The sequence below is a fragment of the Actinophytocola sp. genome, assembly GCF_036378875.1.
Taxonomy (GTDB): domain Bacteria; phylum Actinomycetota; class Actinomycetes; order Mycobacteriales; family Pseudonocardiaceae; genus Actinophytocola.
In genome coordinates, this window is record NZ_DASUVO010000020.1 from 57672 (window position 1) to 106016 (window position 48345).

Genomic DNA, 48345 nt, shown 5'->3' on the forward strand with positions numbered 1-48345 from the left:
CCGTTTGGGGAGGTCAAACACCCATGACCGCACGCAAGGACTGGGAACGACGCATCGGCATGGAGAGCGACCAGCCGCTGACCGGTACGGCCCCGCTACCCCCACCCGAGGGCCTCACCGCGACCCCGGGCACCGCGCTCGTCCACCTGGACTGGCGACCCGTCAATGGCGCGCTCGGCTACCTGGTGCACCGCGCCGACAGCGCGGCCGGCCCGTTCGAGCCGCTCGACCACCTCGGCGGTGACGTGCTCGCCGTCCCTCACCCGCCGTATGCCGACACCCTGGTCGAGCCGGGTCGCACATACCACTACAAGGTCGCCACCTGGACCGACGGCGGCGCCGGTGCGCTGTCCGGGTCCGTGACGGCGAGCCCCGACCCGAACGGCGGCCGCGCGGTGACCGTCACCGTGGACGCGGCCGCGAAGCCCACCCCGGTCAAGGACGTCTGGCGGCGCATGATCGGCGCCGAGCACTTCTCGCTGCTGACCTGGGACGAGCCGGGCCCTGGCGGGGCGCACGTCGCCGCCGAGTACGCCGAAGCACTGCGGATCATGCGGGACGACCTCGGCGTGCGAACGGTTCGCGCACACGGCACGTTCCTGCCCGAAACAGTCACCGTCCGGCCCGACGGCACGTTCGACTTCGCCGGGTTGGACGAGGTCTACGACCGGTTCCTCGCCACCGGCCTCAAGCCGGTCGTCGAGCTGTCGTTCCTGCCGGCCGAACTGGCCAAGGATCCCGGATACACGGTCTTCGAGTACCGGGCGGGTGTTTCCGTGCCCCGCGAGTGGGACCGCTGGGGCGACCTCGTCCGTGCGGTGACCACGCACCTGCGGGAACGCTACGGCGCCGACGAGGTCGCGACCTGGGAGTTCGAGGTCTGGAACGAGGCCAACCTGGCGGTGTTCTGGAACGGCACCCAGAAGGACTACCACCAGCTGTACGAGATCGCCGCCCGGGAGATCAAGTCGATCGACCCGCGCATCCGCGTCGGCGGGCCGGCGTCCGCGGCCGCCGGTTGGGTTGGCGACCTGCTGGCGCACTGCCGCGCCCACGACGTGCCGATCGACTTCGTGTCCACCCACACCTACGGCAACGCCCCGCTCGACCTCCGGCCGTTGACCACGTCGTTCGCGCAGGCCACCGGTCGGGTGGAACCGGAGATCCTGTGGACGGAGTGGGGTGTCACGCCAACGCACTTCCACCGGGTGAGCGACACGCCGTTCGCGGCGCCGTTCGTGTTACGCGGTATGAAGAGCGCCCTCACCTCGACGGACTGCCTGGCGTACTGGGTGTGCTCGGACCACTTCGAGGAGCTGGGCTGGCCACCCCACCTGCTGCACGGTGGTTTCGGCCTGCTGACCGTCGGCAACCTGCGCAAGCCTCGGTTCTGGGCGCTGTACCTGCTGTCCCAGTTGGCCGGTGGTCGGGTGCCGGCCGTGTGTGCCGGGGATGGCGGCGGTTCACTGGTCGAGGCCCTCGCGACCCGGGCGGCGAGCACCGTGGATGTCCTGGTGTGGAACGGAACCCTCGATCAGTCCAAGATAGACGGCGCACCGGACCTCGACCGGGCCGTGACGGTCACGGTGACGGGCCTCGAACCTGGCACGTACACGGTCAGATCGACACGGGTGGACGAACACCACGCCAACATCGGCCGCGCGTGGCGGGAGCTGGGTGGCGGCGACTGGCCGGACGACGAGCAGTGGATCACGTTGCGGGCCGCCGACTCCCTGCCGATCGAGTACCTTGCGGAGGTGGGGGTCGGCGACGACGGGCTCGCGTCGATCACCGTCCAGCTGCCCATGCCCGGGATCCGGTCGGTCCGGCTGGCCCGGCGCTGACCGACGCGAGGGAGTGTCCATGGCCGTGCCAGCGTGGCTCGCCGAAGCAGTGCTGTACCAGATCTACCCGCAGAGCTTCGCCGACAGCAACGGTGACGGCATCGGCGACCTGAACGGCATCGAGTCCAAACTGGACTATCTGTCGTGGCTCGGCGTGAACACCGTGTGGCTCAACCCGTGCTTCGCCTCCCCCATGCGGGACGCCGGCTACGACATCAGCGACTACTACGCGATCGACCCGCGCTACGGCAGCCGCGACGACCTGGCCAAGCTCGTGGACTCCGCCTCCCGCAAGGGAATCCGGGTGCTGCTCGACCTGGTAGCCGGGCACACCTCCGACCAGCACGAGTGGTTCGTCCGCTCGGCCAACGATCCGTCCGACGACCGTTACATCTGGGCCGACCGGCAGACGACCGGCTTCGAGCCATCACCCGGTGAGCGAACCGGCTTCTACCTGCCGAACTTCTTCCCGGTGCAGCCCGCGTTGAACTTCGGCTACGGCCGGACGAACCCGGACGAGCCGTGGCGCCAGCCCGTGGACGCGCCGGGGCCAATGGAGAACCGGCAGGCGTTGCGGGACATCATGGACTACTGGCTGCGGACGGGGATCGCCGGTTTCCGCGTGGACATGGCTTCGTCGCTGGTGAAGGACGACCCCGGCCGGAAGGAGACGGCCGCGCTGTGGCGGGACCTGCGCGGGTGGCTCGACCACGCGCACCCCGACGCGGCACTGTTCTCCGAGTGGGCCGTGCCGCAGGTGTCGGTGCCGGCGGGGTTCCACGCGGACTTCTTCCTGCACTTCGGCAGCAGCCAGGCGTTCCGGTCGCTGTTCCACAACGGCGCGATCTACGACCACTCGTTCCGGCCACGACCGTGCTACTTCGACGGTTCCGGCGCGGGCACGGTGTCGGACTTCCTCGCGGAGTGGGCGACCGCGATGACCGTGATCGGCGACAGCGGGTACATCGTCCTGCCGACCGCGAACCACGACTACCCGCGGCTCGTGGCGGGTTCACGGACGGCGGAGGGGGCACGCGGGGCGCTGGTGTTCATCCTGACGTGGCCGACGCTGCCGGCCATCTACTACGGCGACGAGATCGGCATGCAGTACCAGCCCGGCCTGCCGGACCACGAGGGCAGCGTGCTGGGATTGCCGTGGGCGGGCTACAACCGGGCCGGCTCGCGGACGCCGATGCAGTGGGACAGCGCCGACCCCGAGGTGACCTACCTGCCACCACACCCGTCGCCGACGCGGCCGAACGTGGCTGACCAGCAGGCGGACCCGTCGTCGACGCTGAACCTCGTGCGGGAGCTGATCGCCCTGCGCAAGGCGAACCCGGAACTCGGCGCCTCGGGCAGCGTGGAGATCCTCAACCCCGGCTACCCGTTCGTCTACCGACGTGGCGACCGGTTCACGGTCGCGGTGAACCCGGCCTTCGAGGCGACGACCACGGACATCCCGATCACGGGCACACAGGTGCTCGGCCATGGCACGTCACGGGACGACGGTCGACTCCACATGACGGGCTCTAGCTACGCGATCTTCGCGGATTAGCGTTTTGGGGTTGTCAGTGTGACTCGCGGGTCGGGGGTGTGGTGGTGGCGCCGCGGAGGAAGTCCAGGTCCGCGCCCTCGTCTGCTTGGAGTACGTGGTCGATGTACAGGCGTTGCCAGCCACGTGCCGGGGCGGCGCACGCGTCCGCGGTGGCCTGGGCGATTGGGCGTTCGGCCAGGTCTGGCACCTCCACGTCCAGTCGGCGGTCCGGGACGTCCAGCACGATCGGGTCACCCGTGCGGACGCGTCCCAGCGGGCCGCCGGCCGCCGCTTCCGGGGCCACGTGCAACACGACCGTGCCGTAGGCGGTGCCGCTCATCCGCGCGTCGCTGATCCGCACCATGTCCCGCACGCCCTTGGCCAGCAGTTTCGCCGGGAGTGGAAAGTTGCCGACCTCCGGCATACCCGGGTAGCCCTTCGGACCGCATCCTCGTAGCACCAGCACCGAGTCCTCGTCGACGTCGACCGTGTCGATCGTGGCGTACATGTGTTCCACGGAGTCGAACACGACGGCCCGGCCCCGGTGGGTGAGCAGCGCCGGGGTGGCCGCCGCCGGTTTGATCACCGCGCCGGACGGGGCCAGGTTGCCGCGCAACACGGCGATGCCCGCCGACTCCTGTAGCGGCGCCGACCGGGGACGGATCACCGTGTCGTCGTGGATGCGGGCCGTCTCGAGGTACGACTCGAGCGGCTGGCCGGTCACCGTGATCGCGTCCGGGGACAGCAGGTCGGCCACCTCGCGCAGCACGGCCAGCAGACCGCCGGCTCGGTGCATGTCGTCCATCAGGTGCCTGCCGGCCGGCTGGAGGTCCACCAGCAGGGGCACGTCCGCGCCGGTGCGGTCGAAGTCGTCGAGTGACAGGTCGACGCCGAGGCGACCGGCAATCGCCAGCAGATGCACCACCGCGTTGGTCGAACCGCCGATCGCCGCGAGCGCCACGATCGCGTTGAGGAACGACTCGCGGGTGAGCACCGTGCTGGGCCGGCGGTCCTCGTCGACCAGCGACACCGACAGCTTGCCCGACTGGTGCGCCATCTCCAGCAGGCCGCTGTCGGGCGCTGGCGTGCCGGCGAGCCCGGGGATGGTCATGCCGAGCGCCTCGGTCACGCAGGCCATGGTGGACGCGGTGCCCATCGTGTTGCAGTGCCCCCGGCTGCGGATCATGGACGACTCCGACCGCATGAAGTCGTCGCGGGACAGCGTGCCGGCCCTGACCTCCTCGGACAGTCGCCACACATCCGTGCCGCAACCGAGCGGCACGCCGCGAAAATGCCCGGTCAGCATGGGTCCGCCGGGCACGACCAGCGCTGGCAGATCCACCGAGCACGCGGCCATCAGCAGTGCCGGGATGGTCTTGTCACAGCCGCCGAGCAGCACGACGCCGTCGATGGGGTTGGCGCGCAGCATCTCCTCGGTGGCCATCGCGGCGAGGTTGCGGAACAGCATGGCCGTCGGCCGCAGCAAGGTCTCGCCGAGCGACATGACCGGCAGGTGCAGCGGAACACCACCGGCCGCCCACACTCCGTCCGCGACGGACTTCGCGACCTCGGTCAGGTGTGCATTGCACGGAGTGAGGTCGGATGCGGTGTTGGCGATCGCGATGTGCGGCCGACCGTCAAACGCCTCCCTCGGCAGGCCCCGACGCATCCAGGCGCGGTGAATGTAGGCGTTGCGGTCGTCTCCGGCGTACCACTGCTGACTACGGCGCATGATCGAACCGTACCTTCGGGTGCCTCACTTTTGGGCGACGTGAGTATCTGCGTGGACGTGGGGCACTCCTTGTTGGTAACAATCCGTTAGTGAGTTCGATGCAACCAACGGGGGACATCGAACATCCAACGAATTGTCGGTCCCACCTGATACACATACTCCACAGGCACTCGAAGACAACCGGGGAACATGATGTCCGCGCTAGCAGAAGGTCTGAACCACAGAGCCCTGTCCATGCTGAGAGCCGTCGTCGCCGGGCGCGCGCAGATCAGCTGTTCAAGGGAGCCCGACCTGTTCATCGACGGCGTGCCGTGCTGCGACCAGTACCTTGCGCACACGCTCGCACACGACGGGTTCATCGAGCCGGCATACCAGGGGACTGTCGGCACGCGCGTGCCCGCCACGCTGACCGACGCCGGGGAGGCGGCCCTCGCGCCGACCACCGCCGCCGCCTGAGTTCTGATAACCCCGGTTGCCGGACAACTGGGAAAACGGCAAAAACTGCAGTTGTAATCGCTCCACTACACGGCGCAAACCTCTTTAGCGCAGTTAAACAATCGGCAATTGCCGGCAATCGGTAACACGTCACCAGTGTGGGACGATCCTGTTTACGCAACGATGTGGTTGACGTAAAGGCTGGGGGCCGATGAAGGGCACGAAGATCGCCGTTGGACTCGTGATCGCCTGGGCAGTGCATCGGGCGTGGCACGCGGACGAGCGCATCGAGAGGGTTGCCAGCAAGAGCCGGTCGGCGCCGCACCGCAGGACGGTCGGCCACTCCCGGGCGGGCAGGGCAAGAACCCGCCCGAGGGCGGCTGCCTCCAGCCGCTGACCCCTGCGTTCAGTCGTCGGGCGCTACTGACTGCGCGACCTGGTCAGGCCCAGCTGCGCCCACATTTGGACACTAGCTCTCGCCGCAGCAGGGTTCGAGGGTTCCAGCAAGATCACGTTCATGATCAACGCATGGGCCTGCTGATGGGCAAGCACGACATCGCGGTGTGCGGTGGCGCGTTCGCCCTCGCCCCACGCGGCACCGTGCTGTTCTCGAACTCCAGGACCTGTCCAGGCCCACCGGCACAGATGGTTGCGTAGGCATCCCCACCCATACCCGCAGGGGTTCGTCAAAGTCTTGTTTCTCCTGGAGGGCGAGCTGGGTTGCGCCGCCCGGTGCTGACATCTTGAGGGTGCCCTTGAGGGCATCCGGGAACCGGCCTTGGGCGAGGGCGGTGTCCGCGAAGCGGGCTTCGCCCGCTCCTGGCGTGTGGCGAGTGCAGCTGAGCAAGATCCCCGGCGAATCTGGAGTGAGCGCCCCACAAGGGGATCTCGGAGCCGCGCCTCCCAGGCCGAACGAGTGTCACATCCAGCGCGAACCCGACCTGTACAGAACCCCACCCATTCCCGGGGGGCCACCCGAAGCCATCGTACCAAGCCACACCGACAAAACCCCTGGCCGCGGCGGCCTGTGGACAACTTTCGCTGGCCAGTCCGAGCGAAAGGGACACTCGTGCGCCCAACCGACGCGCCGGAGTCCTGAGGGTGCCCCTTCGAGACGCTCAGCGTCCTGTGAATGCCGCTCGGGACACCGCACCGCGCTCGCCATGAAGCACTCAGCGCCACTCGCGGCTGCGCCGGCCGGCCTCCTCTGAGTGAAGAGACCGGCCGGCGTCGTCAACCGAGCAGTTCGCGAACCGTGCCCGCGCCGACGGTCCGGTTACCCTCGCGGATCGCGAAGCCCAGGCCGACGTTCATCGGGATCGGCTTGCCGAGTTCGACGGCCATCTCGACCGAGTCGCCCGGGTGCGCGAAGTCCGTGTCCCGCAGGGTGACCCTCCCGACCACGTCCGTGGTGCGGAAGTAGAACTGCGGCTGGTAGCGGCTCGCGAAGCCGGTCGTCCTGCCGCCCTCCTGTGTGGACAGGAGGTAGACCTGCGCGACGAACCTGGCGTGCGGCGCGACGGAACCAGGCGCGCACAGCACCTGCCCGCGCCGCACGTCCTCGCGGCGGACACCGCGGAGCAGCACCGCCGCGTTGTCGCCCGCCTCGGCGCGGTCGAGCGTCTTGCCGAACGTTTCCAGGCCGGTGACCACGCTCGTCCGGGTGTCGCCGAGGCCGACCACCTCGATCGACTCGCCGAGCGTGACCGCGCCCTGCTCGATCGCGCCCGTCACGACCGTGCCGCGGCCGGTGATCGTGAGGACGTTCTCGATCGGCATGAGGAAAGGCTTTTCCACAGGCCGGAGCGGTACGGGCACGTGCTCGTCGACCGCACGCAGGAGGTCCACGATCCGTTGTGTCCACTGTGGCTCGCCGCGCAGCGCACCAAGCCCGGACACGCGCACGATCGGCGTCGTCTCGCCGTCGAAACCGTAGCGGGACAACAGTTCCCGCAGTTCCAGCTCGACCAGGTCGAGTATTTCCTCGTCGGTGACGAGGTCGGCCTTGTTGAGCGCGACGACCACGTGCGGCACCCCGATCCGGCGCGCCAGCACCACGTGCTCGCGGGTCTGCGGCATGGCGCCGTCCTGTGCCGACACGACCAGGATCGCGGCGTCGAGCTGGGCCGCGCCGGTGATCATGTTCTTCACGTAGTCGGCGTGGCCGGGCATGTCGACGTGCGCGTAGTGGCGCGTGGCGGTCTCGTACTCGACGTGCGCGATGTTGATCGTGATGCCGCGGGCCTGCTCCTCCGGCGCGCGGTCGATGCCCTCGAACGCGACGTAGGAGGTGGTGGCCGGGTCGAGCTCGGACAGCGTCTTGGTGATCGCGGCCGTGAGCGTCGTCTTCCCGTGGTCGACGTGACCCATGGTGCCGATGTTGAGGTGCGGCTTGGTGCGCACGAACTGCTTCTTGCTCATCGAAGATTTCCTTGGCATGGACGGATGACCGGAGAACCGTGTGGCAGACCCACCCTCCTCGGCGGGTTCCCCGTGTTCAGGCCACGCGGAGGAGGGTCAGAGTCGGGCGCCGTCCAGCGCCAGGGCAGCCGTGACGGCACCCGGCAGGGCAGCGCCCGCCGAGGTATCGATCACGACCACCAGGAACATGCCGCACAGGATGGCAGCGCGGTATCGGTCGCGTCATCCGATTTTTGTTGAACTCAGGGGTCCACTTTGTTGGACACGCGGGTCTCCAGCGTTGGACACGCGGACGTGTCCACAGGCGAGCGCCACGGCGACCGGAACTGTCGGTGGTCGCCGGTACCCTGGAACCCGGGGGCCGGAGGCCGCCCCTCAGGCCAGTGGGAGGGATGAGGCTGGGCCTGCCGTGCCGGTGTAGCCGCCCAGTACGGTGTCCGCGCCTACCTCGCGCCACCAGTTGAACTGTTCCTCGGTTTCGATGTCGCCCACGATGACCGGGGTGTTGTTGCCGCGGACCAGTGGGACCAGGTCGCGGATGGCGCGGGTGAACAGCGCGTTCTCGCTTGCGTGACACGCGACGCGGTTGACCACGCGCCTCGACATCCTGATCGAGTGGATCGGCAGGTCCTCCAGGCAGGCGAGGTCGCCGCTGGTGGTGCCGAACTCGTACAGCACCATCGACAAACCGAGATCCACCAACACGTTCAGGTTGTCCTCGGCCAGGCCGTCGAGCATGCACAGTGCCTGCACCGGCATGCCGAGCCACAGGTCGGTCGGTGCCAGGGCGGCGTCGGACATCACCGCCTGCACGGTGGCCACCAGATCCGGGTCGCCGGCCAACTCCTTGGTCAGCTCGACGTACAGCACCGGCCGCCCTGGCAGGGACTTCAGCTCCTCGCACGCACGGCCGAGCATCCAGCGGCCGATGGGCAGCGACAGCCCGGTCTCCGCGAGTGCCTCCAGGCACTGCCCGTGGTCCAGCGGGCCGTCCTCGTGGTCCCACCGCAACGTCGCCTGCACGGCGACGACCTTGCGGTCCGCCACCGACACCAGCGGCTGGAACTCCAGCTCGATCTCGCCGGTCTCCCACGCGCCGGGCATGCTGCTCGCGCGGTTGAAGCGTTCGCGGTCGGCGGCGTTCTGCCGCTCGTCGACCATGCCCCATTGTCTTCGACCGACCGCCTTCAGCCGGCGCAGCGTGATGTCCGTGGCACGCAACAGTTCTTCGGGCGTCGAGTCCGGCTTCGGGTCGTGCAGCACGGCGATCGTCGCGGTGGCGGCGACGCCGCGGTCATCGACGAACACCGGCTCGGCCAGCTCCTCGTTGATGCGCATCGCCATCGTCGAGCACGGCGGCGTCGACGCCTGGTGCTCGATCAGCACGCCGAACTCGTCGCCGTCGAAGCGGGCGATCGTGGCCTTCTCCTCGGCGAACATGTCGAGCAGCCGACCCGCGACGGTCTGCAGCAACCGGTCACCGACGTGTCGGCCGAGCCCGTCGTTCACCGCGTGGAAGCCGTCGAGGTCGATGTGCAGGACCGTGAGCTCCTCGGCCGGGTGCTGCCCGGACAGCGCCTCCTCCAGCCGTCCCTCGAACCGGCGCCGGTTGGGCAGCCCGGTGAGTGAGTCGTGAATGGACTGGAACCGCAGCTGGCTCTCGAGGTCGTGCTTCTCCGTCACGTCCTCGACCGTCGTGACGTAGTAACGCGCGCTGCCGTCCGGATCGCGCAGCACCGACGCCGACAGGTAGACCAGCGCCTCCTCGCCGTCGCGCTTCACCAGCCGGCGGCGCTCCCGGAACGGCACGGAACCGTCCTCGTGCAACACCTGGTACCGCAGCCGCAGGTAGGCGACGTCGTCCGGGTGGAAGATCTCGTCCAGCTGGCCGACCGCCAGCTTTCCCTTGTGCTCCAGGATGGTGGCGAGCGCCCGGTTGCTGCGGATGACCGCGAAGTCCAGGTCGGTGATCGCCATGCCGACGCTGGAGGTGGAGAAGACCTCCTCGAACCGCGCCTCGCTGTCCCGCAACGCGCTTTCGGCGTTCTCGCGGGCGCGGATCAGCGCGAGCGTCAGGGTTTCCTGCTCTTCGGAAAGACGTTGCCGCATGGCCTCGGCGAATCCCTTGGCGAGCGCGCTGAACACGAGCACGAGCCGGCCGGGTAGCCCGACGAGGTCCCTGACCTCCGACAGCTTCGGCATGTGCGCACCCAGTACTTTGATGGTCGACTCGACACATTCTGGGCTGGTCAAACCCAGGTCGACCAGCTGCTCCGCGATCGCGATCACAGGATGGTCGGCGAACGGCTCCGCTTGCATGGCATCGACGAGATCGTCGAGTGCCTTGATCAGCTCGCCCTCGACGTCCTCGCGTGCACGCGCGATGTAGATGACCTGTTCCAGCGCCTCCGCCCACTCCCGCGCAAGCTCAGGTCGATCCACCGGAGCCTTCCAGTGGCCACGTCATTGGTTGTCCTTCTCCGGTTCAGCGGGTTGTGACATTACCAGTGAATGCGCAACCCCTCTGCACCCAAACGGGGACCAATCACCGATGTTGTGGACACCCTACGTGTCATCATGTAGGCCATTCAGGTGAACTACCCTCGGTAGTGGTCGCTATATTGGGCACACCGCGCACGGAATGCGACTACGCTCCAGCAATGCCGGAGGGTAGCCAGCACATTACTGACTACCAGCTCCGAAGGCAGTAGGCCAGCACTGATTTCGTCACTCTCCGATAGTTTCGCCGGCAGAACCGCGGCCCTGGTGAGTAAGAATGTGCTCGGGCCGCACGGGAACCCTGGTCAGCGCCACCCCCGTCGCCGCACGAATGGCCGCCACGATCGCCGGTGTGGACGACAGTGTCGGCGGCTCACCGACGCCCCGCAGCCCGTACGGCGCGTGAGGATCGGCCCGCTCCAGCACATCGATCGACATCGGCGGCATGTCAAGCACGGTCGGGATGAGGTAGTCCGTGAACGACGGGTTGCGCACCATGCCGTCGACGACCTGGATCTCCTCCATCACCGCGAGGCCGAGCCCCTGAGCCGACCCGCCCTGGATCTGCCCGAGCACGGCATCGGGATTGACGGCCTTGCCGACGTCCTGCGCGCACGCCAGCTCCACGACCCGCACGAGCCCCAGCTCGACGTCAACGTCGACGACCGCCCGGTGCGCGGCGAACGCGTACTGCACGTGGGCGAACCCCTGACCAGTCAGCGGGTCGAGCGGTGTCGTCGGGCGATGCCGCCACTCGACGGTCCGCTCGACGGCCTCGTCACCGAGCACGTCGACGAGGTCCGCGAGCACCTCCTGCGAGGCCGACACGACCTTCCCGCCGGCCAGCCCGCTCGCGGCGATCCCCTGCTCGACCGCTCGTTCCAATACAGCCGTACGGACTTGTTCGCACGCCGCCTTGACCGCGCCACCTGTCACGTAACTCTGCCGGGACGCGGAGCTGGAACCGGCGGAACCGACGAACGTGTTCGACGGCTGGATCTGCACCCGCTGCACGCCGAGCTCGGTCCGCGCGATCTGCGCCTTCAGCGTCACCAGTCCCTGACCGACCTCCGCGGCGGCGGTGTGCACCGACACCACGGGCTCGCCGGCTATCACCTCGAGGCGGACCCGTGCGGTCGAGTAGTCGTCGAAACCTTCGGAGAAACCGACGTTCTTGATACCCACCCCGTAGCCGACGCCTCGCACGACACCCTCGCCGTGCGTGGTGTTGGCGACGCCGCCGGGCAGCTCCCGCAGGTCACGGGGGCCGGTCGGTCGTGCGGGCATCGGCTTGGCCCGCACGCGTTCCAGCAGTTCCGCGACCGGGGCCGGCGCGTCGATCACCTGTCCGGTCGGCATCGTCGTGCCGCGTTCGGCCGCGTTCCGGATCCGCAGGTCGACAGGGTCCATGCCGAGTGCCTCGGCGAGCTTGTCCATCTGCGACTCGTAGGCGAAGCACGCCTGTACCGCGCCGAAACCACGCATGGCGCCGCACGGCGGGTTGTTGGTGTAGACGCCGTAGGCGTCAATACGTACGTTCGGGACCCGGTAGGGCCCGGCGCCCAGCGTGCCCGCGTTGCCCGTGACGGCCGAGGTGGTCGAGGCGTACGCGCCGCCGTCGAGGATGATCTCGGCCCGCACGTAGACGAGGTCGCCGTCGCGGGTGGAACCGTGCTCGTAACGCATCAGGGCCGGGTGCCGGTGGACGTGCCCGAAGAACGACTCCTCCCGGCCGTACACGATCTTGATGGGCTTGCGGGTGCGCAGCGCGAGCAGGCACGCGTGGACCTGCATCGACAGGTCCTCCCTGGCGCCGAACGCGCCGCCGACGCCGGCGAGGTGCAGCCGCACCTTCTTCTCCGGCATGCCGAGTGCGCGGGCGACCTGCCGCTGGTCGGCGTGCAGCCACTGGGTCGCGATGTAGAGATCGACGCCGCCGTCCTCGGCCGGCACCGCGAGCCCGGACTCCGGACCGAGGAACGCCTGGTCCTGCATGCCGACCGTGTACTCGCCGGACACCACCACATCGGCTTGCGGCGACTCCTCGCCGAACCGGATCGGGCAGTGGCGGACGACGTTGCCGCCCTCGTGTCCCGGGTGCAGGACCGGCGCGTCCGCACGCATGGCCGCCTCGGCGTCGGTGACCGGGGTCAGTACCTCGTAGTCGACGGCGATGGCGGCCGCTGCGCGGCGGGCGGTCTCGGGGTGGTCGGCGGCCACGATCGCGACCGGCTCGCCCTGGTACCGAACGACATCCACGGCGAGCACGGGCTGGTCGGCGTGCTCCAGCCCGTAGAGGTTGTCGCCGGGCACGTCCTCGTGGGTGAGCACCGCGTACACGCCCGGCAGCTTCAGCGCCCCGGTGAGGTCGACGTTTCTAATACGTGCGTATGGGTGCGGGCTGCGGAGCGTGGCGCCCCACAGCATGTCGTCAGCCCACAGGTCGGAGGAGTACGCGAACTCGCCCCTGGTCTTCTGTGCGCCGTCGGGCCGTAGCGGGCTCTCACCGATCCCGCCGGTGACAGTCGCGGTCGGCTGCGTGGTGGTCATGAATACTCCGCGAGCCGCTTCGACGCGGCCGTGAGCGCGGCCGCCGCCTCGATCTCGTCCACGCCCTGGCACACACCGTCCTCGACAACCGTGGAGCCGCCGGCGAGCAGCAGCTTCAGCGGCGGCAGCTCCCCGAGTACCAGGGCAGCCACCGGATCGGCGATGCCGGCGTGGGCCATGGTGTCCAGCCGCCACACCGCGAGGTCGGCCTGCTTGCCCGGTTCCAGGGAGCCGATCTCGTTCGCCCTGCCGAGGCACTTGGCGCCGCCCATGGTCGCGAGCCACAGCCCGTCGCGTGCGGTGGCGGAGTGCGGGCCCTTCTTCAGCCTGGCGAGATAGACGGCCTGCCGCAGCTCGATGCCGAGCGAACCGTCCTCGTTGGACGCCGCGCCGTCGGCGCCGAGACCGACCGGTGAACCCGCGTGCACGAGGTCCTGCACCCGTGCGATACCGGCGCCGAGGCGGGAGTTCGAGGTCGGGCAGTGGGCGACGCCGGTACCGGTCGCGCCCAGCCGGGCGATCGCGTCGTCGTCGAAGTGGATGCCGTGCGCGAGCCACACGTCGTCGCCGAGCCAGCCGAGCCGGTCGGCCAGTTGCGCGGGCGTGCAGCCGTGCTCGTCGAGGCACTGGCGTTCCTCGTCCAGAGTCTCGGCCAGGTGGGTGTGGAGCCGGACTCCCTTGTCCCTGGCCAGTTTCGCCGCCTCCGACATGAGGTCGTCGCTGACCGAGAACGGGGAGCACGGGCCGACCGCGACCCGCAGGAAGGAGTCCGGCGACGGGTCGTGGAACCGGTCGATGGCCTCGGCGGTGCCGGCGAGCGCGCCGTCCAGGGATTCCACAATGGAGTCCGGCGGCAGGCCGCCCTGCGACTCGCCGCGGTCCATGGAGCCACGCACGGCATGCATCCGGATGCCGACCTGACGGGCCGCCTCGATCATCGCGCCGAACACGTCGCCGCCGTCGCGGGGGAACACGTAGTGGTGGTCGGCGGCGGTGGTGCAACCGGTGCGGGCAAGGCGGGTGAGACCGGCGACCGCGGCCGCGTGGGTGATCGGCTCGTCGATGCCGGCCCACACCGGGTACAGCTCGACGAGCCACTCGAACAGTGTGGCCTGCTGTGCGTAGCCGCGGGTGGCCCACTGGTACAGGTGATGGTGGGTGTTCACGAACCCAGGCGTGACAAGGCATCCGCTCGCGTCGATCCGCCGGTCGGCCGGCCCGTCCGCCTTGCCGGGGCCGACCGCCTCGATCACGTTGTCGTTGACGACGACGTGCCCGTTCTCGTACTCGGTGCCAGCCTCGGACTCCCCGTCGACCGTGGCGATCGCGGCGTTCTCGATAACGATCCTCACGACCCGTCCCTCACTTTCGCCGCCGCCAGCCGCACCGCGTCGAGGATCTTCTCGTAACCCGTGCAGCGGCACAGGTTCCCGGCGAGCGCCTCGCGGATCTCCGGGTCGGTGGCGTCGGGGTTGCGGTGCACGAGGTCGTGTGCGGCCACCACGAGACCGGGCGTGCAGAATCCACATTGGACGGCACCGGTGCGGACGAAGGCCTCCTGCACGGGATCCAGCTCGTCCTTGGCGGCCAGACCCTCGACCGTCTGTACGGACCGGCCCTCGACCTGACCGGCGGCCACCAGGCACGCGCACACCGGAGTACCGTCGAGGTACACCGTGCACGAGCCGCATTCCCCTTGCTCACAGGCGTTCTTGGCGCCGGGCAGGCCGAGCCGCTCCCGAAGGACGTACAGCAGGCTCTCGCCCGGCCAGACGTCGTCGGCGGTGCGCTGCTCGCCGTTGACCTCCACGTTGACCCGCACTATCCGGTCACCTCCTGCCATACCCAGCCAAGCGTGCGGCGACCGAGCACGGACAGCGAATGCCGGCGGTAGGCCGCGGTGCCGCGCACGTCGTCGATGGGCCGCGCCGCCGCGCCGACCAGCCGACCGAACTCGTGGGAAATACTGTCCGGCAAAGGATCCCGAGACTCCCACGGCAGCTCGGCGGCCGCGAACTCCTCGGCTTCGGTTGCCCGCAGCGGTGTCGGGCCGGCCGAGCCGATCCCGGTGCCGACGGTCCGTGCGGCGGGGTCGAGCGAGATCGCGAACGAGCACACGGCGATGACCATCGCGTTGCGCGTGCCGACCTTCGCGAACTGCTGTGGGCCGGGTGCCCTTGGCACGGTGACCGCGGTGATCAACTCGTCTGGCGCGAGCACGGATCGCTTGGGACCGGCGAAGAATTCGTGGATCGACACCTCGCGGGTGCCCCGGGTGGACGCGACCTCGACCATGGCCGTGGTGGCCAGCAGTGGCGGGTGCGCGTCCCCGGCCGGTGAGGCGGAACCGAGGTTGCCGCCGACCGTGCCGCGGTTGCGGATCTGCGGCGAGCCGACCGTGCGGGACGCCATCGCGAGCCCCGGCAACTCCTCGCCCAGCTCGGTGACGATCCTCGTGTACGGCACGGTCGCGCCGAGCCGGATGTGGCCGTCGTGCTCGGTCCACTCGGCCAGTTCGGCGATGCGGCCGAGGTCCAGCAGTGCCGCGGGACGGCGGACGTCGAAGTTCAGCTCGACCATGACGTCCGTGCCGCCGGCGATGGGCACCGCGTCGGGGTGCTCGGCCTTCACCGCCAGCGCTTCGGCCACAGTGGAGGGTTGGTGGAAGTCCATCCGTCACCACCAGGCCAGGCCGGGATCGGTGGCCCCGTCCCGGACGACCGAGCCCTCGATGAGCCCGTAGGGCCGGTCCGCGGCGTGGAACACCTCACCCGGGTTGTCCAGCTCGAACGGGGACAGGTCGACCAGGAAGTGGTGCTTGTTCGGCAGGGCCAGCCGGACCTCGACCAGCTCGTCCCGGTGCCGCAGGGCACGCTCGCCCATCGCGTACAGGGTTTGTTGCAGTGACAGGGAATGCGTGTCGGCGAACGCCTCGAGGAGGTGCTTCGTGGTCTCGCGATGCGACTCCGCCCAGTCGAGGTTGTCGGCACTCTCGTGCCGCCAGCGTGCCGTCAGCGCGGTCGCGAGGATGCGGTCGTTCGTCTCGGGGAGGGTGGTGTAGGCGTCCTTGTGGAAGCCGTGGAACTCCGACCCCGTGGTGTTCATGACCACCAGATCGTCCACTCCGGACACGACGGTCCTCACCGTGCCGTCGAAGGTGGCGGTGGTGGTTCGTGTGCCGGTGCCGCGGACGAACGAGTGGTGCCCGCGCCGCTCCCACGTGTACTGCTCGATCTTCACGCGGGCCCGGCGGATCGTCGGGGTGTTCGTCACGAAATGCGTGGCCAGCCGCAGCGCGAAGTCCTCGATCTCACCGACACCGTCCCGCGCGAACGCGTAGACCGTGTTCTTCTGCGTGTCGGTGGGCAGCACGCCGGAGTTGTCGCCGGTCAGGTGGGTCGCGGCGAGGTCACCGGACAGCGCGGTGCTGACGTTGAGGTCGGTCACCTCGTGGCGGTCCGGGTGCCGGTCCACCCGCACGAGGCGGGTCTCGGCCTTGCCGTACTGGTTGTCCCCGAGCCTGATGTCCACGTCAACTCCCCCGGTAGGTCGAGTAGCCGAACGGGCTGAGCAGCAGCGGCACGTGGTAGTGACTGTCGTCCGTGACCCGGAAGGCCACGGTGACCTCGGGATAGAACTCGCCACCGACCTCGAAGACCAGCCGGTAGACCCCGGGCTCCGCGGTGTCCCAGCCGCTGATCCGGCCGTCGTCGTCGGTCCGCTCCTCGGCGATGGTGCGCCACCCGTCGTCGTGCAGCTCCAGCCGCACGCGGATATCGGGCGCGGGCCGCCCTTTACTGGTGTCGAGCACATGCGTGGAGAGACTCATGAAAACGCCTTCCCGAGCCGCAGGTCGACGATCTTGCGCAGCTCCTCACGGACGACGTCGCGTTCGGTCCCCGGATCGTTGCCGAGCCGGGTGCGAAGCGCGGTGAGCACCTCCTCGCCGGACAGCCCGGTGGCGCAGATGAGGAAGACGTGGCCGAACCGCTCCTCGTAGGCGACGTTCCCGGCGACGAGGTCGTCACTCGGTGTGGCGCCGGCCTGCTCGTCCCGTGACCAGGCGGCCTCCGTGCTGTCGCCCGCGGCCCGTTCCCCGATCCGCGGATGCGCGGCGAGCGCCTGCTCGACATCGGCCCACCCGAGGGCCCTGAGCACCTGCTCGGACACACTCCGCAGTTGGGCGAGATCGTGGTACGGGCGCCGGGCGAGAAGCTCGTCCGCCCACCGGCGAGAGGCACAGCAGGCAAGCAGATCCTGCTCGGCCGCGACCGGCTCTTCGAGGTTCAGCCGGTCGAGCGCTGACTGATCGGGCATCCTCGGAACTCTACTGTTCCAAGGACCCCGACGCCGCCCAGCACGCCGGCCGGCATTCCAGCGGCGTGGCCTCCGGCCCCCGGTTCAACGCTACCGGGGGCCACCGACGGTCAGGCGGGTGCGGACGGGAGTTGTCCACAGCCGCGGCCGGGCCGGGGTCAGTCGAGGACGGCCAGTGCGTCGATCTCCACCAGGAGGCCCTCCGGGAGGCCGACGTACACGGTGGTCCTGGCCGGGAAGGACTCCTCGAAGAACTCGCGGTACGCGTCGTTCAGCTCGGCGAAGTGGGCCACGTCGGTGAGGTAGACGCGGCACATCACGACGTCGGAGAAGGTGGCGCCGCCCGCCTCCAGGACTCGCCGGATGTTGGTCATGACCTGGCGCGTCTGCTCGGTCACGGTGGTGCCGACGAGCTCGTTCGTCGTGGGGTCGACGGCTACCTGGCCCGCCACCTGCAGGATGTTGCCCTTGCGGATGCCGTGGGTGAGCGGCACCAGCGGGATCTTCGTGCCTTCCGGGTGGATCGCGACCTTCGCCATCAATTGCTCCTTTTCAGACCGGTGTAACCGCACTCGGCCGACGCCCTTTCGGCGGCGGCCAACAGGGTGGGGACCAGCGCCAGCAGTCCGTCGAGGTCGAGCAGAACCTGCGGCACCGACAGCGACATCGCCGCCACCACCGCACCGCGCGCGTCCCGGACGGGGGCGGCGACGCAGTGGATGTGTTCCTCGTGCTCCTCGTTGTCGACGGCGTACCCGCGCTCGGCCACCCTGGCCAGCTCCGCCAGGTACGCGCGTGGCGTGGTGATCGTGTTGGGCGTCATCTTCTCGTACGAGAGCGACTTCGCGAGCGCCTCACGGTCCGCCGCCGGCATGGCCGCCACGAGGACCTTCGCGACGGCCGTGCAGTGCAGCGGGGCCCGCCGGCCGATCCGCGAGTACATCCGCACGTTGTGCCGGCTCTCGTACTTGTCGACGTAGATCACCTCGCCGTCCTCGTAGGACGCGAGGTGCACCGTGTGCCCGGTCTCGGCGTTCAGCTCCCGCAGCGCCGGCTCGACGCTGCGCCGCACGTCCCGCTCGTCCAGCGCCTGGAACGCCAGCGCGAACAGCGACGTGCCGAGCTTGTAGTACCGCACGCCCTCGCGCTGCACGAACCGGTGCGACTCCAGCGTCCGCAGCAGTCGCAACACGGTCGACTTGTGTACCGACAGCCGCTCCGCCAGGTCGTCGAGTGTCTTGTGTCCGCCGGCCAGCTCGTCCAGCAGGACGAGTGCGCGTTCGAGGCTCTGGCTCATGAAGTCACACCCAAGGAGATGTGCGCGGCGGCCCACTCGTCCGGCGATGCGCCGAGCAGCGACTCGACCAGGTCCTCTGGCAGTGACGGGCCGACGTCGTGGTGGGTCAGGAGCGCGGTCGCGGCCCTCAGGTGGCCGGAGCGCAGCCGCCGCTCCGGCGACCAGCCGGCGAGGGTGCCGTACAGGAACCCGGCCGCGAAGGCGTCGCCGGCGCCGACCGGCTCGACCACGTCCACCTTCAGGGCCGGCTGGAACACGGGCGCGGCCGAGCCGTCGAACACGGTCGCGCCGTCGGCGCCCTGCTTGACCACCAGCGTCGCCGGCTCGGGCAGCAGCGCGCGGATCTCCGTCGGCTTCTCCACGCCCCACACGCGTTCGGCCTCGTCCGCGCCGACGAACACCACGTCGGCGGCCGCCGCGAGGTCCCGCAACACCGCCGGATCCCGGTCCGTCCACAGCGCCGGGCGCCAGTTCAGGTCGAACGACAGCAGGAACGAGCGCGACGCCGTGGCAAGTGCCCGCATCAGTGCCAGGCAGCTGTCCGACAGCGCCGGGGTGATCCCGCTGGTGTGCACGACCCGCACCTCGTCGAGCGGCAGCCCGTCGAGAAGCGCCGGTCCCATGCCGGACGCGGCCGAGCCACGCCGGTAGTAGCGGACGGGACTGCCGGAGGCGTCGCTTTCCTTGATGTACAAGCCGGTCGGCCGTGCCGGGTCGATCACGACGCCCGACGTGTCCACGCCGAACGACTCGACGGCGCGCACAACGGCCCGACCGAACGCGTCGCCACCCACGGCGCTCACCCAGGCGGCGCGCAGGCCGAGCACGGCGAGATGGCAGGCCACATTGGACTCCGCGCCACCGATCGTGCGCGTCCAGGTGACCACCTCGTCGGGCGGACCTGGCACGGCGGGCACGAACAGTGCCATGGTCTCCCCCAGGCAGAGCACCTCCGCTGAACCCACTGCCGTCCTCTCGCGTTGACTGGTCGGGCGAGGAGATGCTACACAAGCCGGTGGCACATAGCGCAATAGGCGTTGCGAAATACGCAATCATGAGGTGGGCATGTCGCACATCACGCCGGGCCGGATCAGCCAGGTGGCACTCGACGCACTCCTCGACGAGCCGCTCGACTGGCGGTTCAAGGGCCTGCCCACCGCATTACAGGGACTGTCCATCCGGGACACCAGGGAACGCGGGCTCAACCTGTTCCGCGACGGCTTCCTGCCCCCCGTCACCGTCCTCGACGAGCAGGCGCTGAACCACAACATCGCCACGATGGCCGCCCTGTGCCGTGACCACGGTTTCGCGCACGCGCCACACGGCAAGACGACGATGGCACCGCAGCTGTTCGCGAGCCAGTTCGCGCACGGCGCGTGGGGCCAGACTGCCGCGACGGCGAGCCAGGTGCGGATCTACCGGGCGTTCGGCGTCAACCGGATCATCCTCGCGAACGAGCTGGTGGACGCGGCCGCGTTGCGGTGGCTCGTCGCCGAGCTGGACGCCGACCCCGGGTTCGAGTTCACGGCATGGGTGGACAGCGAGCGCGGCGTCGACCTGATGACCGAGGCCGTACGAGCCGCTGACCCGACGCGACCGGTCGACGTGCTGATCGAGCTCGGCGTTCCGGGCGGCAGGACCGGGATCCGGGACCGGACAACCGCGCTGAAGGTGGCGGAGGTCGTGGCCGCGAGCCCGGTGCTGCGGCTGACCGGGGTCGCGGGCTACGAGGGAGCGGTGACCCACGACACGTCGGCGGAGGCGCTCGCCTCCGTCCGCGCACACCTCGCCGACCTGCGCGCGCTGACCCTGGACCTGGCCGAACTGGGCCATTTCGACGGCCTTGACCAGATCATCGTGACCGCAGGCGGTAGCGCGTACTTCGACCAGGTCATCGAGGTGCTGGGCGAGCCGTGGCCGATACCGGTGCTGCCGGTGCTGCGCAGTGGCGCCTACATCACGCACGACGAGGGGTTCTACGGGCGCACGTCGCCGCTCGGCGACCATCCCCGCATGGGCAGCCAGCCGTTCCGGCCGGCGGCGCGGGCGTGGGCGCAGGTGATGTCCCAGCCTGAGCCGGGGCTCGCGCTCGTGACGGCCGGCAAGCGGGACGTGCCCTACGACATCGACCTGCCGGTCCCGGTACTACGCCGTTCCGGGGACGCCGTCGGCCCACTCACCGGCGCCACCATGACCGAGATCAACGACCAGCACGGTTTTCTCCAGGTGGACGGGACGCTCGAGGTCGGTGACTGGGTCGCGCTGGCGCTTTCCCACCCGTGCACGATTTTCGACAAGGTGCCGATCCTGCCGGTGGTCGGCGCGGACGGTGAGACCGTCGTCGACCTGATTCGCACGTTCTTCTGACTCCAGGGAGCACATCACATGGACCTGCTGGCCGAACTCTCCACGCGCCGCGCGCTGTGCATCATCCGCGCGCCGGAGATCCCCGACCCGGTTGGGCTCGCGCGGACGCTCGTCGAGGCGGGCTTCCCGATCGTGGAGTTCGCGCTGACCACCCCCGACGCGCCACGGCTGATGGAACAGGCGTCCCAAGTGGAGGGTCTGATCCTCGGCGCCGGCACGGTCATGTCGGCGCAGGACGCCCGCGACACGATCAACGCGGGTGCGAAGTTCCTGCTGACACCGGGAATCCGTCCCGCGGTGGCCGAAGAGGCGGTGCGGCAAGGGGTTCCGGTCGTGCTGGGCGCGATGACGCCGACGGAGGTCTTCACCGCCATCGAACTCGGTTCGACGGCGGTGAAGGTGTTCCCGGCGGCCCGCATGGGCCCGGCCTACTTCGGCGACCTGCACGGCCCATACCCGGGTACACCACTGGTGGCCACCGGTGGCCTGAACGCCGAGAACGCGGCATCGTTCCTGGCCGCCGGCGCGCTGGCGGTGACCGCGGGAAGCGGAGTGGTCGGACCAAAACTGGCCGCGGAGTCCCGTTTCGACGAGATCAGCATGCGTGCGAAGGAGTTCCTCGACGCCATAGCGCTGTGAACGCGCCTTTCACCGCGCGGACGACGAGACTCGGCGGAGGTGCGTCGGCGCGGTCCTAGACTGACCGCTATGCAGCCGGACGAAACGGACAGCACGTGGGCGGACAGCGCGGACCGGAAGGTCGTGCTCCGCGCGCTGGCCGAGCACCGGGAAGAGGAGCGGCTCACCGAGACCGAGTACGAGCGGCGCCGTGACCTCGCCAGGAAAGCGCAAACCCAGGGTGACCTGCGCGCGCTCTTCGCCGATCTGCCGCCGCCACACCCGCTGATCGGCGAGGCGCCTGCCGCGCGGCGGCCCCGGATCAACGACACCGGAGTGCTGCTCATCTCCGGCGGGGCCGTCGTCGTCGCGGCGGTCATCGCCGGCTGGTGGGCGCCGGCGTTGATCTTCAGTGGCGTGCTCGCGGTCGCGACCGTGCTGACCACCGCGAGAAAACGCTGAGAAACCAAATGGTTTAGACCCTTGTGTGCGGCCAGACCAGCCGCTTAGCATCCGTTGCAAATCGCAGAACGTCCATTGCGCATAGTGCAACGGAGGGTCCCTGTCATGAAAACCCGTCGGACTTTGTTGGTTGCCGCGATCGGCGTTCTCGCGATCGCCTGCGCGCCACCGCAGGCCTCGAACGAAAGCCCGCAGCAGACCGCCTCGGCCGGCGCCACGGTCGGCGCCACCACCGGTGAACTGCAGGTCTGGCTCTTCCAGGAGCCGTCGAACGCACCGAAGGAGGCCGTGGTCAACGAGGCCAAGGCCGAGTTCGAGAAGGCACACCCGGGCGTCACCGTCAACGTCGAGTACCTGCCGGTGGACACACGCGCGGCCAGGTTCAACGGCGCGTTCAACGACCCCGCCAGCGCACCCGACGTCGCCGAGTTCGGCAACACCGACCTCGCCGGCTACACCGCGTCCAACGGGTTCGCCGACCTCACGAACGACATCAAGGCCTGGTCGGACAGCAAGGACCTGGTGCCCGAGGTCCTCGAAACGGCCACAGTGGACGGCAAGACGTACGCCGTGCCGTGGTACACCGGCACACGCGCCCTCTACTACCGCACCGACGTGTTCACCGAGCTGGGCCTCGAGCCGCCGAAAACGCTCGGCGAGCTCACCGAGACCGCCCGCGAGATCCGCGCCGCGAAGCCGGACCTGTACGGCATGGCGGTCGGCGGCAAGTCCCAGTTCTCGTTCCTGCCCTACATCTGGGCGAACGGCGGCGACCTGGCCAAACAGGACGGCGACGCCTGGAAGTCCACAATCGACTCGAAGCAGTCACGGGCCGGCCTGCGCCAGTACGCCGAGCTGCTCCACGACGACATCTGCCCGCCCGCGGCGTGCGCGCAGCTCACCGGCAGTCAGTCCGTCGCGGCGTTCGCCGGCGGCAAGGCCGCGATGACGATCGGCGGCGACTTCAACCGGGCGGCCATCGACGCCGGCGCCGTCAAGGACAAGTACGCCGTGGTTCCCTTGCCTGGCCTCAAGTCGGGTTCGATCGCACCCGCGTTCGCCGGTGGCAACCTGCTCGGCGTGTTCCGCTCGACCGACCGGTACACGCTGTCGCTGGAGTTCGTGAAGCTCTTGGGCGGCAAGAAGTACCAGGAGAAGATGTTCGGCGCGATGGGGAACATGCCGACGTTCTCCGACGTCCAGAACCGCATCGCGAAGGGTGACAAGTTCCTGGCGCCGTTCATCAAGACCGCCCAGGCCGGCACTCGGTTCGTGCCGAGCACGCCGGCCTGGACCAAGATCGACGCGGCCGGCGTGCTGGCCACGGCCGTGCAGCAGATCGCGACCGGTCAGCTGGACGTCGACGCGGCGACGAGCGCGGCGGCGACCCAGATGAACGAAGCCTTCGGCAGCTGACAGTGAGCGGAGCTTGCGGAGCGAACCATCAGCACTCAGGACGTCACCTCGCTCGCGGAGGGCGCCGGTGTAGCGGAGCCTGCGGAGCGTTCCGGCGCCACGGAGCGTGCGAGGAGACGTCTTGACAGCCACCCAACTCCGGCCTCCTGTCGCCGTGCCGGCACCTCCCCGTGAACCGGGAGTCCGGCGCGGCGACGGGCGGGCCGCCCTGCTCTACCTCGTCCCGGCGGGCGTGGTGCTGCTGGCGTTGATGGCGTACCCGATCTACCAGCTGGTCGTCATCTCGCTCTACGACTACGGGCAGCCGCAGGCCAGTGGCGCGGCGCCGCTCGTGTTCCTCGGGCTGGACAACTACGTCGAGCTGCTGAGCGATCCACGGTTCTGGACAGTGCTGGTCACGACGATCGTGTTCGCCGGGGTGTGTGTGGCTGGCACGCTCCTCGTCGGCACCGCGCTCGCCGTGCTCGCGAGCCGCGCCAGGCGGATCCCACGCACGCTGCTGTTCCTGGCGGCGCTTGGCGCGTGGGCGACGCCGACGATGGCAGGCTCGTACGTGTGGTTGTTCCTGTTCGACCAGGACTTCGGGCTCGTGAACGAGGTGTTCGCGAGCCTCGGGTTCAGCGGGATGCGCGGTCACTCCTGGATCTTCGAGCGGTACTCGGCGTTCGGGCTCGTCGCCGGCGAGATCATCTGGTGTTCGTTCCCGTTCGTCATGGTGACGATGTACGCGGGTATCACGGCGATCCCGCGCGAGGTGATCGAGGCCGCGGCACTCGACGGCGCGTCCACCCGGCGCACCGCGACCGCCGTGATCCTGCCGATCCTGCGCCCGATCCTCATGATCGCGACGATCCAGTCGATCATCTGGGACTTCAAGGTGTTCACCCAGATCTACGTGATGACGAACGGCGGTGGCGTGGCAGGGCAGAACCTCGTGCTCAACGTGTTCGCCTACCAGAAGGCATTCGCCGGCGAGGAGTACGGGCTGGGTGCGGCGATCGGTGTGGTCATGACCGCGATCCTGCTGATGATCACCGGACTGTACGTGCGGGCCCAGCGAGGTGTGCGATGAGGCGCGGGCAGCTCGTCGTCGACGCCGTGTGCGTGGTGATCGCAGCGGTCGTGGCGTTTCCGCTGTACTGGATGGTGTTGTCGGCGTTCAAGCCGGCCGGTGAGCTCCAGTCCACTCGGCTGTGGACGGCCGCGCCCACTGTGGACAGTTTCCGCCGCGTGCTGGACGTCGAGAACTTCGGGCTGTACTTCGTCAACAGCGTCATCGTCGCGGTGGCGGTGGTCGCGCTGTCGTTGCTGGTGTCGTTCCTGTCGGCGGTCGCGCTGACGAGGTTCCGGTTCCGCGGCCGGACGGTGTTGGTGGTGATGTTGCTGGTGGCGCAGATGGTGCCGGTGGAGGCGCTCACGATCCCGCTGTTCTTCCTCCTGCGGTCGTTCGGCCAGGTGGCGCCGGCCATCGGGTTGAACCAGCTTGGCTCGCTGGTGTTGGTGCACCTGGCGTTCAGCCTGCCGTTCGCGATCTGGCTGCTGCGGGGTTTCGTCGCGGCCGTGCCGGCCGAGTTGGAGGAGGCGGCGGCCCTGGACGGCGCGTCCCGCTTCCGCTTCACCTGGCAGGTACTGTTCCCATTGGTGGCGCCGGGCCTGGTGGCGGCCAGCGTGGTGTCGTTCATCCACGCGTGGAACGACTTCCTGTTCGCCAAGACGTTCCTCATCTCAGGCACGGAGAACCGGACGCTCCCCTTGGGACTACTGGTGTTCTTCAAGCCGGAGGAACAGGACTGGGGTGCGATCATGGCGGGTTCGACACTGATGACCGTGCCGGTGCTGGTGTTCTTCGTGCTCGTACAGCGGCATCTGGTCTCTGGCATGGCGGGAGCGGTGAAGGGATGACCTCGTTCGATACGCTTCTCCCCCGACCGGTGCGGGTGACGCCCACGGGCGGCACCCTTGTACTGGACGAGCCCCCGTCGCCGGTGATCTCCTCGGATTCCTCGCTGCCCGCGGAAGGCTTCCGGCTGACCATCTCCCCGGCGGGCGTCGAGGTGGCCGCGAGCGACCCGGCCGGTTTCTTCTATGCCCGGCAGACACTTCGCCAGCTGCTCGGTCCATGGGCGTTCCGTGCGGTCGATCTCCACAGTGGACCGTATGCTCTGCCGTGCGGTGTGATCGAGGACTGGCCACGGTATTCGTGGCGGGGCTGTCTGCTGGACGTGGCGCGGCACTTCATGCCGAAGGCGGCCGTACTGCGCTTCCTCGACCTGATGGCCGTGCACCGGTTGAACGTGCTGCACTTCCACCTCACCGACGACCAGGGCTGGCGGATCGAGGTGCCGGCGTTCCCCCGCCTCACGACGGTGGGCGCGTGGCGGGCCGGTTCGTGGGTCGGCCGACCTCCGGACGGCACCCCGGGCCACGACGGCCGCCCCCACGGCGGCTACTACACGGTCGACGACCTGCGGGAGATCGTGGCCTACGCGGCGGAACGGCACATCACGGTCGTGCCGGAGATCGACGTGCCGGGCCACAGCCAGGCCGCCATCGCCGCGTATCCGTGGCTGGGCGTCACGGGCCAGCCCCTGGAGGTGCTGACCCGCTGGGGCATCAACGACAACATCCTCGCGGTGAACGACCTGACGGTCGACTTCTACCGCCAGGTCCTCACTCACGTGGTGTCCGTGTTCCCGTCACAGGTGATCTGCATCGGCGGCGACGAGGTACCCACGACACAGTGGACGACTGACCCCGCTTCCTCGGCCTACGCCGCCTCCCGCGGTCTATCCCAGGTGGACGACCTGCGCGGCTGGTTCCTCGGCCAGCTCGTGACACACCTGGAGTCACTGGGCCGCCGAGCAATGGCCTGGGACGACGCCGGTCCGCTGCCTCCGAACACGGTCATCGGCGCGTGGCTGAGCACACCCGCCGGACACGATCTCGTGCTGTGCCCGGAGGAGCACGTGTACCTGGACCACCGGCAGTCGGACCATCCTGACGAGCCCATCCCGGTCGGGTATCTGCGGACGCTCGAGGACATGTACGCGTACGAGCCGATCGAGTCGCCGCGGGTGCTCGGTGCGCAGGCGCAGGTGTGGACCGAGCACCTCGACAACCCGCGCCGGGTGGACTATGCGGCGTTCCCGAGACTCGCGGCGTTCGCGGAAGTCGTGTGGAGCCAGAAGAATCGCGACTACGAGGAGTTCGAGTCCCGCCTGACCCGGCACCACCTCCCGCGACTGGACGCACTGGGCGTCGAGTACCGCCCCCTCACCGGCCCCCACCCGTGGCAGACGCGGCCCGGCGTACCGGGCCGCGTCCGTCACTTGTAGACGATCACTTGTGGACTGTCACCAGGTGGTCACGCCGTAGACCGCGCTGTAGTAGGGCAGGCTGAGGCCGATCGGGTAGTACCACGACACGTTCACGGCGCCGAAGACCTGGCCGCAGCGGTAACGGCTGCCGTCCCAGTACAGGGACGCGCCGCTCGTCACGCCTTCCGGTGACCACACCGAAAGGGCCGCGACGTTGGCGCCACCCGAGTCTCCCGGCTCGACGCACGCGGAGTGGCGGGTCAGGCCGTACACGGTGTAGTACGGGTCGCCGTTGTACACGACGGTCTCGCGCTTCACCGTGATGTAGCCGCAGGTCCAGAGGGTGGTGATACCGGACTTGCAGATGACCGTGCCGACCGGCGAGTCGCTGTGGCCGCTGACGTTGATGAAGCCGCCGTTGGACGGGTTGTAGTCGACCCACGGGCCCTGGATCCAGTAGCCGGGGTTGTCGTTGCGGATCAAGGCGTCGTCGTAGGTCGGGAACCAACTCGACACCGTCGGGCCGAAGTACACGCTGCCCTGGCCGTAGTTGGCCTGACCGGCGGCGGTGCAGTGGCCGGCGGTCAGCAGGTAGCCCTGACCGGTGGACGGGTTGCGCAGGTTGAAGCCCGCCGAGCAGCTGCTGAAGTTGATCGCGTCGCCGCCGTCCATGTAGTCGGCGGTCCGCGTCGGCGCCCTGTCGGTCTCCTCGAACCGCACGGCGTCGCCGAACTTCGCGATCGCGTTGCGTGCCGCCGTCTGCTGTTGTCCCTTGATCGCCGTCACGACCACGCTGTTGGTCTTCGGGTCGACGTGCCAGCCGGCCAGGCCGGTCAGGGACGACTTTCCGTTGGCGGCGCGGGTCGCGCCGGATGCCTTGCCGGACAACGCGTCCAGCGAGGCGGTGACGGCCAGCAGGTCGGCTTCGCTGTGGTCGACCACGACCGCCCGCGCGCCGGCCTTCGTCACCTCGACCACCTTCGCCTTGTCGGTGACGGTGACGACCAGCTTGCCGGCCTTCGCGTCGAACCACGATCCGCCGAACGTCGAACCCAGCGAGGCACGCAGGCTCGCGTCGAGTTTGACCGCTTTCGCCTGCTGGGTGCGCAACGCCTTGGCCTGCGTGGCGGTCAGGCCCAGATCCCGTTGCATGGCAACGAGAACCCCGTCCTCCGCACCTTCCGCGCCGCCTCTCTCCGGCGCGGCCGACACGGTGGAGTTCGCGGTCAGGGCCAGCGCTATGGCCGACGCCGCCGTGAGGATTACTCGGATGGATCTTCGCATCTCGTTCCTTCCGGTTGGCAATGGAACGTGGGGAGGTCGTCACTCCACGTTCATCGCGTTAGCGCCTCTTCACCAACAGAGACAGACCGGGGGAACAAGAAGGTCTGAACGGAGCACAGAGCTGCCCAAAAGGGAAACCGTGACATGGCCTCGCTCCGCTCGGCGCTGAGCGGGCCTCAACCCGGCGTCTTCCCTCCTGCGCGCGCAGACCCCCTGGGCTCCTCCGTCGCGCAGGGGATCTCCGTGCTCGTCAGTCCAGACACCGGCGGCCCGCTCAGGCCAACGTGTTCGCTACTCGAACGTCGAACCCTTCTCCGCCTTCTCGACAAGCGAGGCCGGCGGGAGGAAGTGGTCACCGTAACGCTCGGCGAGCTGGCGGGCCCGCGCCACGAAGCCGGCGACGCCGCCCTCGTAGCCGTTGATGTACTGGATCACGCCACCGGTCCACGGCGGGAAGCCGATACCCATGATGGAGCCGATGTTGGCGTCCGGCACCGACCGCAGCACGCCCTCGTCGAAGCACTTGACGGTCTCCAGCGCCTCCGCGAAGAGCATGCGCTCCTTCATGTCCTCGAACGGGATCTCGTGCCCGTCCTTGGTGAAGTGCTCGTACAGGCCCTTCCACAGACCGACGCGCTTGCCGTCGGCGTAGGAGTAAAAGCCCGCACCGGACGACTTGCCCTTGCGGTCGAACTCCTCGACCATGCGGTCCATCAACGGTTCCGAGGCGTGCTCGGTCCACTCACCGCCTGCCGCGATGACCGCGTCCTTGGTCTCCTTGCGGATCTTCTGCGGCAGGGTGAGCGTCAGCTCGTCCAGCAGCTGCAGCGGCGGCGCCGGGTAACCGGCCTGCGAACCCGCCTGCTCGACCGACTGCGGGTTGACGCCCTCGGCGACCATCGCGACGGCCTCGTTGATGAACGTGCCGATCACCCGCGAGGTGAAGAAGCCGCGCGAGTCGTTGACCACGATCGGCGTCTTCTTGATCTGCTGCGCCACGTCGAACGCCTTGGCCAGCGTCGCGTCGCTGGTCTGCTCGCCGACGATGATCTCCAGCAGCGGCATCTTGTCGACCGGCGAGAAGAAGTGCAGGCCGATGAAGTCCTCCTGCCGCTTCACACCTTCTGCGAGGCCGGTGATCGGCAGCGTCGAGGTGTTGGAGCCCAGCACGGCGTCCGGCGCCACGACGTGCTCGATCTCGGCGAACACCTTGTGCTTGAGCTCGGTGCTCTCGAACACGGCCTCGATCACGAGGTCGGCCCCGGCGAGGTCCTCGACGTTGGCGGTCGGCCTGATGCGGGCCAGCGTCTCGTCGGCCTTCTCGCGGGTGACCTTGCCGCGGGACACGGCCTTCTCGAACAGCTTGACCGAGTAGTCCTTGCCCTTGTCAGCGGCTTCCTGGGAGACGTCCTTGAGGACGACCTCCATGCCACCGCGGGCACACACGTACGCGATGCCGGCGCCCATCATGCCGGCGCCGAGGACCGCGACCTTCTGGGCGGTGAACTTCTCGTAGCCCTCGGGCCGCGAGCCGCCGGAGTTGATGTGCTGCAGGTCGAAGAAGAACGCCTTGATCATGTTCTTCGCGACCTGGCCGGACAGCAGCTCCAGCAGGTAACGGGACTCGATGGTGAGCGCGGTGTCGATGTCGACCTGCGCGCCCTCGATCGCGGCGGACAGGATCGCCCTCGGCGCCGGCATGTTCGTGCCCTTGAGCTGCTTGCGCAGGTTGGCCGGGAACGCGGGCAGGTTCGCCGCGAACGCCGGGTGCGACGGGGTGCCGCCGGGGATCTTGAAGCCCTTGACGTCCCACGGCTGCGCGGCCTCGGGGTTGGCCTTGATCCACTCCTTGGCCTTCGGCAGCAGCTCTTCCACAGTGGACACAACCTCGTGCACGAGGCCGATTTCCTTGGCCTTGGCCGGGTTGTACTGCTGGCCCTGCAGCAGCACCGACAGCAGCGCGTTCTGGATGCCCAGCAGCCGCACGGTACGGGTGACGCCGCCGGCACCCGGCAGGAGGCCGAGCGTGACCTCCGGCAGGCCGATCTTCGAACCCTTGGTGTCCGCGGCGATCCGGTGGTGGCAGGCGAGTGCGATCTCCAGGCCACCGCCGAGCGCGGCGCCGTTGACGGCCGCGACGACCGGCTTGCCGAGCGTCTCCAGCCGGCGGAACTGCGCCTTGATGCCCTGGATGAAGTCGAAGCCCTCCCTGGCCTGGTCGGCCTTGGCCTCGATCATGTCCTTGAGATCGCCGCCGGCGAAGAACGTCTTCTTGGCCGACGTGATCACCACGCCGGTGATGTCGTCCTTCTCCGCCTCGAGCCGGGTGACAGTGGACTCCATGGACGCCGCGTAGTCGCGGTTCATGGTGTTGGCCGACTGGTTCGGGTCGTCCAACGTGAGGACGACGATCCCGTCGGCGTCCTTCTCCCAGCGAATGGTCTCAGTCATTGAGTGTCGGTTCCTTACACGCGCTCGATGAGGGTCGCGACGCCCATGCCGCCGCCGATGCAGAGGGTGATCACGGCCCGGCGGGCCTGGCGACGCTCCAGCTCGTCGACCATGGTGCCGAGGATCATCGCGCCGGTCGCGCCGAGCGGGTGGCCCAGCGCGATGGCGCCGCCGTTGACGTTGAGCTTCTCGTCCGGGATGGCGAGCTTGCGCTGGTAGTTCAGCACGACGGACGCGAACGCCTCGTTCAGCTCGAACAGGTCGATGTCGTCGACGGTCAGGCCGGTCCTGGCGAGCAGCTTCTCGGTGGCCGGTACCGGGCCGGTGAGCATGATCGTCGAGTCGGCGCCGGACGTGGCGGTCGCGACGATGCGGGCACGCGGCGTGAGGCCCATGTCCTTGCCGGCCTGCTCGGACCCGACGAGCACCAGCGCGGCGCCGTCGACGATGCCGGAGGAGTTGCCGGCGTGGTGCACGTGGTTGATCTTCTCGACGTAGTGGTACTTCTGCAGCGCCACCGCGTCGAACCCACCCATGTCGCCGATCGCCGCGAACGACGGCGGCAGCTTGCCGAGGCCCTCCAGGGTCGTCTCGGGCCGCATGTGCTCGTCGTGGTCGAGGACGGTGATGCCGTTCTGGTCGACCACGGGGATGATCGAGTTGGCGAAGTAGCCGTTGCTCGTCGCCTTGGCCGCGAGCTGCTGGGAACGCACCGCGTAGGCGTCGACGTCCTCGCGGGAGAAGCCCTCGATCGTGGCGATCAGGTCGGCGCCGATGCCCTGCGGGACGAAGTAGGTGTCGTAGGCGGTGGCCGGGTCCATGGCCCACGCGCCGCCGTCGCTGCCCATCGCGATTCGGGACATGGACTCGACGCCGCCGCCGATCACGACCTCGTCCCAGCCGGACGCGACCTTCTGGGCGGCGATGTTGACGGCCTCGAGCCCGGAGGCGCAGAAGCGGTTGAGCTGCACGCCCCCGACGGTGTCGGGCAGCCCGGCCGCGATCGCGGCGGTCTTGGCGATGTCGCTGCCCTGGTCACCGATGGGTGTGACCACCCCAAGCAGCAGGTCGGAGACCCGGTCGACGTCGAGCGTGGGGTTGCGCTTGCGTAGCTCGTCGATGAGACCGACGACGAGCGAGATCGGCTTGGTGCCGTGCAGCGACCCGTTCTTCTTACCCCGGCCGCGCGGGGTGCGGATCGCGTCGTAGACGAAAGCTTCGGTAGCCACAGCCAGGGGTCCTCTCGAGGGCTAATACTGATTAACATGTTGGCACCGGATCCGTCGTTGTCAACGCACGGTGCCCGATTTGGTGGCGTGCCCCACATCAGGTTACCCGCGAGTACGGAGGTGGCGCCCACCGCGCTAATGGGTGTTAACTTAGGGTGCGTGGATTGGCGCGTTGCCAACAGCGTTGGGCGTCCGCTAGCTTGATCGGGACTGCCCCATTTGGAGGAACAGAGGCGTGGCGGAGACTTCCAAGTCGTCCCCGATGCGGCGACCACGCAACCGCAAGGCGCAGCTCGCCGAGGCCGCGGCCGAGCTGTTCCGCAAACACGGGTACCACCAGGTCAGCGTGAACGACATCGCGCGATCCGCCGGGGTCACCGGGCCCGCCGTCTACCGGCACTTCCGCGGCAAGCAGGACATCCTCGCGCACGTGCTGCTGTCGGGCATGGACACGTTCGGCCTGGCCACCGAGCATGCGCTGGCCACCCCGGGCACCCCCGCCGACCAGCTCACGGCGCTGCTCCGGGCCATCGCGGCGCTGGCCGTCGACCGGCGGGAGGTCACCGCGCTGTGGCGCTGGGAGGGCCGGCACCTCGCGGAGGCGGACCGGACCAAGATCCGGTACCGGGGCGCGGAACTGATCTCGCAGTGGGCCATCGCGCTGCGTGACGTGCGCCCGGACCTGTCCGCCGGTGACGCCGAGTTGCTGGGGTGGGCGACGCTGTCGGTGTTCGGGAGCGTGTCGGTCCACCACGTGAGCCTGCCGCGGCGACGCTTCGAGGACCTGCTGACCCGGCTCGCGGCCGCGGTCATGGCGTGGGAGGTGCCCCAGGGCGGCCCGGTGACGCTGTCCGACGCCGTACCGGGCATGGCGCTGCCGGGTGTCGCGGGCTCGCGCCGCGAGGAGTTGCTGACCGCCGCGCTGTCGCTGTTCCGCGAACGCGGGTACGCGGCCGTGAGCATGGAGGACATCGGTGCGCGGGCGGGCATGGCCGGGCCGAGCATCTACCGGTACTTCCCCGGCAAGGCGGCGATCCTCGTGGCGGGCGGGTACCGGATGGCGGACCGGCTGACGCGCGACGCCGAGGAAGCGCGGGCGCTGCCGCCCTCGTTGGCCCGCCGCTCGCTCGCGACGTCCTATGTGGACACCGTGCTGCGGTCGGACAACATCATGGCGAACTTCGCCAGCGAGGCACGTAACCTGCCCGAACGCGACCGCAAGGAGCTTCTCCGGCTGCAGCGTGCGTACGTGGCCGAGTGGGTGCGCGCGCTGCGTGCCGAATCCGAGTTGTCCGAACCAGACGCCAAGATCGTCGTCCACACGGCCCTGACTATTGTGAACGACCTCGCCCGCACCCCCAGGCTGCTCACCCGCCCGAGGATCGCGGCCGAACTGACCGAGCTCGCGGTGAAAGTGCTCGACGCTGGGAGGCAGGCATGACCACGGAAACTCAGGCCCCGTTCGAGCTACAGAAGAACGCGCTCGACCAGTGGTTGATGGACAAGGACTGGCCGCGCAAGAACCTCACCACCCCACCGCCCGGGCTGAAGCCGATCACCGGTGACTCCGGGTTGCCGTTCCTTGGCCACGGTGTGGAGATGCTGCGGCTGGGCCTGAACTACGCGATGAAGCGGTACCGGACGCACGGCCCGATCTCGTGGGTGAAGGCGTTCGGCGTGAACGTCGTGTCGGCCTCCGGACCGGACGCCACGCAGGAGGTGCTGGCCAACCGGGAGAAGGCGTTCTCCCAGCAGGGTTGGGAGTACTTCATCGGCCCGTTCTTCAACCGGGGCCTGATGTTGCTCGACTTCGACGAGCACATCTACCACCGGCGGATCATGCAGATGGCGTTCACCGGGGACCGGTTGTCCGGCTACATGGCACAGGTCGGCTCGGTCGTCGGGTCCAGTGTGGAGTCATGGTCTACGCAGGACGACTTCCAGGTCTACCCCGCGCTCAAGCAGCTGACGCTGGACGTGGCGACGAAGATCTTCATGGCCATGGCGCTCGGCGGCGACTCGACGAAGCTGACACGGGCCTTTGTGGACACCGTGCGGGCCGGCACCTCGTTGGTACGCCTTGCGGTGCCGGGTGGCCGGTGGGCGGCCGGGTTGCACGGCCGCAAGGTGCTGGAGGACTACTTCCGCAGCAGCCTGCCGGCCAAGCGCGCCTCGGACTCCGACGACCTGTTCGCCGCGCTGTGCCACGCCCGCACCGACGAGGGCGAGACGTTCTCCGACGACGACGTCGTCAACCACATGATCTTCCTGATGATGGCGGCACACGACACGGCCACCATCGCCACGTCCTCGCTCGTCTACTACCTGGGCAAGCACCCTGAGTGGCAGGACAAGGTACGCGCGGAATCCCTCGCACTGGGCGACGAACCGCTGACCGTGCCGCTGCTGCAGGAGCTGCCGACGCTGGACCTGGTGCTGAAGGAGTCGATGCGGCTCGTGGCGCCGGTGCCGTGGATGGTGCGCAAAACCGTGAAGGAGACCGAACTTCTCGGCCACCACCTGCCGGCCGGCGTGTTCGTGACCACCCTCGCGTGGCTGAACCACCTGCTGCCGGAGTACTGGACCGAGCCACACCGTTTCGACCCGCTGCGCTTCTCGGAAGAACGCCGCGAGGACAAGTCGCACCGCTACGCGTACATGCCCTTCGGCGGCGGCGCCCACAAGTGCATCGGCATGCACTTCGGCACCTACGAGGTGAAGACCATCGCGCACGAGCTGGTCCGCCGTTTCGAGTGGACGATCCCGCAGGACTACCACGTGCAGTGGGACCCGACGGCCCTCCCCCGCCCGAAGGACGGCCTACCGATCAGCATCCGCCGCCGCTGACCTGCCAAAGGTCGCGGTGGCTCGCGGCTCTGCGGTTGCGGCGGGCAGAGCCCGCTTCGCGGGTCGGGCGCGACGCGCCCGACCCGCGAAGCCTTGCCGGCCTTGGTGTCCCGAAAGACGCGATCGGGACATCGCCGTCGCCACGAACGACGCGCTGAGAACCTTCAACCTCGATCCACCGATGATCGTGTCGGGTGTCGCGTCGGGAAGGACGCGTTGGGGACATGGCTGGTGTCATGAAAGACGCGATGGGGACGTTCAACGACATGAGCGCGTCTTTCGAGACATCGCCCGGAGCGTGAACGCGCCATTCGTGAACGGCCAGCGCGACGTGAGCGGTGTGGTGAAGGACACCCTCCTCACGCTGGCGGTGCACGGCCGCCCGTCCAAGTCGCCATCGCCCCGTGACCTCAGGGCGCAGCGAGTCCACTTGGCCGCGCCCCGAGCCACCATGACCATCGGTGAATCTGGGCTCAACGACGCGAAAGGCGTCTTTCACGACGCCGCTGATCGCACCAGCGCGGCCTGGGCGTTCCGGATGTCCTGAAGGGCAGGCGGTTTCTAGTGGTCGTTGCAACACCCTCTGTGAGCTGGGAGTTTGTGATGGCTGGTGTGATTCGGTTGCCTCGGTCGGTGGTGGTGCGGTTTTGGGAGTTGGTGGCGGCGGGTCACCCGGTCAGGCCTGCTTGTGGGTTGGCTGGTGTGTCGCACGAGACCGGGCGGCGGTGGTTTCGTGAGGCTGGTGGGGTGATCGGAAACGCACCCCGTCCGTTGGGTGATCGCTACCTCAGGTTGGTGGAGCGGGAGGAGATCTCCCGAGGGTTGATCGCGAAGGAATCGTTCGCCCAGATCGCCCGCGGGTTGGGCCGTCCTACCTCGACGGTCAGCCGGGAAGTCAACAACAACGGTGGTCGGGCAGAGTATCGGGCGGTGGCCGCCGACACCGCTGCCCGGGTGCGAGCGCGGCGGCCGAAGATAGCGAAGTTGGCCGCTGATCCCGAACTGCGGGCGCGGGTGCAGACTCGGTTGGAGCGACTGTGGTCGCCGACCCAGATCGCGGCCATGCTCAAACAGGAGTTCCCGGACCGGCCGGAGTTGTGGGTGTCGCACGAGACGATCTACCAAGCCATCTACGTCCAAGGCCGCGGCGCACTGCGCCGTGAGTTGGCCGCGTGTCTGCGCACCGGCCGCGCGATCCGCAAACCTCGCCGGCAAGCCGCCGCCCGCAAACCACGGATCGCGAACATGGTGATGATCAGCGAACGGCCGGCCGAGGCCGAGGATCGGGCGGTGCCGGGGCACTGGGAAGCGACCTGATCATGGGACAAGGCAACAAGTCCGCGATCGGCACGCTGGTGGAGCGCTCGACCCGGTTCGTGATGCTGCTGCACCTGCCCGACGGGCACGACGCGATCCAGGTCCGGGACCGGATGATCGAAGCCATCCAGACCCTCCCGCACCAGTTACGACGGTCGATGACCTGGGACCGGGGCAACGAGATGGCCCGCCACGCCGACATCACCCTCGCTACCGACATGGCCATCTACTTCTGCGATCCCCACTCGCCCTGGCAACGCGGCAGCAACGAGAACACCAACGGCCTGCTCCGCCAATACTTCCCCAAAGGCACTGACCTGCGAGGCCACCACGCCGAACACCTCACCCACGTCGCCACCCAACTCAACAACCGACCCCGCCAAACACTCGGCTGGCTCACCCCAACCCAATCCCTCAACCGCGTACTCTGCGGACAATCCCCCGTTGCAACGACGGGTTGAAATCGGTGCACTCTCGGAACGCTCAACGCCCCCCACGGGCATCGTGGAGACATCGCCCGCCAACAGCCCGCGACGACCCGTTCATGATCAACGCCAACACAGATGGTTGCGCAGGCATCCCCCACCCATACCCGGGGGGCCACCCCGAGGCCATCGTACCAACCGACACAGACAAAACCCCTGGTCGCGCGCCCCCTGTGGACAACTTTCGCCGACGAGTCCGAGCGAAAGGGACACTCGTGCGCCTCAACCGGTCCCTGCTGGGTGAGTGCACGGTCGGGTGCCCGCTGTCCCGCGTGAGCCTCGGGTCGTCCTTCAGCCGTCCTTCGCGGACGTTGGGCGCATGCTCAGGTAGTGGCTCAGCAGAGCGGCCGCATCGAGCATCGCGAGGCCCTGGAGGGTCAGCTTTCGTTGCCAGTCTTCGAGGGACGTGGCCAGTGTGTCGGTGCCTCCGGCCGTTCGGACCTGTTGCACGACGGTGGCGATGTGCTCCAGCGGGTAGCCGCCGCGTCTGAGGAGGTGGGCGAGTTCCGCGTCGCGGATGTCGGTTGCCTGGTAGACGCGGTGTCCGGTGGCCGGGTCTCGTGCGGGGACGAGGATGCCGGCGCGTTCCCAGTTGCGCACGGTCGCCGCGGTGACGCCGAGTAGGTGTGCGAGTTCGCCGATGGTTCGGGGGGTGGCGTCCGTTGGCCGGTCCGGCGTCTCCGCCGTCAGGTGACCGATCGCCTTGCGCACCGCGTCGAGGGTGCTTCGGTCCTGGAGCAGCTGGCTGTGGCCGCGGTCGATGGTCATCAGGGCGTCGTCGAGGGCGTCGTCGTGGATGGCGTGCATGATTCGGCCGGCGGTCGAGTGTCCGTAGGCCCGGACCATGGCGAGGTAGGTGCGCAGCGCGGCCGCGTGCACCTCGGTGTAGATGCGGTAGCCGCTGTGCGTGCGCTCGGCGGGCGGGATGAACCCGTCCTGCTCGTAGTTGCGGACCGCCTGGGTCGAGATGCCGTGCTCGCGGGCGAGGTCGGCTGGTCGCAAGGTGATCACCGGTTTGAGACTTTACCGCACACGACCTCGAACGAGCCGGTCAGAGTCTCAACGGAGTTTTCAAAGATACGCTTATCGCACATGGATATTCGAGACTTCCTCACCCCGTCGTGTGAGCTGCTGGCGTTCGGCGAGCCGACGCATCTGGCGCCGGCCTTCGGGTGGGTCCGCAACGAGCTGTTCGCCCAGCTGATCGAACACGGCTTCCGGTCGATCGCCCTCGAGTCCGACCGCGTGGCCGCGCTCACCGTGAACGACTTCGTCCAGGAGGGCCTTGGCACCCTCGACGAGGCGATGCGCGAAGGCTTCTCGCACGGCTTCGGCGACCTGGATGCCAACCGGCAGCTCGTCGCCTGGATGCGCGACTACAACGAGCACCGGCCACCGGCGGAACGGTTGGCGTTCCACGGCTTCGACGCCCCCACGGAGAACATGAGCGCCCCCAGCCCACGGCGCTACCTCGAACACGCCCGCGACTACCTGGCACTCGACCTCGACCTCGCGAGCCTCGCCGGCGACGACGAACGGTGGAGCCGCACGGAGGCGATCCTGGACCCGGCCATGTCGGTCGGCGCCACGGCCGACGCCGAGAAGCTCCGCGTCATCGCCGACGACATGCTCACCACGCTCTACGCACGCACACCGGAACTGATCGCGAAGACCTCACGTACCGAGTGGCACAGGGCCGCGACACACCTCACCGCCGGTCTCGGTCTGCTCCGCTACCACAAGCGGTCGGCACAACGCGTCGAGGAGCGCGACCGCCTGTACGGACTGACGGCCACCCGGGACTCGCTCATGGCACAGAACCTCCTCGACATCCGGCGCGCCGAGGCAAGGCGGGGTGCGACGCTGGTCTTCGCGCACAACCTCCACCTGCAGCGGAATCCGGGCACCATCCGCATGGCGAACATGGACATCAGCTTCTTCGTCGCCGGCGGCATCGTGGCGTCCCTGGTGGGCGAGCAGTACCGGTTCATCGCCGGCAGCATGGGCCGCTGCGACTCCATCGGGCTGGGCGAACCCGAGGCGGACACCTTCGAGGGCTTCCTGCAGAGCCGCGTGTCTACCTGGGGTCTGGTCGCGCCCACCACGGTCCCGCCCGCCCACACGCGCACCGACCCCACCCCTCGACAGGGCTACTTCCCGCTCGACCAGGCGACCCTCGACATCGCCGACGCGGTCCTGCACGTCAGCGACGGCGCGACATCGCCCGTGTGATCACGTGTTGTGGATGCCGATGCCCGTTTCGCCCCGGGCGTGTTCGTCGCGCAGCACAAGGTGGTCGTCGTAGTCGCCGCCGTTCTGGCGGCGGAACGGGATCGGTGGGGTGTCCGGCAGGGTCAGCAACCGCTCCGTGAGGCGCTTCGCCGTCTCGTTGTACTCGTCGTCGGTCATGGCGAGCGCGCTGGTGACGACGAACGGCGGGACGACCGTCATGCCGGGGTACCACAGTGTGCCGTGCGTCAGTGGGAACAGGACCTCGTCCAGTTCGCCGTGGATGCCTCGTGGGCCTGTGGTGGCGGCGTTCGCGCCGACGGTGGTGATCACCATGGCGCGTTTGCCGGTCAGGCCGCCGTCGCCGTAGCGGCGTGCTCGGCCCGTGGTCGGGTCGAGCACGCCCTGGGCGAAGCCCTGCACGAACAGCCGGTCGAACCATCCTTTGAGGATCGCCGGCATACCGAACCACCACAGGGGGAACTGCACGACGAGCGTGTCCGCCCAGCGCAGCTTGTCGTGCTCGGCGCGAATGTCCGCCCGCAGCGTCCCGTTCTCCAACGCCCGCTGTGACTCGGTCAGCACGTCCAGTCGCGAGTCCGGGTCGCACCCGAAGTCGTCGTGCCGCACCACGGGATCCCAGTCCATTGCGTACAGATCGGACTCGCGCACGTCGTGCCCGTGCTCCCGCAACACCGCGACGCCGTGATCCCGCAGCGCGCCGTTCAACGACCGCGGGTCGGGATGGGCGTACACCCACAAAGTTTTCACCCGGCGCGGGTACCCCGACCGCCGACTCGCCTCCCTATGAAGTCGATCACGTCCGGCATGACTCGCAGGGGATCGTCTGTGCCGCACCAGATCCCGAGCGGTACGCGGGTGGTGTGACGCAACGCCGTTCGTCGCGGAAAGCGTTGCGGCTACTGGCCTCCGGCGTGGGCAGGCCGCGGTCGGCCAGCCAACCCGGGGCCGTGATGGGCGAGACACACGGGCAGGCTGGCCGGTGCGCGGCGGGCCGCATGATCGCCAGGTCGACGTCCCGCCCACGAGCCGCCGAGCGGACCCGGTCGACCGAGGACCTGCCGGCCGGCACGTCCGGGATCTCGCCGTCCGGACCGGTCAGACCAAGAAGGTCCCGCCGCTGCCGCTGGCCGGCGAACGCGCCGGCCCGACCGCCAGCCCCAGCCCGCCGAGCAGTAACGCATGCTCTCGTGGACGCACGGTGACGAACCGGGTTGCATGCAGGCGGTTTGGCAAACACCCGAAGTCGGGTCATAATCAATGGTCGGTTATTCCGATAATAAACAGTTGGACAACCGAAATCGAGTTGATTGTACCAGCCGAGGGGCCCATTTGTCAAAGAGCAGTTACGACGCGGAATTGCAGGCGGAACGCGAGCGTATCGCGTTTCTCTACGCGCGCCTGGACGCGGAGCGGTCCATCGCGTCCGGCAAGCTCGACGGGGTGCTGCTCGACAGCACGGCGGAGACAACGGAGGCCCTGTGGGAACGTGATGTGGCCGCTACCACGCTGTCCAAGCGGATCGGCCTGCTTCGGGTCGCCGACAACGGGCTCTGCTTCGGGCGCCTCGACCACACGTCCGCCGAAACCACCTACATCGGGCGAATTGGGTTGTTCGACGAGGACAACGACTACGAACCACTGCTCACCGACTGGCGCGCCCCGGTGGCGCGGCCATTTTACGTGGCCACCGCGGCCAATCCGGAAGGGGTGACCCGCCGCCGTCATTTCCGGACCCGGGGGCGGCGCGTTCTCGGATTTCACGACGACGTGCTCGCTCACGGTGTCGCGGACAGTGACGAGGCGTTGCTCGCCGCGCTCAACGCGCCCCGGTCGGACACGATGGGCGACATCGTGGCCACGATCCAGGCGGAGCAGGACGAGATCATCCGTCTCGGCCGCAACGGGGTGGTCGTCATCGACGGCGGCCCCGGCACCGGCAAGACCGTCGTCGCGCTGCACCGGGTCGCCTACCTGCTGTACACGCACCGCGAGCGGATGTCCCGCCGCGGTGTGCTGATCATCGGGCCCAACACGGGCTTCCTGCGGTACATCGGCGGGGTCCTACCCTCGCTCGGCGAGACCGACGTGGTGTTCGCCACCCCCGGCGAGCTGCTGCCGGACGTGAAGACCCGCATGCCGGACCCGAACCGCGAGCTCAAGGGCAGCCTCGCGATGATCGATCTCGTGCGGGCGGCCGTGGCGAACCGGCAGGAGGTGCCGGCGACGCCCATCGAGATCGAGCTGGACGACGTCACCGTGGAGCTCGACGAGTTCACGGCAGGGAAGGCACGGGAGCGGGCCAGGACGTCGGGCCGTCTGCACAACCGGGCGCAGGAGATCTTCCGTGACGCCCTGATCCTCGAGCTGGCCGAGCAGGCCGTCGACCGGATCGGCGAGGGCTGGCTGGACGCCCGCGACACCCCCGACCTGGCCGGCGACCTCGCCGCGGACGTGCGCCGCGAGCTGATCTCCAGCGACGCGCTCGCCGAGGCGGTGGAACTGCTGTGGCCCCGGCTGTCGCCGCGGCGCCTGCTCACCGAGCTGTACACGTCGCGGAAGCGGCTGGCGGCCATCCACGCGCCCGCGTCGTTCTATCGCGAGCGCGGGGACGCGTGGACCGTGTCGGACGTGCCGCTGTTGGACGAGGCGGCCGAGCTGCTCGGCGCGTTCGAGTCGGACGAGGAGGCGGAGCAGACGCGGCGGGAGCAGTTGGCGTACGCGCGGGGCGTCCTCGACATCCTCGACACCGACGAGGACCCGGACGAGGAGATGTTGCGCGCGGTCGACATCCTCGACCCGACCCAGCTGGCAGAACGGCAGGAGGAGCGGGACCACCGGTCGCTGGCCGAACGCGCCGCGGCGGACCGCGAGTGGACCTACGGACACGTGGTCGTCGACGAGGCGCAGGAACTGTCCGAAATGGACTGGCGAGCGCTGATGCGACGCTGTCCCAGCCGATCCATGACGATCGTCGGCGATCTGGCGCAGCGCGAGTCCCCTGCAGGCGCCCGTTCGTGGGCGGCCATGCTCGACGAGTACGTGCCGAACCGGTGGGCCTACCGTCAGCTGACCATCAACTACCGCATGCCGGCCGAGGTGATGGACGTCGCCGCGTCCGTGTTGTACACAATGGACAACTCGGTGCAGCCACCGAAGTCCGTGCGGTCGACGGGAGTCCAACCGTGGTCCCGGCGCACCACGCCGGAGGATCTGGCCCCGGTCGTGACGGAGATGGTGGCCCGCATGGAAGCCGAGGTCGGCGAGGGCACGATCGTCGTGATCGCACCGGACGGGTCGACGCTCAACGTGGACGCGTTGCTGCTTCCACCCCGCGCCACGAAGGGCCTCGAGTTCGACGGCGTGATCGTCGTGGAACCGGCCACGATCATGGCCGGCCCGGCGGGCACGGCGGACCTCTACGTGGCGCTGACCCGGGCCACGCAGCGGCTCGGCGTCGTGCACACGGAACCCTTGCCGGACTGCCTGAAGCTACTGGCGGACGTCACGCTGGAGGACATCACCCCCTGAGGCCGGGCTCAGCGACCGAGCACGGTCATGCTGAACTCACCGTCGAGGGGCCAGCACGTGATCAGCAGCCGTCCGCTCGCCGCGCTGAGCGGGGGTGGATCGGATGCGAGACGGAGCCCGCACGACACCGGCTCACTGCGCGACACCACGGTCAGCGAGTCGAGGTCGACCTGGACCAGTTCGATGGTCTGGTCGTCGAGCCGGTTGACTCGGTACCACCCGGTGTCCGGCGTGACCTCCGCGCCGTTACCGGTGCCCGGCAGCGGGGCGAGAGGGCCGAGCGGCGCGCCGGTGTCGCCACTGAGAACCGTCGTGTCCGTCGGCGTCTCGACGACCACCCTGAGCGGCGCGTCCCCGACGGCGGTGGCCTGCGTCTGCTCCGGCACCGGTGAGGTCCACAGTGGCTGGTCGGCATCGAACGCGAGCAGCTCTCGTCCCACATTGACCACGAGCCGCCCGTCGGCGACCGACACGGCCGGGCCGTCGCACTCCTGTTCGGAGCAGGTGGTCGCCTCCTGTTCGACGGCGGGCAGGTCGAAGGTCTCCGCGATCCGCTCCCGCGTCATCGAGAGCACCGCGGATCGTTCGCACCCTCGGCCCGAACGGACGAGAAAGGCGCCGTCGTCCATTGTGGACTGTCCGGCGTACTGGTAGTGGCACTCGCCGCTCGGCGCCTGGTCCGCGGTGTGCACCTCGCCGGTGTCCAGATCGACGCTCAGCAGCGTGGCGACGTCCTCACCGCGTGCCGTGAGGTAGCCGACCGGCTGGCTGCTCAGCTGGATCACCGAGCGGTCGTTGCGAAGGGGTGAGTCGGACAACACCCGGTACGTCGATTCCCCCGGCACGGGGGGAAGCGCGAACCGGTTCCTGACCTGCCCGGTGTCCAGGTCGAACAGAATCCCGACATTGCTCACGACCGCCAGCAGCGTATTCGTTCGCATGCCGACGACCACGCCCATGAAGCCTCCGGGAGAGGTGTTCACGATGTCCCGGATCCAGTAGTGCCACCGCTCCTCACCGGTCCTGGCGTCCAGCACGAACAGTCCGTACTCGGTTCCCACCCCGGCCTCGAAGCCGAGCGCCACCGCCGTGTCCGTGCCGGGCACCAGCGCGGCCTGGTCGCCGTAGCGAACGTCGTCACCCTGGCTCCACAGAAGGGCGAGGTCCTTCTCCGGGCCTCGCGGCGGCTCCGAACGCGGGTCCGGCGCCTCAGCGGCCGTCGTGCGATCCTCGGTTTCGGCGACGACCGCAGCCGCGGCTCGGCCGGCCCAGATGGCGCCGCCGAGCCAGGCGCCGCCGGTCAGCACCGCTCCCGCGGCCAGCAAGGCCACCCACCGGCGAACCGCCGCCGGCTCACGGGTGGGCAACTCGGTCCAGTCCTCGTCCCGGTGACGGTACGCGAGGACGCTCGCCGCGATCATCCCCACCGTGCTCAGGACGAGCGACAGAAACGCGGTGTAGCGGCCAATGCCGGGAAGATTCTCACCGAGCAACCGGTCGGCGACGTCGAACGGTGGCTGCGGTGACCACAGCCCGCTGCCGGCGTACCACGCGGCCACCCCGAGCAACGCGGCCGACAGCGGCCACGAGGGAAGGAGGCCACGCAAAGCCGGCAGCACCGCGAACCCGAGCGCGGCGAACACGACACCCAGCCAGCCGTACTCCCCACCGTGCGCCGCGACCGCGAGCAGCGCCATCGCGACCCCACCGAGCGGGACGAGTGGAGCCAGCACACCGAAATTCGCCCACGGGTTCCTGACCCGTCCCTCTGCCACGATGGATGAGACGATCATCCGGGCGATCACGTTCCCGGAATATTTCGTCGCGGCTCAGCTGACCAGGCTGGCCGACAGCATCGTCGCCCACTGGTCCAAAACGCGGCGTCGGCGGCGGGTGTCGTCGGTGAGGAGGTTCGCGAGGCCCAGGCCGCGGCCCAGGTCGAGCGTGGCCTGCACGGCCTCGCGGACGCCTGGCCGGGTCTCGTCCACGCCGAGCAGGTCGATCACCGTGCGGTGGCATTCCCGGCCGACCTGTGCCTCCAGCCCGGTGATGCGCTCACTCAGCCGCTCGTCCGAGGTCGCGGCCACCCACAGGTGGATGGCCGCGCGGAACAGCGGTGCCGTGTACATGCGCTCGACCAGTGCGAGTACCGCGCGGACCCGGTCGGGGCCGGCCGGGAGGTCGGCGGCCTGCGCTCGCAGCATCGCGAGGCGCTCCGTGGTGACGTACTCCACCGCGGAGGTGAACAGGTCCTCCCTGGTCGGGAAGTGGTGTTGGGCGGCGCCGCGGGAGACGCCCGCCCGTTCCGCCACCACCGCGACCGTGCTGCCCGACCAGCCCACGTCGGCCAGGCACTCGATGGCCGCCTCCAGGAGCCGCTGCCGGGTCATCCGGCTGCGGTCCTGTTGCGGCTCCCGTAGTACTTCGGTCATTAGTAGGACTTGGGTAGGCCCAGGGTGTTCTGCGCCACGTAGTTCAGGATCATCTCCCGGCTGACCGGTGCGATCCGGTTCACGCGGGCCGCCGACACGAGCGCGCCCAGCCCGTACTCCGCGGTCAGGCCGTTGCCGCCGTGCACCTGGACGGCCGTGTCCACCGCCTTGACCGACGCCTCGGCGGCCGCGTACTTCGCCATGTTCGCCGCCTCGCCGGCCGCGACGTCGTCACCCGCGTCGTACAGGGCGGCCGCCTTCTGTGTCATCACCTTCGCGAGCTCCAGCTGGATCTTCGCCTCGGCGAGCGGGTGCGCGACGCCCTGGTGCGCGCCGATCGGGGCGTTCCACACCGTCCTGGTCTTCGCGTACTCGACGCCCTTGGCCAGCGCGTACCGGCCCATGCCGATCGCGAACGAGGCGGCCATGATCCGTTCCGGGTTGAGGCCGGCGAACAGCTGCAGCAGCGCCGCGTCCTGCGAGCCGACGAGCGCGTCGGCCGGCAGCCGCACGTCGTCGAGGAACAGCGTGAACTGCTTGTCCGGCGAGATGATGTCCATCTCGATCGGCTGGTACTCGAACCCGGGCGCGTCCGTCGGCACGATGAACAGCGCGGGCTTCAGCTTGCCGGTCCGCGCGTCCTCCGAACGCCCGACCACCATCACGGCTTCTGCCTCGTCGACGCCCGAGATGAACACCTTGCGGCCGTTGAGGATCCACTCGTCGCCGTCGCGGCGGGCGTGTGTGGTGATCTCGTGTGAGTTGGAGCCAGCGTCCGGTTCGGTGATGGCGAAGGCCATGCGCAGCGAGCCGTCGGCGAAGCGTGGCAGCCAGGACTGCTTCTGCTCCTCGGTGCCGAAGCGGGCGATGATCGTCGCGCAGATGGCCGGTGACACGACCATCAGCAGCAGCCCACATCCCTGCGCGGCCAGCTCCTCGGCCACCGCGGCCAGGTCGCCGATGTTGCCACCACCGCCGCCGTACTCCTCCGGCACGTTCACGCCGAGGTAGCCCAGCTTGCCGGCCGCGTCCCACAGCTCGGCGGTCTTCTCCCCGCCGCGTGCCTTGCGCAGGAACCACTCCCCGCCGTACTGCTTGCCGAGGTCGGCGACCGCCGCCCGCAGCGCCTGACGCTCGTCCGTTTCAGTAAACCCAGTCATGACTTCTCCTCAGCGCTGACCACGGCCAGTACACGCCCTACCTCGACCTGGTCACCAGTCCCCACACCCAGCTCGGCGATCACGCCGTCGGCCGGTGCGTTGATCTGGTGTTGCATCTTCATTGCCTCGAGCCACAGCAACGGTTGTCCGGCCGTGACACGGTCGCCCTGGCTCACCGCGACGCGGACGACCGTGCCGGGCATGGGGGCGAGCAGTGACCCGGCGGCCACGTGCGTGGCGGGGTCGGCGAACCGCGGCACGGGAACGAGGGCGACCGACCCGAGTGGAGTGTCCACACAGAACAGCTCGGGGTACCGCGCCACCTCGAACCGGCGCGTCAGCCCGTCGACCTCCAGCACCACCTCGTCCGGCCGCGCCTCGATCAGCCGCACACCCTCGTGCCCGACCAGCCCGTCCCTGCCGAGCCGGTAGGTGACCTCGTGTTCGGTCTCGCCGGCACGGAAACGTTTGCGCTGCGGCGCGGCGGCGACATTGCGCCACCCGCTGGGGATCCGGCCCAGCACGCGTGCGCCCACGCGGTTGGCCGCCGCGTCGGCCAGTGCCGAGGACAGCGTGGCGAGCCGGACGGTGTCCTCGGTGGCCAGTGGGGTCGCCAGCTCCGGCAGGCCGTGGCGGTCGAAGAACGCCGTGTCGGTGTCGCCGGCCAGGAACGACGGGTGCGTCAGGATGTTCACCAGCAGGTCGCGGTTGGTGGTGACGCCGTGGATCCTGGCCCTGGTGAGCGTGGCCGCGAGTGCTCGCGCGGCGACATCCCTGGTCGGGGCGACGGAGATCACCTTGGCCAGCATCGGGTCGTAGTGCGGGCTCACGACCGTGCCACTGTCCACTCCGGAGTCCAGCCGGATGCCGGCGCCGAGCGGGATCGCGAACGTCGAAGCGACTCCCGGTACCTCGAACCGGTGCAGGGTGCCGCTGTGCGGTCGCCAGTCCGCGGCCGGGTCCTCGGCGTAGAGCCGGACCTCGATCGCGTGGCCCTGCGATGGCGGCGGACCCGGTGGCAGCGGGCGACCTTCGGCGATGCCCACCTGCAGGCCGACGAGGTCGAGGCCGGTGACGCACTCGGTCACCGGATGTTCCACCTGGAGCCGCGTGTTCATCTCCAGGAAGTAGAACCGGCCCGTGTCGTCGGCGAGGAACTCGACCGTGCCGGCGCCGACGTAACCGATGGCCTTGGCCGCGTTGCGGGCGGCGCCGAACAGTTCGGCCCGCATGCTGGGGAACCGCTCGACGAGCGGGGACGGCGACTCCTCCACGATCTTCTGGTGGCGCCGCTGGATCGAGCACTCCCGCTCGCCGACCGCCCAGACCGTGCCGTGCTGGTCGCACATGATCTGGACCTCGATGTGCCGGCCCGTCGTCAGGTACGGCTCGACGAACACCGTGTCGTCGCCGAACGCGGACCCCGCCTCGGCACGGGCACCCTCGACCTGTGCGGTCAGGTCGTCGAGCGAACGCACCACACGCATGCCCCGGCCGCCGCCGCCAGCGGATGCCTTGACCAGCACGGGAAGATCGGCTTCGGTCAGCTTGTCCAGGTCCATCTCGGACAGCACCGGTACCCCGGCGTCGGCCATCAGCCGCTTGGACTCGATCTTGGAGCCCATCTGCTCGATGGCCGTCGGTGGCGGGCCGACCCACGTCAGGCCGGCCTCGATGACCGCGTGGGCGAACGCCGCGTTCTCCGACAGGAAGCCGTAACCGGGGTGGACGGCGTCGGCGCCGGAGACCCGGGCGGCGTCGATGATCAGGTCCGACCGCAGGTACGTGTCGGCGGGTGTGACACCGGGAAGCCGGACCGCGGCGTCGGCCTCGCGCACATGGGGCGCGTCCGCGTCGGCGTCCGAGTACACGGCAACCGTCGAGATGCCGAGCGTGCGGCAGGTGCGGAACACGCGGCGAGCGATCTCACCCCGGTTGGCGACGAGCAAAGTGGTGATCATGGCTCACATCCGGAAGACGCCGAAGCCATCGGCGCCCCTGATCGGTCCGTTGTGGATCGTGGAAAGGCAGATGCCGAGCACCGTTCGGGTGTCGCGCGGGTCGATGATGCCGTCGTCGTAGAGCATGCCGGACAGGAACATCGGCAGCGACTCGGCCTCGATCTGGTTCTCCACCATGGTCCGCATCGCGGCGTCGTGCTCGTCGTTGTACTCCTGGCCCCGGCTCGCCGCCGCCTGCCTGGCCACGATGGACAGCACGCCGGCGAGCTGCTGTGGTCCCATGACCGCGGACTTGGCGCTCGGCCACGCGAACAGGAAGCGCGGATCGTAGGCGCGGCCGCACATGCCGTAGTGCCCGGCACCGTAGGAGGCGCCCACGAGGACCGAGATGTGCGGCACCTTCGAGTTCGACACCGCGTTGATCATCATGGCGCCGTGCTTGATGATGCCGCCCTGCTCGTACTCCTTGCCGACCATGTAGCCGGTCGTGTTGTGCAGGAACAGCAGGGGAGTGTGCGACCGGTTGGCGAGCTGGATGAACTGGGTCGCCTTCTGCGACTCCTCGCTGAACAGCACGCCGCGGGCGTTG

The 48345-nt window shown here is 69.0% G+C and carries 39 protein-coding genes and 1 pseudogene; 17 read left to right on the forward strand and 23 right to left on the reverse strand.

Annotation, left to right across the window (positions count from 1 at the left end; translation table 11 throughout):
- Positions 1 to 23: 23 nt before the first annotated feature.
- Entirely contained in the window at positions 24 to 1844 is a 1821-nt protein-coding gene (locus VF106_RS05515; protein WP_330838457.1) for a GH39 family glycosyl hydrolase, read from the forward strand.
- A gap of 19 nt (positions 1845 to 1863) precedes the next feature.
- On the forward strand, positions 1864 to 3399 hold the full coding sequence (locus VF106_RS05520; protein ID WP_330838458.1) for an alpha-amylase family glycosyl hydrolase: 1536 nt from the start codon (positions 1864 to 1866) through the stop codon (positions 3397 to 3399).
- A 13-nt stretch (positions 3400 to 3412) separates the two neighbouring features.
- Here the strand turns inward: VF106_RS05520 and VF106_RS05525 are convergent, their stop codons facing one another.
- On the reverse strand, positions 3413 to 5110 hold the full coding sequence (locus VF106_RS05525; RefSeq protein ID WP_330838459.1) for an IlvD/Edd family dehydratase: 1698 nt from the start codon (positions 5108 to 5110) through the stop codon (positions 3413 to 3415).
- A gap of 234 nt (positions 5111 to 5344) precedes the next feature.
- Between VF106_RS05525 and VF106_RS05530 the strand changes: the two genes are divergently transcribed.
- Positions 5345 to 5566, forward strand: a complete 222-nt coding sequence (locus VF106_RS05530; protein WP_414638870.1) for a hypothetical protein — start codon at positions 5345 to 5347, stop codon at positions 5564 to 5566.
- 507 nt (positions 5567 to 6073) lie between these two features.
- The gene (locus VF106_RS05535; protein ID WP_330838461.1) at positions 6074 to 6202 is read left to right on the forward strand and encodes a hypothetical protein; all 129 of its coding nucleotides are present in this window, start codon (positions 6074 to 6076) and stop codon (positions 6200 to 6202) included.
- 576 nt (positions 6203 to 6778) lie between these two features.
- Here the strand turns inward: VF106_RS05535 and tuf are convergent.
- The 12 genes from tuf to VF106_RS05595 all read right to left on the reverse strand — a co-directional run bounded on the left by tuf (position 6779) and on the right by VF106_RS05595 (position 19558).
- Positions 6779 to 7966, reverse strand: a complete 1188-nt coding sequence (tuf, locus tag VF106_RS05540) for an elongation factor Tu (protein ID WP_330838462.1) — start codon at positions 7964 to 7966, stop codon at positions 6779 to 6781.
- A 375-nt stretch (positions 7967 to 8341) separates the two neighbouring features.
- Entirely contained in the window at positions 8342 to 10408 is a 2067-nt protein-coding gene (locus VF106_RS05545) for a putative bifunctional diguanylate cyclase/phosphodiesterase (RefSeq protein WP_330838463.1), read from the reverse strand.
- A 285-nt stretch (positions 10409 to 10693) separates the two neighbouring features.
- On the reverse strand, positions 10694 to 13015 hold the full coding sequence (gene pucD / locus VF106_RS05550; RefSeq protein WP_330838464.1) for a xanthine dehydrogenase subunit D: 2322 nt from the start codon (positions 13013 to 13015) through the stop codon (positions 10694 to 10696).
- Positions 13012 to 14367: an 8-oxoguanine deaminase gene (locus tag VF106_RS05555; RefSeq protein ID WP_330838465.1), complete on the reverse strand. Its 1356-nt coding sequence runs from the start codon at positions 14365 to 14367 to the stop codon at positions 13012 to 13014. Before VF106_RS05555 ends, pucD begins: the two co-directional genes overlap by 4 nt.
- On the reverse strand, positions 14364 to 14837 hold the full coding sequence (locus tag VF106_RS05560) for a (2Fe-2S)-binding protein (RefSeq protein WP_330838466.1): 474 nt from the start codon (positions 14835 to 14837) through the stop codon (positions 14364 to 14366). The genes VF106_RS05555 and VF106_RS05560 overlap by 4 nt, the downstream gene beginning before the upstream one ends.
- On the reverse strand, positions 14837 to 15688 hold the full coding sequence (locus VF106_RS05565) for an FAD binding domain-containing protein (RefSeq protein ID WP_330838467.1): 852 nt from the start codon (positions 15686 to 15688) through the stop codon (positions 14837 to 14839). The genes VF106_RS05560 and VF106_RS05565 overlap by 1 nt, the downstream gene beginning before the upstream one ends.
- 3 nt (positions 15689 to 15691) lie before the next feature.
- The gene (gene pucL, locus VF106_RS05570) at positions 15692 to 16546 is read right to left on the reverse strand and encodes a factor-independent urate hydroxylase (protein ID WP_330838468.1); all 855 of its coding nucleotides are present in this window, start codon (positions 16544 to 16546) and stop codon (positions 15692 to 15694) included.
- A gap of 1 nt (position 16547) precedes the next feature.
- Positions 16548 to 16844, reverse strand: a complete 297-nt coding sequence (gene uraH, locus VF106_RS05575; RefSeq protein ID WP_330838469.1) for a hydroxyisourate hydrolase — start codon at positions 16842 to 16844, stop codon at positions 16548 to 16550.
- Positions 16841 to 17332, reverse strand: coding sequence for a 2-oxo-4-hydroxy-4-carboxy-5-ureidoimidazoline decarboxylase (uraD, locus tag VF106_RS05580; RefSeq protein WP_330838470.1), 492 nt, complete (start codon positions 17330 to 17332; stop codon positions 16841 to 16843). The genes uraH and uraD overlap by 4 nt, the downstream gene beginning before the upstream one ends.
- A 158-nt stretch (positions 17333 to 17490) precedes the next feature.
- Entirely contained in the window at positions 17491 to 17871 is a 381-nt protein-coding gene (locus VF106_RS05585) for a RidA family protein (RefSeq protein WP_330838471.1), read from the reverse strand.
- Positions 17871 to 18629 carry an IclR family transcriptional regulator gene (locus VF106_RS05590; RefSeq protein ID WP_330838472.1) on the reverse strand — a complete coding sequence of 253 codons (759 nt, stop codon included), beginning with the start codon at positions 18627 to 18629 and terminating at the stop codon, positions 17871 to 17873. Before VF106_RS05590 ends, VF106_RS05585 begins: the two co-directional genes overlap by 1 nt.
- Positions 18626 to 19558 (reverse strand): sugar kinase, encoded by a 933-nt coding sequence (locus VF106_RS05595; RefSeq protein ID WP_330838498.1) that lies wholly within the window; start codon positions 19556 to 19558, stop codon positions 18626 to 18628. Before VF106_RS05595 ends, VF106_RS05590 begins: the two co-directional genes overlap by 4 nt.
- Before the next feature lie 136 nt (positions 19559 to 19694).
- Between VF106_RS05595 and VF106_RS05600 the strand changes: the two genes are divergently transcribed.
- The 7 genes from VF106_RS05600 (at position 19695) to VF106_RS05630 (ending at position 26827) form a co-directional block, all read left to right on the forward strand.
- Positions 19695 to 20996: an amino acid deaminase gene (locus VF106_RS05600; RefSeq protein ID WP_330838473.1), complete on the forward strand. Its 1302-nt coding sequence runs from the start codon at positions 19695 to 19697 to the stop codon at positions 20994 to 20996.
- Between the two features lie 18 nt (positions 20997 to 21014).
- Positions 21015 to 21635 (forward strand): bifunctional 4-hydroxy-2-oxoglutarate aldolase/2-dehydro-3-deoxy-phosphogluconate aldolase, encoded by a 621-nt coding sequence (locus tag VF106_RS05605; protein WP_330838474.1) that lies wholly within the window; start codon positions 21015 to 21017, stop codon positions 21633 to 21635.
- A gap of 69 nt (positions 21636 to 21704) precedes the next feature.
- Positions 21705 to 22076, forward strand: coding sequence for a DUF1707 domain-containing protein (locus VF106_RS05610; RefSeq protein WP_330838475.1), 372 nt, complete (start codon positions 21705 to 21707; stop codon positions 22074 to 22076).
- A 105-nt stretch (positions 22077 to 22181) separates the two neighbouring features.
- Positions 22182 to 23492, forward strand: a complete 1311-nt coding sequence (locus tag VF106_RS05615) for an extracellular solute-binding protein (protein WP_330838476.1) — start codon at positions 22182 to 22184, stop codon at positions 23490 to 23492.
- A 121-nt stretch (positions 23493 to 23613) separates the two neighbouring features.
- A complete protein-coding gene (locus VF106_RS05620) occupies positions 23614 to 24564 on the forward strand; it encodes a carbohydrate ABC transporter permease (protein ID WP_330838477.1) in 951 nt (316 codons plus the stop codon).
- Positions 24561 to 25394, forward strand: a complete 834-nt coding sequence (locus VF106_RS05625; protein ID WP_330838478.1) for a carbohydrate ABC transporter permease — start codon at positions 24561 to 24563, stop codon at positions 25392 to 25394. Before VF106_RS05620 ends, VF106_RS05625 begins: the two co-directional genes overlap by 4 nt.
- The gene (locus VF106_RS05630) at positions 25391 to 26827 is read left to right on the forward strand and encodes a beta-N-acetylhexosaminidase (protein WP_330838479.1); all 1437 of its coding nucleotides are present in this window, start codon (positions 25391 to 25393) and stop codon (positions 26825 to 26827) included. The genes VF106_RS05625 and VF106_RS05630 overlap by 4 nt, the downstream gene beginning before the upstream one ends.
- Positions 26828 to 26845: 18 nt before the next feature.
- Here the strand turns inward: VF106_RS05630 and VF106_RS05635 are convergent, their stop codons facing one another.
- The 3 genes from VF106_RS05635 to VF106_RS05645 all read right to left on the reverse strand — a co-directional run bounded on the left by VF106_RS05635 (position 26846) and on the right by VF106_RS05645 (position 31773).
- Positions 26846 to 28093, reverse strand: a complete 1248-nt coding sequence (locus VF106_RS05635; protein ID WP_330838480.1) for a S1 family peptidase — start codon at positions 28091 to 28093, stop codon at positions 26846 to 26848.
- A 291-nt stretch (positions 28094 to 28384) separates the two neighbouring features.
- Positions 28385 to 30544, reverse strand: coding sequence for a 3-hydroxyacyl-CoA dehydrogenase NAD-binding domain-containing protein (locus tag VF106_RS05640; protein ID WP_330838481.1), 2160 nt, complete (start codon positions 30542 to 30544; stop codon positions 28385 to 28387).
- 14 nt (positions 30545 to 30558) lie between these two features.
- Positions 30559 to 31773 carry an acetyl-CoA C-acetyltransferase gene (locus VF106_RS05645; protein WP_330838482.1) on the reverse strand — a complete coding sequence of 405 codons (1215 nt, stop codon included), beginning with the start codon at positions 31771 to 31773 and terminating at the stop codon, positions 30559 to 30561.
- Between the two features lie 235 nt (positions 31774 to 32008).
- Here VF106_RS05645 and VF106_RS05650 point away from each other — a divergent pair, with 235 nt between their 5' ends.
- The 4 genes and pseudogenes from VF106_RS05650 to VF106_RS05665 all read left to right on the forward strand — a co-directional run bounded on the left by VF106_RS05650 (position 32009) and on the right by VF106_RS05665 (position 36398).
- Complete coding sequence (locus VF106_RS05650; protein ID WP_330838483.1) at positions 32009 to 33214, forward strand: TetR/AcrR family transcriptional regulator; 1206 nt, start codon at positions 32009 to 32011, stop codon at positions 33212 to 33214.
- Positions 33211 to 34620, forward strand: a complete 1410-nt coding sequence (locus tag VF106_RS05655; RefSeq protein WP_330838484.1) for a cytochrome P450 — start codon at positions 33211 to 33213, stop codon at positions 34618 to 34620. The genes VF106_RS05650 and VF106_RS05655 overlap by 4 nt, the downstream gene beginning before the upstream one ends.
- 298 nt (positions 34621 to 34918) lie before the next feature.
- Positions 34919 to 35167 (forward strand): hypothetical protein, encoded by a 249-nt coding sequence (locus VF106_RS05660; protein WP_330838485.1) that lies wholly within the window; start codon positions 34919 to 34921, stop codon positions 35165 to 35167.
- Between the two features lie 56 nt (positions 35168 to 35223).
- Positions 35224 to 36398: pseudogene (locus VF106_RS05665) on the forward strand (IS30 family transposase).
- 315 nt (positions 36399 to 36713) lie between these two features.
- On the opposite strand, the gene VF106_RS05670 reads toward VF106_RS05665, so the two are convergent.
- Complete coding sequence (locus VF106_RS05670; RefSeq protein WP_330838486.1) at positions 36714 to 37433, reverse strand: TioE family transcriptional regulator; 720 nt, start codon at positions 37431 to 37433, stop codon at positions 36714 to 36716.
- 81 nt (positions 37434 to 37514) lie between these two features.
- Between VF106_RS05670 and VF106_RS05675 the strand changes: the two genes are divergently transcribed.
- Positions 37515 to 38654 (forward strand): erythromycin esterase family protein, encoded by a 1140-nt coding sequence (locus VF106_RS05675; RefSeq protein WP_330838487.1) that lies wholly within the window; start codon positions 37515 to 37517, stop codon positions 38652 to 38654.
- On the opposite strand, the gene VF106_RS05680 is transcribed toward VF106_RS05675, so the two are convergent.
- Positions 38655 to 39422, reverse strand: a complete 768-nt coding sequence (locus VF106_RS05680) for an NAD(P)H-dependent oxidoreductase (protein ID WP_330838488.1) — start codon at positions 39420 to 39422, stop codon at positions 38655 to 38657.
- Between the two features lie 582 nt (positions 39423 to 40004).
- On the opposite strand from VF106_RS05680, the gene VF106_RS05685 reads away from it, so the two are divergent.
- The gene (locus tag VF106_RS05685; RefSeq protein WP_330838489.1) at positions 40005 to 42203 is read left to right on the forward strand and encodes a helicase; all 2199 of its coding nucleotides are present in this window, start codon (positions 40005 to 40007) and stop codon (positions 42201 to 42203) included.
- An 8-nt stretch (positions 42204 to 42211) separates the two neighbouring features.
- Here VF106_RS05685 and VF106_RS05690 read toward each other — a convergent pair whose 3' ends face one another.
- The 5 genes from VF106_RS05690 to VF106_RS05710 form a co-directional block, all read right to left on the reverse strand.
- A complete protein-coding gene (locus VF106_RS05690) occupies positions 42212 to 43996 on the reverse strand; it encodes a hypothetical protein (protein WP_330838490.1) in 1785 nt (594 codons plus the stop codon).
- Between the two features lie 36 nt (positions 43997 to 44032).
- Positions 44033 to 44635 (reverse strand): TetR/AcrR family transcriptional regulator, encoded by a 603-nt coding sequence (locus VF106_RS05695; RefSeq protein WP_330838491.1) that lies wholly within the window; start codon positions 44633 to 44635, stop codon positions 44033 to 44035.
- On the reverse strand, positions 44635 to 45795 hold the full coding sequence (locus VF106_RS05700; RefSeq protein WP_330838492.1) for an acyl-CoA dehydrogenase family protein: 1161 nt from the start codon (positions 45793 to 45795) through the stop codon (positions 44635 to 44637). Before VF106_RS05700 ends, VF106_RS05695 begins: the two co-directional genes overlap by 1 nt.
- Entirely contained in the window at positions 45792 to 47756 is a 1965-nt protein-coding gene (locus VF106_RS05705) for an acetyl/propionyl/methylcrotonyl-CoA carboxylase subunit alpha (RefSeq protein WP_330838493.1), read from the reverse strand. The genes VF106_RS05700 and VF106_RS05705 overlap by 4 nt, the downstream gene beginning before the upstream one ends.
- 3 nt (positions 47757 to 47759) lie before the next feature.
- On the reverse strand, positions 47760 to 48345 hold a 586-nt coding region (locus VF106_RS05710; RefSeq protein WP_330838494.1), incomplete at its 5' end, for a carboxyl transferase domain-containing protein.

Excerpts from the sequence above, each read along its gene's own strand:
- VF106_RS05705 (WP_330838493.1), bottom strand. The coding sequence starts at position 47,756 with ATGATCACCACTTTGCTCGTCGCCAACCGGGGTGAGATCGCTCGCCGC.
- VF106_RS05675 (WP_330838487.1), top strand. The coding sequence starts at position 37,515 with ATGGATATTCGAGACTTCCTCACCCCGTCGTGTGAGCTGCTGGCGTTC.
- VF106_RS05695 (WP_330838491.1), bottom strand. The coding sequence starts at position 44,635 with ATGACCGAAGTACTACGGGAGCCGCAACAGGACCGCAGCCGGATGACC.
- VF106_RS05655 (WP_330838484.1), top strand. The coding sequence starts at position 33,211 with ATGACCACGGAAACTCAGGCCCCGTTCGAGCTACAGAAGAACGCGCTC.
- VF106_RS05515 (WP_330838457.1), top strand. The coding sequence starts at position 24 with ATGACCGCACGCAAGGACTGGGAACGACGCATCGGCATGGAGAGCGAC.
- VF106_RS05520 (WP_330838458.1), top strand. The coding sequence starts at position 1,864 with ATGGCCGTGCCAGCGTGGCTCGCCGAAGCAGTGCTGTACCAGATCTAC.
- VF106_RS05595 (WP_330838498.1), bottom strand. The coding sequence starts at position 19,558 with ATGGCACTGTTCGTGCCCGCCGTGCCAGGTCCGCCCGACGAGGTGGTC.
- VF106_RS05700 (WP_330838492.1), bottom strand. The coding sequence starts at position 45,795 with ATGACTGGGTTTACTGAAACGGACGAGCGTCAGGCGCTGCGGGCGGCG.
- VF106_RS05605 (WP_330838474.1), top strand. The coding sequence starts at position 21,015 with ATGGACCTGCTGGCCGAACTCTCCACGCGCCGCGCGCTGTGCATCATC.
- uraD (WP_330838470.1), bottom strand. The coding sequence starts at position 17,332 with ATGCCCGATCAGTCAGCGCTCGACCGGCTGAACCTCGAAGAGCCGGTC.
- VF106_RS05615 (WP_330838476.1), top strand. The coding sequence starts at position 22,182 with ATGAAAACCCGTCGGACTTTGTTGGTTGCCGCGATCGGCGTTCTCGCG.
- VF106_RS05585 (WP_330838471.1), bottom strand. The coding sequence starts at position 17,871 with ATGGCGAAGGTCGCGATCCACCCGGAAGGCACGAAGATCCCGCTGGTG.
- uraH (WP_330838469.1), bottom strand. The coding sequence starts at position 16,844 with ATGAGTCTCTCCACGCATGTGCTCGACACCAGTAAAGGGCGGCCCGCG.
- VF106_RS05530 (WP_414638870.1), top strand. The coding sequence starts at position 5,345 with ATGCTGAGAGCCGTCGTCGCCGGGCGCGCGCAGATCAGCTGTTCAAGG.
- VF106_RS05690 (WP_330838490.1), bottom strand. The coding sequence starts at position 43,996 with ATGATCGTCTCATCCATCGTGGCAGAGGGACGGGTCAGGAACCCGTGG.
- VF106_RS05625 (WP_330838478.1), top strand. The coding sequence starts at position 24,561 with ATGAGGCGCGGGCAGCTCGTCGTCGACGCCGTGTGCGTGGTGATCGCA.
- VF106_RS05600 (WP_330838473.1), top strand. The coding sequence starts at position 19,695 with ATGTCGCACATCACGCCGGGCCGGATCAGCCAGGTGGCACTCGACGCA.
- pucD (WP_330838464.1), bottom strand. The coding sequence starts at position 13,015 with ATGACCACCACGCAGCCGACCGCGACTGTCACCGGCGGGATCGGTGAG.
- VF106_RS05640 (WP_330838481.1), bottom strand. The coding sequence starts at position 30,544 with ATGACTGAGACCATTCGCTGGGAGAAGGACGCCGACGGGATCGTCGTC.
- VF106_RS05535 (WP_330838461.1), top strand. The coding sequence starts at position 6,074 with ATGGGCCTGCTGATGGGCAAGCACGACATCGCGGTGTGCGGTGGCGCG.
- VF106_RS05610 (WP_330838475.1), top strand. The coding sequence starts at position 21,705 with ATGCAGCCGGACGAAACGGACAGCACGTGGGCGGACAGCGCGGACCGG.
- VF106_RS05590 (WP_330838472.1), bottom strand. The coding sequence starts at position 18,629 with ATGAGCCAGAGCCTCGAACGCGCACTCGTCCTGCTGGACGAGCTGGCC.
- VF106_RS05635 (WP_330838480.1), bottom strand. The coding sequence starts at position 28,093 with ATGCGAAGATCCATCCGAGTAATCCTCACGGCGGCGTCGGCCATAGCG.
- VF106_RS05565 (WP_330838467.1), bottom strand. The coding sequence starts at position 15,688 with ATGGACTTCCACCAACCCTCCACTGTGGCCGAAGCGCTGGCGGTGAAG.
- VF106_RS05630 (WP_330838479.1), top strand. The coding sequence starts at position 25,391 with ATGACCTCGTTCGATACGCTTCTCCCCCGACCGGTGCGGGTGACGCCC.
- tuf (WP_330838462.1), bottom strand. The coding sequence starts at position 7,966 with ATGAGCAAGAAGCAGTTCGTGCGCACCAAGCCGCACCTCAACATCGGC.
- VF106_RS05525 (WP_330838459.1), bottom strand. The coding sequence starts at position 5,110 with ATGCGCCGTAGTCAGCAGTGGTACGCCGGAGACGACCGCAACGCCTAC.